The organism is Streptococcus infantis (assembly GCF_047465035.1).
Taxonomy (GTDB): Bacteria; Bacillota; Bacilli; order Lactobacillales; family Streptococcaceae; genus Streptococcus; species Streptococcus infantis_T.
In genome coordinates, this window is the sequence record NZ_JASHAQ010000009.1 from 1 (window position 1) to 57,671 (window position 57,671).

General features: G+C 39.0%; 51 protein-coding genes, 1 tRNA gene and 1 other annotated feature (1 of these 53 running past the window's edge). Of the genes, 7 read left to right on the forward strand and 45 right to left on the reverse strand.

The annotated features are described in order from the left end of the window. The 12 genes from QM406_RS05410 to QM406_RS05465 all read right to left on the reverse strand — a co-directional run. A partial coding sequence (locus QM406_RS05410; protein ID WP_414273646.1) for a Rib/alpha-like domain-containing protein occupies positions 1 to 4,183 on the reverse strand: 4,183 nt, incomplete at its 3' end. A gap of 518 nt (positions 4,184 to 4,701) precedes the next feature. Further along, positions 4,702 to 11,208, reverse strand: coding sequence for a G5 domain-containing protein (locus tag QM406_RS05415; RefSeq protein WP_414273647.1), 6,507 nt, complete (start codon positions 11,206 to 11,208; stop codon positions 4,702 to 4,704). Between the two features lie 466 nt (positions 11,209 to 11,674). Next, on the reverse strand, positions 11,675 to 12,070 hold the full coding sequence (locus QM406_RS05420; RefSeq protein ID WP_414273648.1) for a YtxH domain-containing protein: 396 nt from the start codon (positions 12,068 to 12,070) through the stop codon (positions 11,675 to 11,677). A 15-nt stretch (positions 12,071 to 12,085) separates the two neighbouring features. Beyond that, a complete protein-coding gene (locus QM406_RS05425; RefSeq protein ID WP_153224907.1) occupies positions 12,086 to 12,469 on the reverse strand; it encodes a DUF948 domain-containing protein in 384 nt (127 codons plus the stop codon). Between the two features lies 1 nt (position 12,470). Then, positions 12,471 to 13,259 carry a prolipoprotein diacylglyceryl transferase gene (gene lgt, locus QM406_RS05430; RefSeq protein WP_153224908.1) on the reverse strand — a complete coding sequence of 263 codons (789 nt, stop codon included), beginning with the start codon at positions 13,257 to 13,259 and terminating at the stop codon, positions 12,471 to 12,473. Then, the gene (gene hprK, locus QM406_RS05435; protein WP_194251822.1) at positions 13,252 to 14,187 is read right to left on the reverse strand and encodes an HPr(Ser) kinase/phosphatase; all 936 of its coding nucleotides are present in this window, start codon (positions 14,185 to 14,187) and stop codon (positions 13,252 to 13,254) included. Before hprK ends, lgt begins: the two co-directional genes overlap by 8 nt. Before the next feature lie 129 nt (positions 14,188 to 14,316). Continuing rightward, entirely contained in the window at positions 14,317 to 14,493 is a 177-nt protein-coding gene (rpsU, locus tag QM406_RS05440; protein ID WP_000048054.1) for a 30S ribosomal protein S21, read from the reverse strand. A 129-nt stretch (positions 14,494 to 14,622) separates the two neighbouring features. Beyond that, positions 14,623 to 14,928, reverse strand: coding sequence for a hypothetical protein (locus QM406_RS05445; protein ID WP_414273649.1), 306 nt, complete (start codon positions 14,926 to 14,928; stop codon positions 14,623 to 14,625). A gap of 69 nt (positions 14,929 to 14,997) precedes the next feature. Beyond that, positions 14,998 to 15,705, reverse strand: coding sequence for a glucosamine-6-phosphate deaminase (locus QM406_RS05450; RefSeq protein ID WP_049508421.1), 708 nt, complete (start codon positions 15,703 to 15,705; stop codon positions 14,998 to 15,000). Positions 15,706 to 16,227: 522 nt separating this feature from the next. Beyond that, positions 16,228 to 16,863 carry an SGNH/GDSL hydrolase family protein gene (locus QM406_RS05455; RefSeq protein ID WP_414273650.1) on the reverse strand — a complete coding sequence of 212 codons (636 nt, stop codon included), beginning with the start codon at positions 16,861 to 16,863 and terminating at the stop codon, positions 16,228 to 16,230. Between the two features lies 1 nt (position 16,864). Continuing rightward, positions 16,865 to 17,692, reverse strand: a complete 828-nt coding sequence (locus QM406_RS05460; protein WP_414273651.1) for an HAD family hydrolase — start codon at positions 17,690 to 17,692, stop codon at positions 16,865 to 16,867. Positions 17,693 to 17,713: 21 nt separating this feature from the next. Next, positions 17,714 to 19,033, reverse strand: coding sequence for a CapA family protein (locus QM406_RS05465; protein ID WP_414273652.1), 1,320 nt, complete (start codon positions 19,031 to 19,033; stop codon positions 17,714 to 17,716). A 160-nt stretch (positions 19,034 to 19,193) separates the two neighbouring features. Between QM406_RS05465 and def the strand changes: the two genes are divergently transcribed. Together def and rlmB are read left to right on the forward strand one after the other, a co-directional pair. Then, positions 19,194 to 19,805, forward strand: a complete 612-nt coding sequence (gene def, locus QM406_RS05470; RefSeq protein WP_001272935.1) for a peptide deformylase — start codon at positions 19,194 to 19,196, stop codon at positions 19,803 to 19,805. Positions 19,806 to 19,849: 44 nt separating this feature from the next. Beyond that, the gene (gene rlmB / locus QM406_RS05475; protein ID WP_414273653.1) at positions 19,850 to 20,578 is read left to right on the forward strand and encodes a 23S rRNA (guanosine(2251)-2'-O)-methyltransferase RlmB; all 729 of its coding nucleotides are present in this window, start codon (positions 19,850 to 19,852) and stop codon (positions 20,576 to 20,578) included. Between the two features lie 184 nt (positions 20,579 to 20,762). On the opposite strand, the gene trxB is transcribed toward rlmB, so the two are convergent. The 7 genes from trxB to QM406_RS05510 all read right to left on the reverse strand — a co-directional run bounded on the left by trxB (position 20,763) and on the right by QM406_RS05510 (position 25,118). Next, on the reverse strand, positions 20,763 to 21,674 hold the full coding sequence (trxB, locus tag QM406_RS05480) for a thioredoxin-disulfide reductase (protein WP_414273654.1): 912 nt from the start codon (positions 21,672 to 21,674) through the stop codon (positions 20,763 to 20,765). Positions 21,675 to 21,739: 65 nt separating this feature from the next. Continuing rightward, positions 21,740 to 21,964, reverse strand: coding sequence for a DUF4059 family protein (locus tag QM406_RS05485; protein WP_414273655.1), 225 nt, complete (start codon positions 21,962 to 21,964; stop codon positions 21,740 to 21,742). A gap of 79 nt (positions 21,965 to 22,043) precedes the next feature. Next, the gene (locus QM406_RS05490) at positions 22,044 to 22,787 is read right to left on the reverse strand and encodes an amino acid ABC transporter ATP-binding protein (protein ID WP_311522753.1); all 744 of its coding nucleotides are present in this window, start codon (positions 22,785 to 22,787) and stop codon (positions 22,044 to 22,046) included. Next, entirely contained in the window at positions 22,787 to 23,587 is an 801-nt protein-coding gene (locus QM406_RS05495; protein WP_414273656.1) for an amino acid ABC transporter permease, read from the reverse strand. The genes QM406_RS05490 and QM406_RS05495 overlap by 1 nt, the downstream gene beginning before the upstream one ends. Positions 23,588 to 23,743: 156 nt before the next feature. Next, on the reverse strand, positions 23,744 to 24,100 hold the full coding sequence (locus QM406_RS05500) for a Spx/MgsR family RNA polymerase-binding regulatory protein (protein WP_311522755.1): 357 nt from the start codon (positions 24,098 to 24,100) through the stop codon (positions 23,744 to 23,746). Positions 24,101 to 24,112: 12 nt separating this feature from the next. Further along, positions 24,113 to 24,604: a methylated-DNA--[protein]-cysteine S-methyltransferase gene (locus tag QM406_RS05505; RefSeq protein WP_414273657.1), complete on the reverse strand. Its 492-nt coding sequence runs from the start codon at positions 24,602 to 24,604 to the stop codon at positions 24,113 to 24,115. Positions 24,605 to 24,617: 13 nt separating this feature from the next. Continuing rightward, positions 24,618 to 25,118, reverse strand: a complete 501-nt coding sequence (locus QM406_RS05510; RefSeq protein WP_414273658.1) for an N-acetyltransferase family protein — start codon at positions 25,116 to 25,118, stop codon at positions 24,618 to 24,620. A 134-nt stretch (positions 25,119 to 25,252) separates the two neighbouring features. On the opposite strand from QM406_RS05510, the gene QM406_RS05515 reads away from it, so the two are divergent. Together QM406_RS05515 and trhA are read left to right on the forward strand one after the other, a co-directional pair. Next, positions 25,253 to 25,708, forward strand: a complete 456-nt coding sequence (locus tag QM406_RS05515) for a DUF1836 domain-containing protein (RefSeq protein ID WP_311522758.1) — start codon at positions 25,253 to 25,255, stop codon at positions 25,706 to 25,708. After that, on the forward strand, positions 25,698 to 26,345 hold the full coding sequence (gene trhA, locus QM406_RS05520; RefSeq protein WP_001097751.1) for a PAQR family membrane homeostasis protein TrhA: 648 nt from the start codon (positions 25,698 to 25,700) through the stop codon (positions 26,343 to 26,345). The genes QM406_RS05515 and trhA overlap by 11 nt, the downstream gene beginning before the upstream one ends. Positions 26,346 to 26,374: 29 nt before the next feature. Here trhA and pdxT read toward each other — a convergent pair whose 3' ends face one another. From pdxT to QM406_RS05550, 6 genes are all read right to left on the reverse strand, one after another. Next, a complete protein-coding gene (gene pdxT / locus QM406_RS05525) occupies positions 26,375 to 26,947 on the reverse strand; it encodes a pyridoxal 5'-phosphate synthase glutaminase subunit PdxT (RefSeq protein WP_153224914.1) in 573 nt (190 codons plus the stop codon). Beyond that, entirely contained in the window at positions 26,948 to 27,823 is an 876-nt protein-coding gene (gene pdxS, locus QM406_RS05530; protein WP_006153788.1) for a pyridoxal 5'-phosphate synthase lyase subunit PdxS, read from the reverse strand. A 138-nt stretch (positions 27,824 to 27,961) separates the two neighbouring features. After that, positions 27,962 to 28,594 carry a Pr6Pr family membrane protein gene (locus QM406_RS05535; RefSeq protein WP_414273659.1) on the reverse strand — a complete coding sequence of 211 codons (633 nt, stop codon included), beginning with the start codon at positions 28,592 to 28,594 and terminating at the stop codon, positions 27,962 to 27,964. Between the two features lie 2 nt (positions 28,595 to 28,596). Further along, positions 28,597 to 28,935 carry a zinc ribbon domain-containing protein YjdM gene (locus QM406_RS05540; protein ID WP_311522761.1) on the reverse strand — a complete coding sequence of 113 codons (339 nt, stop codon included), beginning with the start codon at positions 28,933 to 28,935 and terminating at the stop codon, positions 28,597 to 28,599. A 138-nt stretch (positions 28,936 to 29,073) separates the two neighbouring features. Continuing rightward, the gene (gene cmk / locus QM406_RS05545) at positions 29,074 to 29,745 is read right to left on the reverse strand and encodes a (d)CMP kinase (RefSeq protein ID WP_075231790.1); all 672 of its coding nucleotides are present in this window, start codon (positions 29,743 to 29,745) and stop codon (positions 29,074 to 29,076) included. A gap of 8 nt (positions 29,746 to 29,753) precedes the next feature. Next, positions 29,754 to 30,242, reverse strand: a complete 489-nt coding sequence (locus QM406_RS05550) for an SAG1386/EF1546 family surface-associated protein (protein ID WP_075231789.1) — start codon at positions 30,240 to 30,242, stop codon at positions 29,754 to 29,756. Positions 30,243 to 30,287: 45 nt separating this feature from the next. On the opposite strand from QM406_RS05550, the gene QM406_RS05555 reads away from it, so the two are divergent. Next, positions 30,288 to 30,485 carry a ferredoxin gene (locus QM406_RS05555; protein WP_075230460.1) on the forward strand — a complete coding sequence of 66 codons (198 nt, stop codon included), beginning with the start codon at positions 30,288 to 30,290 and terminating at the stop codon, positions 30,483 to 30,485. A gap of 105 nt (positions 30,486 to 30,590) precedes the next feature. Here the strand turns inward: QM406_RS05555 and QM406_RS05560 are convergent, their stop codons facing one another. From QM406_RS05560 to QM406_RS05585, 6 genes are all read right to left on the reverse strand, one after another. Further along, entirely contained in the window at positions 30,591 to 31,538 is a 948-nt protein-coding gene (locus QM406_RS05560; protein ID WP_414273660.1) for a glycosyltransferase family 2 protein, read from the reverse strand. Next, entirely contained in the window at positions 31,522 to 32,541 is a 1,020-nt protein-coding gene (gene galE, locus QM406_RS05565; RefSeq protein WP_153224919.1) for a UDP-glucose 4-epimerase GalE, read from the reverse strand. Before galE ends, QM406_RS05560 begins: the two co-directional genes overlap by 17 nt. Positions 32,542 to 32,644: 103 nt before the next feature. Then, entirely contained in the window at positions 32,645 to 33,742 is a 1,098-nt protein-coding gene (locus QM406_RS05570) for an NAD(P)/FAD-dependent oxidoreductase (protein WP_153224920.1), read from the reverse strand. 16 nt (positions 33,743 to 33,758) lie between these two features. Continuing rightward, on the reverse strand, positions 33,759 to 34,556 hold the full coding sequence (locus QM406_RS05575) for a Nif3-like dinuclear metal center hexameric protein (protein ID WP_371559090.1): 798 nt from the start codon (positions 34,554 to 34,556) through the stop codon (positions 33,759 to 33,761). Further along, positions 34,543 to 35,220: a tRNA (adenine(22)-N(1))-methyltransferase gene (locus QM406_RS05580; RefSeq protein WP_371559091.1), complete on the reverse strand. Its 678-nt coding sequence runs from the start codon at positions 35,218 to 35,220 to the stop codon at positions 34,543 to 34,545. The genes QM406_RS05575 and QM406_RS05580 overlap by 14 nt, the downstream gene beginning before the upstream one ends. A gap of 101 nt (positions 35,221 to 35,321) precedes the next feature. Then, positions 35,322 to 37,658, reverse strand: coding sequence for a cation-translocating P-type ATPase (locus tag QM406_RS05585; RefSeq protein ID WP_371607429.1), 2,337 nt, complete (start codon positions 37,656 to 37,658; stop codon positions 35,322 to 35,324). A gap of 132 nt (positions 37,659 to 37,790) precedes the next feature. On the opposite strand from QM406_RS05585, the gene QM406_RS05590 reads away from it, so the two are divergent. After that, positions 37,791 to 38,540, forward strand: coding sequence for a lysophospholipid acyltransferase family protein (locus tag QM406_RS05590; RefSeq protein ID WP_414273661.1), 750 nt, complete (start codon positions 37,791 to 37,793; stop codon positions 38,538 to 38,540). Positions 38,541 to 38,659: 119 nt separating this feature from the next. Continuing rightward, positions 38,660 to 38,732, forward strand: a tRNA-Thr gene (locus tag QM406_RS05595). Positions 38,733 to 39,239: 507 nt separating this feature from the next. On the opposite strand, the gene pyk is transcribed toward QM406_RS05595, so the two are convergent. The 14 genes from pyk to QM406_RS05665 form a co-directional block, all read right to left on the reverse strand. Continuing rightward, positions 39,240 to 40,745: a pyruvate kinase gene (gene pyk / locus QM406_RS05600; RefSeq protein ID WP_014713116.1), complete on the reverse strand. Its 1,506-nt coding sequence runs from the start codon at positions 40,743 to 40,745 to the stop codon at positions 39,240 to 39,242. A 66-nt stretch (positions 40,746 to 40,811) separates the two neighbouring features. After that, entirely contained in the window at positions 40,812 to 41,819 is a 1,008-nt protein-coding gene (gene pfkA / locus QM406_RS05605) for a 6-phosphofructokinase (RefSeq protein WP_075231570.1), read from the reverse strand. Positions 41,820 to 41,900: 81 nt separating this feature from the next. Beyond that, the gene (locus QM406_RS05610) at positions 41,901 to 45,002 is read right to left on the reverse strand and encodes a DNA polymerase III subunit alpha (protein WP_414273662.1); all 3,102 of its coding nucleotides are present in this window, start codon (positions 45,000 to 45,002) and stop codon (positions 41,901 to 41,903) included. Positions 45,003 to 45,119: 117 nt separating this feature from the next. Continuing rightward, entirely contained in the window at positions 45,120 to 45,830 is a 711-nt protein-coding gene (locus QM406_RS05615; RefSeq protein WP_414273663.1) for a B3/4 domain-containing protein, read from the reverse strand. A 78-nt stretch (positions 45,831 to 45,908) separates the two neighbouring features. Then, positions 45,909 to 46,295, reverse strand: a complete 387-nt coding sequence (locus tag QM406_RS05620) for a VOC family protein (protein ID WP_000157160.1) — start codon at positions 46,293 to 46,295, stop codon at positions 45,909 to 45,911. Positions 46,296 to 46,385: 90 nt separating this feature from the next. Then, on the reverse strand, positions 46,386 to 48,947 hold the full coding sequence (locus QM406_RS05625; protein ID WP_414273664.1) for a molecular chaperone DnaJ: 2,562 nt from the start codon (positions 48,945 to 48,947) through the stop codon (positions 46,386 to 46,388). 12 nt (positions 48,948 to 48,959) lie between these two features. After that, positions 48,960 to 50,624 carry an Hsp70 family protein gene (locus QM406_RS05630; protein WP_414273665.1) on the reverse strand — a complete coding sequence of 555 codons (1,665 nt, stop codon included), beginning with the start codon at positions 50,622 to 50,624 and terminating at the stop codon, positions 48,960 to 48,962. 173 nt (positions 50,625 to 50,797) lie between these two features. Further along, a complete protein-coding gene (gene rplT, locus QM406_RS05635; protein ID WP_000124834.1) occupies positions 50,798 to 51,157 on the reverse strand; it encodes a 50S ribosomal protein L20 in 360 nt (119 codons plus the stop codon). A gap of 50 nt (positions 51,158 to 51,207) precedes the next feature. Further along, positions 51,208 to 51,408, reverse strand: coding sequence for a 50S ribosomal protein L35 (gene rpmI, locus QM406_RS05640; protein ID WP_001125942.1), 201 nt, complete (start codon positions 51,406 to 51,408; stop codon positions 51,208 to 51,210). Between the two features lie 32 nt (positions 51,409 to 51,440). Continuing rightward, positions 51,441 to 51,971 (reverse strand): translation initiation factor IF-3, encoded by a 531-nt coding sequence (gene infC / locus QM406_RS05645; RefSeq protein WP_000848177.1) that lies wholly within the window; start codon positions 51,969 to 51,971, stop codon positions 51,441 to 51,443. Positions 51,972 to 51,986: 15 nt separating this feature from the next. Then, positions 51,987 to 52,117: a sequence feature (ribosomal protein L20 leader region), on the reverse strand. Positions 52,118 to 52,204: 87 nt separating this feature from the next. Beyond that, a complete protein-coding gene (gene pgdA, locus QM406_RS05650) occupies positions 52,205 to 53,596 on the reverse strand; it encodes a peptidoglycan-N-acetylglucosamine deacetylase PgdA (RefSeq protein WP_414273666.1) in 1,392 nt (463 codons plus the stop codon). Between the two features lie 115 nt (positions 53,597 to 53,711). Further along, positions 53,712 to 55,439: a septation ring formation regulator EzrA gene (gene ezrA, locus QM406_RS05655; RefSeq protein WP_414273667.1), complete on the reverse strand. Its 1,728-nt coding sequence runs from the start codon at positions 55,437 to 55,439 to the stop codon at positions 53,712 to 53,714. 81 nt (positions 55,440 to 55,520) lie between these two features. After that, positions 55,521 to 57,467 (reverse strand): DNA topoisomerase (ATP-hydrolyzing) subunit B, encoded by a 1,947-nt coding sequence (gene gyrB / locus QM406_RS05660; RefSeq protein WP_315639361.1) that lies wholly within the window; start codon positions 57,465 to 57,467, stop codon positions 55,521 to 55,523. A gap of 29 nt (positions 57,468 to 57,496) precedes the next feature. Continuing rightward, positions 57,497 to 57,671, reverse strand: partial view of an HAD family hydrolase gene (locus tag QM406_RS05665; RefSeq protein WP_414273668.1) — the end only. It continues 389 nt past the right edge of the window; only the last 175 of its 564 coding nucleotides appear in the window; its start codon lies beyond the right edge, outside the window; it ends in the stop codon at positions 57,497 to 57,499.

Consider the following 57,671-nt stretch of genomic DNA (forward strand, 5'->3'; position numbering starts at 1 on the left):
TTGGCTTACCATCTTTACCTGGGATTTCTACCTTAGTTCCTGGTTTGTATGTTGAGCCATCTGGTTTCTTCGGTGTTACCGTAACGTCACCTGTCTTAGGATCTTGTTCCAACTCTACTGTTGGTGTGTTCTTATCCGCATCTGTACGTGGATCTACTACCTTAACAGTTACTGGAACTTCATCCTTAGAGCCATCTGGGTAAGTGACAACTGCTGTTGTTTTCTTATCGCCTGGTGTTGTAGTGTCTACTGGAGTCTTGTATTCAACTGTAGTTCCTTTTGGAAGATCTCCTACATTACCGATTGATTTCTTAGGATCTGGAGTTTCACCTACATTAACAGTTTGCTCTTGAGGTGTTGGATTGTTCTTCTCTGCATCTGTACGTGGATCTACAACCCTAACAGTTACTGGAACTTCATCTGTTGAGCCATCTGGATAAGTAACTACTACTGTACGTGTGACTTGACCATTGTTAACAGTTGGAGTTTCTCCAGCTTTCCATGCATATGTCGTTGTTGTACCTGGTGTTGTTCCTGTAGCCGGCAAGTCAGACTTGTTGGCAATATAAGTCTCTGGTGATCCCAAATCTGGAACAGTTCCATTTGAAGTCAGATTCACTGTAGGATTTGTAGCTGTTGGTGTATATTTCTCAGCTTGCTTACGGAACTCAATCTGAATATTGGCGTTATTAGCAGTGTTATTGTTTGTGTTGTTATTTGTCAGACCTTCTTGGTCATATCCACTAATATAACGATTCCAGATATTTCGACTAGCTGGAGTATTGATAACCTGATCTTTACCAACATGACCTGAAATATTAACTTTATATGGGTTAGTATCTGTCGCATTGCCAGCTTGACCTAAATTACTTGTCTTATCCGTGAAGTTAATACTTGTACCATTAGCAGGAAGTTCAAGACGACCACCATTTGTAACTTCGAAATTACCTGATGGTGCTACTGCTTGAGCATTGTCGTGAACCTTAATCTTATCCAAGCGACCACTGTTATCAGTTAAGTTCACATCAACGCTAAACTCTTCTTCACGATAAACGATAATCTTATGTGGGTTAGTACTATCAATTTCCGCATTCTTAATAGGAGTTAAGCTAGTAATTGTTGGCGCTACTGTGTCACGAACTGTGAAGGTTACAGGTACTTCATCTGTTGAACCATCTGGATAAGTAACTACCGCTGTACGTGTGACTTGACCATTGTTAACAGTTGGAGTTTCTCCATCTTTCCATGTATAAGTCGTTCTTGCACCTGGCGTTGTACCTTCAGTTGGCAAGTCAGACTTGTTGGCAATATAAGTCTCTGGTGAGTCATAACCACTGATTGTACCATCTGTCGCTACATCGATTTTAGAGCCTGTTACTGCTGTTGGTGTATATTTATCAGCTTGCTTACGGAACTCAATCTGAATATTGGCGTTATTAGCAGTGTTATTGTTTGTGTTGTTATTTGTCAGACCTCCTTGGTCATATCCACTAATATAACGATTCCAGATATTTTTGCTAGCATCAGCTTTGACTTCCTGATTTTTACCAACATGACCTGAAATATTAACTTTATATGGGTTAGTATCTGTCGCATTGCCAGCTTGACCTAAATTACTTGTCTTATCCGTGAAGTTAATACTTGTACCATTAGCAGGAAGTTCAAGACGACCACCATTTGTAACTTCGAAATTACCTGATGGTGCTACTGCTTGAGCATTGTCGTGAACCTTAATCTTATCCAAGCGACCACTGTTATCAGTTAAGTTCACATCAACGCTAAACTCTTCTTCACGATAAACGATAATCTTACGTGGGTTTTTACTATCAATTTCTGCATTACGATTATCAGTTAATTTAGTAATTGTTGGTGCTACCTGGTCAGCTGGTATTATCTTAGCTGGAGTTGTTACATCAGGAACTTCAACAGTTGGTTGACCTGGTTCTGTAATCTTACCTATACCTGGGACATTACCTTCAGGTAAATCACTATTAGGTACTTTACCTTTACCGTCTTTACCGATTGTGACTGGGATTGGCTTGTCACCTTTACCTGGGATTTCTACCTTAGTTTCTGGTGGGTATGTTGAGCCATCTGGTTTCTTCGGTGTTACTGTAACGTCACCTGTCTTAGGATCTTGATTCAACTCTAATGTTGGTGTAATAGATTGTGTAACCTTGACAGTTGATGTAAACTCCGCACTTTGTCCAACGTTATTGACAGACTTGACCTTGACCTTATAGTCGCCAGGATCTGAAGCAACACGACCTGTGATAATAAGCTTGTGCTCATAATCACTCACTTTTTGAACTTCAACTTTTTGATCTTTAAGTTCCAGCTTACTATCCACTAACTTGATAGAATCAGCTGGATTATAACCTAGTTTTGGATCACCAAGTGAAAATCCTGCTAGATTATCTTTAGTTGTAAATTCAAGTCGAATTTCCTTACCTTTTTCGATAGTTTGATCAGCCCCCGTCACCTTAGGAGATGGCAAACCATACCATTGCATATCATTTCGGTGGGTGCTGAACTCATAGGAGCGCATCCCTGCTGCATACATGAGTGGAGTCCCCTCAGCAGCCTTGGTTTTGAAACGAAAGATATAGTTTGATGCACTATCCTTAGTTCTACCACGATAATCAATATCAAAATGATAGACTCTTTGCGTATGCTGGATCAACCAATCCTTCAAATAATCTGATACCAGAACATCCTTCTCCGTTGTCGTACGGGCACCACCTGTACGATTAAAATAGAGTGTATCAGGTTTTGAAATGATTTCTTCAAATGTTTTAATCTCTCCATCAGCACCTTTCCAGAAAGCATCGGTAGTGGCGGCTTTGCCCCAAGCCTGCTCGATAGCTCCACCAGGGGTACCAATGTTAACATCCTTAGACGTAGAGCTAACCTGATCTTTAAAAATGTCGTATAAGTTTCGTGGTAATCTTCCTTGAGTTTCAATACGTCGTTTTCCACCAGAACCACCCCAGTAACTACCAAATGATGCCGAACCGTCGTCTACCAAGGTATGACCAGTTGGAATGGTAAACCAAGCATGGGCATTTTGGTGGTTTTCAGGATTACCTTCAAACTCAATGACCCAATCGTATGTATCTCCGTTTTTAGTGACATCAACCTTAACGACATCCTTGACATCCTTAACTCTTTGATTATCCGCAGTATTTTGGTTACGGTCTCTAAAGAGCATGGTACCAGCTGGATAACCTGAGCCATCTCCTTCCTTTGTGAAGTAGAGCCCAACAGCATTGTCATAGGTTGCCCCCGCATCAGCGCGAAGCGTTGTCCCAACTGGGATAGCTGCGCCATTACGGACGTCATTACGCCCCGAAGTCAAACGATTACGTGCAATCATAACAGAGCTTTCGTTACGTTTGATGACACGATTCATATCCTCAACATCACGAAGGCTAACTTCTACACCACCAAATGCAGACTTGGCTACAGCAACTTGGGCGATAGCTTTTTCCAAGATTTCACGTGTCAAGTCATTCTCAGGTGTTTGGGCGATAGCCTGCTCCAAACGATCAATAGATACTTTGAGACTAGCTTTAGCTTTTTCCAGTTGCTCAACATTGGTATTTTCTGAAGTTTCCTCAGACTTAGCTGAAATTTCTGGAGTTGGCTTCACTACTTCTGGCTTGATTTCCGGAGTTGCTTCCTGTGTACTTTCACCATTTTTATCTTCTTTGCCTTGAGATACTTCCACTGCTCGTAGCTGGTCCAAAACATTGGTCAAGCGAGCTACTAAAGCGTCCACTTCTTCTTGACTCACTTTTGAATCAGCGAGAGTCTGTTCAGCCTTGACAAGTTCTTCCTTGGCACGGACTAAAAGATCTGTATTAGCAGCTTCCTTGACGTGGAGCTGGTCTTTGATCTGTGCCACAAGCTGACTTGCAGTAGCTGTATCCACTTTTACAGAACTAGCAGGCTCTTCCTTATCCTGCGATGCTAGCGGACTAGTATCTTGAGTTAAAGCCTCTACATGAGGTTTGTCGACAGGTGTTACGCTATCCGCACTAACGACACGCGCACCCAAAAACATCAGCGCTGCAACAGCAACTGAAGCCGCACCAAAGCTATACTTACGAATAGAGAAGCGTAAGACTTTTTCCTGTTGTCGACGCTTTACTCTACTTAGTGAATTTGATTTTTTTTCCATCGTTCCTCCTTATATTAAAGACAAAATCAAATTGAGAAGCAATATTCCCTCTGGGGAATAATACAATAAAAATTACTATGATGACCATCTCTTAACACATCATAGCTATTTCAGGCAAATTATACCATTTTAAATTGATTTAAACAAGCATAAAGCCATTCAATCTCTCGAATAAAGCGCAAACATATTCGAATGTCTATAATACATTAATATATATTTTGTTTAAATAAAACAGAAAGATTCTCCTTTCTGATGACATTCTCTATATATCAGATTGGCAAGTGTACTAATCGCTCACCGGTTGAGAACTTTTGGGAACATTTCAAAACTGAGCACTAGGATTAAAGACATACAATATTTTGAGAGGGGCTTGGTACGAATATTGACGCCTACTTTTTTCAAGAATACAAAAACGACCTTGTACTTCTTCAAATGAGTAACAAGGTCGTTTTTTGATCTTTTATTATTTCATCGTTCACTTAACAGTGAGTAGTTCAATCTTTAACGAAATGCTTATTTTAGTCTTCTTTTTTCTTTCCAAACGCAAGTCCGAGACCACTTAGCATACCAAGAAGCCCTAAAGATGCAAGAGTCATACTTGACTCTGTTCCAAGTCTTGGCAATACATTTTGAGAACCATTTGACTTAGATTCCTTATCAATAGTAGCTGTAGTAGATCTGTGATTTGCATTCGGACTAACAGCATCTTGAATTGGAGTAGCTAGTGGATCTGTGGATTGACTAGAATCACCATTAGTATCAGGTGTTACTGGAAGAACTTGAATTGTATTTGAACTTACTTTTCTGAAAATATGTGTGATTATAGGTTCTTTATCATCGACTTCAGTTCTTAAAAATTCATATCTCGGAATTACTCCATGACCAGCTGCTCCTGCATCTCCTGTCTTAACTGATGATTTCAAGACATTCCCATCCTCATCATTCCATCTAACCTCAATCATTAGCTCTGGCAATGCAATTGAACCCGATAATGCATCGTTTTCAAAAGTTGTTACCTTAGGAACTTCCACAGATGATTTACCTGGTTCAGTAATCTTACCTGTACCTGTTTTTTCTACGTTTGGTAGATCACTGTTTGGTACTTTACCTTTACCATCTTCATCGATTGTAACGACGATTGGATTACCATCTTTACCTGAGATTTCTACCTTAGTTCCTGGTGGATATGTTGACCCATCTGGCTTCTTCGGTGTCACTGTAACATCACCTGTCTTAGGATCCTGTTCTAACTCTACTTTTGGTTCTTTCGTTTTCCCATAAGTTCGAACGGTTGTTGGAGTTACCTTACCTGTTTTTGGATCAACTTCATAGGTAGTGATATCAATCACATCACGGCCTTCAGAATCTTTAGATTGTTCAATCTGAGTTTTTGCACCAACTTTAACAATTGTCTTACCTGCTGGGGTGACGACTGGATTGCCAACGTGTTCTGTGATATGACCGTCGTTTGAATCTACATCGTAAGTGGTTGTTGTAACTGTTTTACCTTTAGCTCCTTCAACGCAGTCATCAGGTGTGCCAACTTCTCGTTCACCATCTCTAACATATTCAACTTCTGGTTCAATCGGGTTTTCTACTACTTTGTCCTTCGCTGCGACTTTGACAATTGTTTCTGTTGGATTCACTACTACTGGTTTTCCTACTGTTTCTGTAATAGCACCTGTAGTAGGATCAACACTATATGTTGTTGTGATAGTGATTGAACCTGCTTGGCCTGCTTCTTCCACATTTGGTTGATCTTTTTCGCGCGTATCATCTTTTACATATTTCTTAGGTGATGGGATTTCTGTTTTTTCTACTTTATCCTTCGCTGCGACTTTGACGACTGTATTCGTTGGTTCTTTCGTACGAACTGGTTTACCTTCACTTGCTGTAATCTTTCCAGTATTAGGATCCACAGTGTAAGTGGTTGTGATAGTGTCTTCGCCATCTTCACCTTTAACAGTAGTTGGGGCTGTACCTTTTTCTTTCGTATCATCTTTTTCATAGACAACAGGTGATGGTACTACTCTCTTCTCAACTGTTGGTTCTTTCGTTTTCCCATAAGTTCGAACAGTTGTTGGAGTTACCTTACCTGTTTTTGAATCAACTTCATAGGTAGTGGTATCAATCACATCATGACCTTCAGAATCTTTAGATTGTTCAACCTTAGTTTTAGCTCCTACTTTAACGATTGTCTTACCTGCTGGGGTGACGACGGGGTTACCAATGTGTTCTGTGATATGAGCATCGTTTGAATCTACATCGTAAGTAGTGGTAGTAACTGTTTTACCTTTAGCTCCTTCAACGCGGTCATCAGGTGTGCCAACTTCTCGTTCACCATCTCTAACATACTCAACTTCTGGTTCAATCGGTGTTTCTACTACTTTGTCCTTCGCTGGAACCTTGACAATAATTTCTGTTGGATTCACTACTACTGGTTTTCCTACTGTTTCTGTAATAGCACCTGTAGTAGGATCAACACTATATGTTGTTGTGATAGTGATTGAACCTGCTTGGCCTGCTTCTTCCACATTTGGTTGATCTTTTTCGCGCGTATCATCTTTTACATATTTCTTAGGTGATGGGATTTCTGTTTTTTCTACTTTATCCTTCGCTGCGACTTTGACGACTGTATTCGTTGGTTCTTTCGTACGAACTGGTTTACCTTCACTTGCTGTAATCTTTCCAGTATTAGGATCCACAGTGTAAATGGTTGTGATAGTGTCTTCACCATCTTCACCTTTAACAGTAGTTGGGGCTGTACCTTTTTCTTTCGTATCATCTTTTTCATAGACAACAGGTGATGGTACTACTCTCTTCTCAACTGTTGGTGCTTTCGTTTTCCCATAAGTTCGAACGGTTGTTGGAGTTACCTTACCTGTTTTTGAATCAACTTCATAGGTAGTGGTATCAATCACATCATGACCTTCAGAATCTTTAGATTGTTCAACCTTAGTTTTTGCACCAACTTTAACAATTGTCTTACCTGCTGGGGTGACGACTAGGTTACCAACGTGTTCTGTGATATGACCGTCCTTTGAATCTACATCGTAAGTGGTTGTAGTAACTGTTTTACCTTTAGCTCCTTCAACGCGTTCATTAGGTGTGTCAACTTCTCGTTCACCATCTCTAACATACTCAACTTCTGGTTCAATCGGGGTTTCTACTACTTTGTCCTTGGCTGCGACTTTGACAATTGTTACTGTTGGATTTACTACTACTGGTTCTCCTACTCTTTCTGTAATTGTTCCATCTGATGGATTTACTTCGTAAGTAGTTGTTACTGTGCTTGAACCTGCTTGTCCTGCTTCTTCTACATTGTCTTGGCCTTTATCGCGCGTATCATCTTTTACGTATTTCTTAGGTGATGGGATTTCGGTTGTTTCTACTTTATCCTTCGCTGGAACCTTGACAATAGTTTCTGTTGGATTTACTACTACTGGTTTTCCTACTGTTTCTGTAATAGCACCTGTAGTAGGATCAACACTATATGTTGTTGTGATAGTGCTTGAACCTGCTTGGCCTGCTTCTTCTACATTGTCTTGGCCTTTATCGCGTGTATCATCTTTCACATATTTCTTAGGTGATGGGATTTCGGTTGTTTCTACTTTATCCTTCGCTGCAACTTTAACAATAGTATTAGTTGGTGCTTTCGTACGAACTGGTTGACCTTCATTTGCTGTAATCTTTCCAGTATTAGGATCCACAGTGTAAATGGTTGTGATAGTGTCTTCACCATCTTCACCTTTAACAGTAGTTGGGGCTGTACCTTTTTCTTTCGTATCATCTTTTTCATAGACAACAGGTGATGGTACTACTCTCTTCTCAACCGTTGGTGCTTTCGTTTTCCCATAAGTTCGAACGGTTGTTGGAGTTACCTTACCTGTTTTTGAATCAACTTCATAGGTAGTGGTATCAATCACATCGCGACCTTGGTTATCCTTATTACGTTCAACCTTAGTTTTCGCACCAACTTTAATGACTGTCTTACCTGCTGGGGTGACGACTGGGTTGCCAACGTGTTCTGTGATATGACCATCGTTTGAATCTACATCGTAAGTGGTTGTAGTAACTGTTTTACCTTTAGCTCCTTCAATACGTTCATTAGGTGTGTCAACTTCTCGTTCACCATCTCTAACATATTCAACTTCAGGTTCAATTGGGGTTTCTACTACTTTGTCCTTGGCTGCGACTTTGACAATAGTATTCGTTGGTTCTTTCGTACGAACTGGTTTTCCTTCACTTACTATAATCTTTCCAGTATTAGTGTCCACAGTGTAAGTTGTTGTGATAGTGTCTTCACCACCTTCACCTTTAACAGTAGTTGGGGCTGTGCCTTTTTCTTTCGTACCATCTTTTTCATAAACTACTGGGGATGGTACTACTTTCTTCTCGACTGTTGGTTCTTTCGTTTTCCCATAAGTTCGAACGGTTGTTGGAGTTACCTTACCTGTTTTTGGATCAACTTCATAGGTAGTGGTATCAATCACATCGCGACCTTCAGAATCTTTAGATTGTTCAACCTTAGTTTTCGCACCAACTTTAACGATTGTCTTACCTGCTGGGGTGACGACTGGGGTACCAACGTGTTCTGTGATATGACCGTCCTTTGAATCTACATCATAAGTGGTTGTAACAACTGTTTTACCTTTTTTACCCTCAGTACGCTGAGATGTTGTACCGAAGTCTTTTTCAACATCTTTAACGTATTCTACTTCAGGTTCAATCGGTGTTTCTACTACTTTGTCCTTCGCTCCCACTTTTACAACTCTAGCTATTGGTATAGTTACGACTTCTGGTTTGCCTTTTGATGGAGTTAGGGTTCCATTTACTGGATTTACGCTATATGTTGTGGTGACTTTAGTTTGTCCTGATTTCCCTGAAAATTGAACAGTATCAGTACCTTTTGGACTGTTCTCATCTTTTAAATAAACTGTTTTGGGTTCAACTGAATTATACTCAACTATATCCTTCGCGCCCCCTCTATTGACTACTTCTTCCTTCTCAGTCGAAGTAAGATTGCCAGTTTTTGAGTTTACTGTGTAGTTTGTTGTCTTCTTAACAACGTCGGCTCCTCTTTTAATGTATTCTACTTCATCCTTGGCTGCGACTTTGACAACTGTTTCTATTGCCGGTTGCTTAACTACTGGTTGTCCTACATGTTCAATAAGATCTCCAGTGTTAGGATTTACACTATAAGTTGTTGTTACCGTCTGTTTCCCAGTTTTTCCAGGTACTTCAATATTATCTTGTCCTTTTTCGCGTGTATCATCTTTTACGTATTTCTTAGATGATGGGATTTCTGTTGTTTCTACTTTGTCCTTGGCACCATCTTTCTTGAAGATTTCATCAGTTGTATTCTTAGTAATATTTCCTGTATCAGGATCCTTAATACTAACAGTTGTTGACTTAATGATGTCATTTCCGAGTTTGCTATATACAGTAGTTTCTCCAACTTTTTCTAGAGACTTGGCTGTAGTAATCTTAGGATTTTGAAAACCTATCCCATCTAAGGAAATTCGTTTCCCAGAAATAAACTCTGGTCGTCTATTAATCATATCGGCTTCAAAATAAGAACGGGAACTATGCCCTCCTTTTGTATCCCCAACATTTATAATAACATCACTATCATTGCTGACACCTTTTCTTATCGTCGAATCATTATCAACAATATAATGAGTCAATTTCCCTAACTTAGCTATTTTTTTGCTATCTAAACCTTTCTGCCAAAATTCACGACCAGAAACCAAACTTGTCACAACTTTTGGGGCATTAAATGTTGTTCCTTTTTTTAATACATTATTATAAAAGTTTCTATAAGCCAGCTGTTCTTTAGTAGACATGACTCTGCTGTCAGAATACGCCAACTGATAGGCTTCAACCATTGCCCGTTGTACTAAATATCCTCCCAGAGAATGTCCTGTTAGATAAAGGTTGGTGATACTCTTATCCTTAGCTAATTCACGCATAATTTCTTCTGCTTCTTTAGCTTGTTTAGGGTTACCACCTGTTCCAAGTGTTATATCAGCACCTATGTCTTTAGAATCACTAGTTCCACGAAATGCTAGTACCTGGGCAGTTCCATTTGGTAAATATAAGAAATCGCTCTTAGTCTCAAATAATACAGCATCAAGTCCACTGGATGTATGATAACTTTTCTTTCTTTTCCAATAAGGTCCCAATTCCCTATTCATCATCATATATTCATAGCGTGGTTTACTTTCACCTTTCTTTTTGTATAACTCTGCTTCTGTTAAAGGTGTCTTATGATCCAGTACTCTGTCAATGTACTTATCGTCACGGTAGGACAATTCCATGAACATAATCATATCACGTTCACTTACATTCCATTTTAATTTTTCATCTGACTTTTCGTCACTGTCAATAATACCATCACCATCAGTATCCTCTAGTAGCGGATGACTATTATAACCTACATACTTTTTCCCATTTTTTTCATAAATATAAAGCTCTTCTTTATCCTTCAAGTAATCATCATCTGTATAACCTTCTGGATTTAACTTGGGACCATTAACTAATAAACTATCAAGTTGATCACCTTCTGAACCGATTATTCCTGCTTTGATTTTTTTAGCATCTTCCTCAGTCAATTCATATTTTTTAATCTCAGTAGGATTTGATGCTGCTCTAACCTCTGAAGCACTTGATCTGTCTTCACCAGCCACCAAAGTAGTTGCCGTCGAATTGATAGTTTCCTTACCACCAGAAGTATCTAGAACTGTCTCTTTTGTAGCTACTGTTGAAATCTCTTTAGCATCTATCTCAGAAGAAGCATTGTTTCGATGTTCTGAGATACTTTGAACTTCTTCTTTGATCTCCACAGTCGGCAGTGAATTGTCAATCTCAGAATTAACTTCTATCCCTGATTTATCATTATTTTCCGTAGAAGCCAAAACTCCTTGAGTTGGAGCAAACAAGGCAACCCCTATTAGTACAGATGCCGCTCCAACAGAAAACTTCCGAATCGAAAAACGTTGGCGTTTATTAAAGATATCTTTCATGTTATCCAATCCTTTTAACTATTTTTCATACTTAATATAGAAAACGTTAACATCTTCTGTTAACAAAATCATAATTTTTGTTTCTCCTAAAATTTAGGAAGTTTACTCTACTTTAATACATCACATTTTAAATCCTTTCAATCTTTAAATAACTAGTTGTTGTAATAGCTAAACCCAGTCACCCAGTTCATCAGGCGGGTTATTTAGGTTACGGACAGAACCGCTAATTTTAGACTTCCAAAAAACTCTGTAAAAAAGTACAAGGTTATCTTTTTCTATTTTATCACCTAGGTACATTTCCCCGTCCATATGAAGATCAATAACTTGCTGTTAAAATTTCAGTAAATTAAGAAAGAAATCTAAATATTGCACTTTCTATACTGCCATTATATCACAAAGAGTTCATTAAAAGAAAAAAAATCACCATTCTTGATTTTCTAGAAAACCAAGAAATGGTGATTATATATTAATTTTCTTGAAGCTCGATGACAATTTCTTGACCATTTTCTTTTTCTTCCACAACTATTTTCTCTTCCAGTTGTGATTTAAAATGATTCAAGGTTTCTTTTGAAGCTTCAGTCGCTTGTTGAGCATGATATTTTGCTTTATCAAGAACAGTGTCAAGAGTAATTTCCCCAGATTCAATCTGCTCTTTTGTTTTAAGAACAAATTCTTTGGTTTGTTCTTTGACATCCGTTAATTTTTCACAAACCTGCTCTTTAGCATACTCAGGATCTTCTTTTAGATCTTCTAAAAATTCTTGTGCATGGCTTCTCACTTGCTTACCTTTATCACTTGTTAAAAACAAGGCTGCAGCAACACCTGAAACAGTTCCTAGAAAGATAGATGATAGTTTACCCATTAGCTTACTCCTTTTTTATTTTTTGAAAAATTTACTTGCAACTCGAATAGCTGACAAGCCTGCGCCAGTCTTCAATGTTTTTGAACCAGCAGATGATGCCTTTTTACTCAAAACACGCGCTTGATCATTAAGGTCTGATACAGAAACAGACAAATCAGCCACTGCTGTAAAGAGGGGGTCAATCGTTGCCACTTTAACGTTGATATCATCAACCAGAACATTGACCTTTGTAAGCAATTCATTTGTTTGATGAAGAGTTACATCTACATCTGATGTTAAAGTTTTAACAGTTTTTTCAGTTTCATCAATTACACGACCAACTTTTTGAAGGGTAATAATCAGATAAACTAAAAATACAACCAAGGCAATTGCCACAATAATATAAGCCACTTCTAACATTTTAATTCTCCTTTTTTACATTATAAAATGGTGCTTTTTCCCGATTTTGATAAAAGATGATATAAATACCAAGGCCAATCAATAGGGCAGACAACCACTGGGATACTCGGAGCCCAAAGAACATGAGACTATCCGTACGCATTCCCTCGATAATCATACGTCCAAATCCGTACCAAATTAGATAAAAGGCAGTGATCTGACCACGACGGATATTCTTTAATCGGCGTCTAAAAATGACAATCAAGGCAAAACCGATCAGATTCCAGATAGATTCGTATAAGAAGGTTGGTTGGCGGTATGAGCCATCAATATACATTTGATTCTTAATAAAATCAGGTAAGTAATCAAGATTTTCAACGACTGCTCCATAAGCTTCTTGGTTAAAGAAGTTTCCCCAACGCCCTAAACTCTGAGCAATCATGACGCTCGGAGCTGCAATATCTAAGAAATCCCAAGTATTGATTAATTTGCGATCAGCAAAGATATAGAGAACAATCGCTCCAGTAATTAAACCGCCATAAATCGCAAGACCACCATTCCAAATAGCAAAAATCTCTCCCAGATGTTGGCTATAGTAATCAAATCTAAAAATAACATAGTAGAGTCTAGCACCAATGATGGATAAAGGAAAGGCAATTAAGATAAAGTCCAAAATATCATCAGATAAAATCTTCTTTTTAGGCGCTTCTTTACTGGCAAGGTATACCGCTAAAACAAGACCTGAAACAATGCAGAGTGCATACCATCTAACAGCTAAAGGACCAATTTGAAAAGCGATTGGATCAATCATCTTTCACCTCGTTCTTTGCAATCAGATTTGTCAATCTTTCTTCAAACAATCGAGTAGCATCAAAGCCCATTTCCTTAGCACGATAATTCATCGCTGCTGCTTCGATAACGACAGAAATATTACGTCCTGTTTTTACAGGAATGCGGATACGCGGAATGGCTACTCCAGAAATCTCCAATTCTTCAGCATTATTGCCTAGGCGATCAAAAGTCTTTTGTGTGTCATAATTTTCTAGATAGACAGCCAACTGAACTTGTGAAGAATCCTTAACTGCACTGGCACCATAAAGACTCATCACATCTATAATACCAACACCACGAATCTCAAGTAAATGCTTCAAGATTTCAGCTGGTTCACCCCAGAGAGTCATTTCATCCTTAGCAAAGATATCTACACGGTCATCCGCTACCAAACGGTGTCCTCGTTTCACGAGTTCTAGACCTGTCTCACTCTTACCAATACCACTGTCGCCCTGGATTAACACACCCATACCATAGATGTCCATCAAGACACCATGTACACTTTCACGCTCAGCCAAACGAGAATCTAGGTAACTTGACAATTCCCCAGACAGACGACTTGTTGCTGTACGACTCGTTAAAATAGCGATTTTACATTCTCTAGCAGCCTTTAGCATTTCCTCTGGAACTACTAAACCACGCGCAACAATAACTGCAGGTGTTTCTGGTTGAAACATCTTTTTCAAAACCTGGTAGCGGTTATGAGAAGACATACTAATCAGATAAGACCACTCTTTCATTCCCAAAAGTTGAATCCGCTCTGGAGTATAGTAGTCAAAATACCCCGTCATTTCAAGCCCTGGTCGCGTAATATCCGCAGTATTGATTTTCTTTTCAAGTAATTCAGTCTCACCATAGACAATGTCTAGTCTGAGCTTATCAATCACTTCTTTGACTAAAACCGACATAATTTTCTCCTTCAATCAAGTTCTTCCCTCTATTATATCAAATTGTAGGAGGAAGTTTCAGAATTTTGCAGAATTTATAGGATTTATTTAAAGCAAAAAAGACTAGATTACTCTAGCCTTTCTTATTAATTAGAATTTTTTACGTTTACGAGCTGCTTCTGACTTACGTTTACGTTTTACAGAAGGTTTTTCATAGAATTCACGTTTGCGTGTTTCTTGAAGAGTACCAGCTTTAGTAACTGCACGTTTGAAACGACGAAGTGCATCGTCAAGAGATTCATTCTTACGTACTACTGTTTTAGACATTTTTTTCACTCCCTTCAAGTTCAAGATCTATTCTATTTTACACGGAATAAAGAAAATTGTCAAGAAAAAAATGAAATTCTCCCAAATCATTCAATTTAAAATTTACAAGATTTTACCATTATGTCTAGCCTAGTTCTCCACTTCTAAGGTTTGTTCTAAACAAACACTTAATTTTTTAATTTCTAACCCCATGTGATCTAGGTACTCCCAATAATCTGACGGTAGATCAGAAATGATATACACATCCTGACTCTCAAAATGCCAGACAAGGTGTTTAAGTATCTGCTCTTGAATAAAATGTAAATACTTTAGTTGACCTAAACTGATAGCTTCTATCTTTGCTAAATACTGACAAAAAGCAGAAAGTGATGAACAGTCAAATTTGTCTTCTTCATGTAAAAAATACAAAAAATTTTGATTTTCATCCCTCATCATATTTGAAATATATCCAGACCAAAAAACCACCCAATCCATAGGATCGAATGGTCTTTAATGATAAAAATCTTATTTTTTTAACAAGCTGAGTGCTGCTGCATCTGCGATAATGGTCACATCTGGATGGTTTTGCAGGCTACTTGCAGGTAGACTTTCTGTCACAGGACCTTCAACAGTTCCAGCGATAGCTTCTGCTTTTGATTCCCCATAAGCAAAGAGAAGGATAGATTTAGCATCCAAAATATTTTTAATCCCCATTGAAATAGCTTGAGTTGGAACATCTTCAATCTTCTCAAAGAAGCGCGCGTTAGCTTCGATTGTAGACTGATCTAGCTCTACAAGGTGAGTTTGGCTATCAAATGGTGTGCCTGGTTCATTAAAGCCAATATGACCATTGCGGCCAATTCCTAAGATTTGTAGGTCAACTGGATGGTCAGCAAGAATTTGGTTGTAGCGTTCTACTTCTGCTTCTGCATTATCCTTGACACCACGTGGCAAGAAACTTTCTTTAAATGGCTTCTTGTTGAATAGATTTTCTTGCATAAAGTAACGGTATGATTGAGGATTGTCCCCATCAAGACCTACGTACTCATCCAAGTTCACACTTGTAAGATTTGAAAAATCAAGATCGCTCTCAACGATTCGTTGGTAAAATTCCAGAGGGCTACTTCCTGTTGCAAGTCCCAATGTTTGTGCACCGTTTTCCAATTTTTCTTTTAAGATATCAAAAGCAACTTTTCCACCTTCAATTGGATTTTCCACTTGAATAACTTTCATAATTTTGTCCTCCATATTCTTTATTTTATTATATGGTATAGACCAATTTTTGTCAAGTGAAAACGATTTATTTTTGTTGAAAATATGACAGTAGCCTCAAAACAGCTACTGTCTTGTCTCATTTGATTCTTAAAACCTTGATAGACTTGACAAATAGTAGGAAAGAGCCAAAAAAGCTCGATAATATTTGTAATAGGCAAATTCCTATAGATATTATGGAGCTTTTTATTGTATCGAATTGTCAAATGAAGAGCAGATAGTAGATTGCATACAGAATAGTGCACTGTGACTTCTAAAACATTGCGAGAAATTGATTTGACTTCCTTAATCAATTTATCCAGATTTTATTTCACTTCACTATACTTTCAAGGTCTATTATTTAGTATATCCTCCGACAAGTGAATAGTATCATCAACTAACATGAGATTGCTAGCATTGAAAGAATTTTTTTAATAATATTAGCAACATATTTATTTTACAAAAAATATTAATCATAAAAAATCTTGTTCATCTATACTGAATCTATAAAATATATTTTTTTAAAGTATTTGATAAAGCTTGATAACCAGCGACACTGAGATGAAGACCATCCGTTGTATAGTCTGCCTTGAGTTGCCCCTCTTGATCGAGTAAGTTCTCAAAAACAGGCACAAATTCAACCTGCATATAGGCAGAGGCAAGGTCTTGATAGGCTTGGTTCCAGGCCTTGATTTTCTCATTGGTACGAATATAAACTGTCTGTTTAAAATTCTCCCCCTCATTGACCGGCAAGATTGAAACTAGCTTTATCTGTGACAGTGGATAGTCGCGTGAAATAGTTTGAATCACACTCTCAAGATTGTTTAGCGCTTCATTTATTGGAACATCTTTTCCGATGTCATTTGTCCCAATCAAAAGCACAATTTGATCCACTGCATCGCCATAGAGATGGGCATCAAGATTTTCTTGTAAAAGTCCAGTCTGGTAGCCTCGAATCCCTCGGTTCACAATGGTTTTTGACGTTCCCAATAATTCTTGCAAGGGATAATACTCTATAATGGAATCCCCGATAAAAATGATATCTGGTTCAATTACAGAAATCTGATTGAGTTCACGATACTTGGTTTGGATTTTCTCTTGCTCTTTTAAGAGCCAGTTCTCTAATAGTTGTACTGCCAAGTTATTCTCCTTCTTCTAGCCAGTTTTCTAAAGCTTGGTAAACACCTGCCTGACTGTTGGCTGGCGCCACTTTTGTCGCAACTTTCTTGACAGACTCCTCAGCATTTTCCATGGCGTAAGAAATTCCTGCCAACTCTAACATTTCGATGTCATTTTCACTATCACCAAAGGCCATGATTTGGTCAGGTTTTAAGTTCCAACGTTTGAGCAATTCTTCTAGGCCCCACGCCTTATGAATGCCATCCTGTAAGATATCAATACAGCCATATCCACTAGAAACAGCTCGCACCTGACCATCAAACAAGTCATTGATTTCTTGTAAAACAGAATTTAATCGTTCTTCTCCAACAACCATACTCATCTTGAGGACACCTCCAAAGAGACTTGAGTCAAATTCATCAACAAAGTGCATTCGTTGATAGAATTTCTCTATCATCTCCGGAGTCATAAAATTTTCAAGTTGAGTAAAAACGGTGCCTTCTTTCACAAAACCGCCATTCATAGCAGTTACGACAAACTGATCCTGACACTCTCTGCCTTTAAAATGGCCCAAAGCCTTATCAACCATAGCATCATCCCAAGTCTGAGCTTGAATCAATTGATCATTTTCGAATATACGAGCACCATTAGCAACCACAAGAACTACTCTTTCTGCTAGATGTCCCAGTAATTGTCGCATTCGATGAACTTCATTTCCAGTTGCAATGACAAAACGAACGCCACGTTGATCTAACTGATCTAAAATTTTCTCTAGTCGAGGTAGGTCCAGTTGTCCTTGAGGATCCAACAAAGTACCATCCATATCCGTCGCTATTATCTTAATATCCATCTTGCTCCTCTTTTAATGTCACTACCACTTCAAACCTACATGCTCGTTCATTTCTTTATAGGCTGTATCAATCCGTTCCTTGGTATCTTCATCTAACTGACTACGGTATTTCCCACCCTCTATAAAATCTTCTAAAATGTAGGTCTGGTACAAATAGAGCGGATAGCCTTCTGGAGAATAAGTTCCTTTTGGTGTCCTATTAACCCAGCTGGGATGTGCTTTAGCCGTCTCAATCGTAGTCTTACCTGCTTTTTTCTTAATGGTCACATCCATGAGAACACCACGTTCTGTCCATTTTGCATTTTCCTCATCTTGCATAGTCTCAATTCGCTGATTTGAGATGAAATTCCCCATAGAATAGATAATGAGTTTCTTGTCCCCATCTTTCTCAACCGTTTCAGCAGGCTCAACTACGTGAGGATGACCACCAAAGATAATATCAGCTCCCCAATCAATCATCTTGTGATAGAGAATCTTTTGTTCTTCAGTTGGTTCCAATTGGTACTCAATTCCCATCTGAGGCATGATAATTGTAATATCCGCTTCCCTCTCTGCTCGTTCAATTTCAGCCTTCATCTTGTCTTCATTTAAGTCAGAAAGATGATTATCATAGTCTTCTTTAGAAATGTATTCTTCAATGCCGTTAAATCCATAAGAATAGGCTAAAAGGGCAACTTTAATCCCGTTAACTTCCTTGATGACTATCGGTGCTTTCTCTCGTGGTTCATGAGTATAAACACCAATTGGTGTCATTCCAGCTTTTTCGATAGCATCTGCAGTTGAAAAAACTCCCTCAATCTGAGAATCCAAAATATGATTGTGAGCCAAGTCTAAGACCTGATAACCAGCATCTTTTATAGCGTCCATGACTTCACCAGGTGCATTAAACAAGGGATAACCTGCGAGATAATGGTCTTTATTTACAGTTCCTTCAAAATCACCAAGAACTAAGTCTGCTTGCTTTAGCCAAGGTTTTACATACTCAAAATTTTCATGGAAATCATAAGTCCCATCTTCTTTTAGAGCAGTTCGATAAATCGGAATATGATAGAGGATATCACCATTTGCCATTATACGCGCACTTGTTTCTTGCTCCGTATCTGCATTCTTTTCCTGAGAATTTAACTTTTTCTGCACAGCACTTGGATTACTACTGCTTAAAGAAATTCCTCGGGTTCCTTCCACTAATAAAGTAAAAATCATCGAGACAGCTACCGAAGCTAACAAGACCACAATAAAAGTGCGATTGTTCCACTGCTTATAGTTCCTGAAAAATCGAACAGAATGTCTAATAGCATATAGAACAGGACCTTTTTTTCTTTTTCTACTACGTTGTTCCAAATTTTTTCTCCCTACTTTTTGATGCAAGTCACCTTACCTTATTATACCACAGACAAATTGGTATTTCTTTTTATTATATTATTTTTTAGCAACTTCTGTGACTTTCTTTCTCATCTGTTTTGTGTTATCATGTAATTGTAATAGAAGGAAAGGAAAGAATATGTCTGCTATAGAACGAATTACCAAAGCTGCTCACTTAATCGATATGAAAGATATTATCCGCGAAGGGAACCCTACTCTTCGTGCCGTTGCCGAGGAGGTCTCTTTCCCCTTGAGCGACCAAGATATCATTCTTGGAGAAAAAATGATGCAATTTTTGAAACACTCGCAAGATCCTGTTATGGCTGAAAAATTAGGTCTACGTGGGGGTGTTGGGCTTGCTGCACCACAGCTGGATATCTCAAAACGCATCATCGCCGTACTGGTACCAAATATCACTGAGGAAGGTGAAACTCCTCAAGAAGCCTATGACTTACAAGCTGTAATGTACAATCCTAAAATCGTCTCACATTCAGTCCAAGATGCTGCCCTAGGCGAAGGGGAAGGTTGCTTATCTGTTGACCGTGCTGTTCCAGGTTATGTTATCCGCCACGCTCGAGTAACTGTCGACTATTTTGATAAAGATGGAGAAAAGCACCGCATCAAACTAAAAGGCTATAACTCTATTGTAGTTCAACACGAAATTGACCACTTAAATGGCATTATGTTCTACGATCGTATCAATGAAAAAGACCCATTTGAAGTTAAAGATGGCTTGCTCATTCTTGAATAAAGAAAATCCCGTTGCAAGACGGGATTTTGTGTTATAATGAAGATATGAAAACAAACGATATTGTCTATGGCGTTCATGCCGTCACAGAAGCTCTTTTAGCAAATACTGGAAACAAACTCTACCTTCAGGAAGATTTACGAGGAAAGAACGTGGAAAAAGTTAAGGAATTGGCTACTGAAAAGAAAGTATCCATTTCTTGGACTTCCAAAAAATCACTTTCTGAGATGACTGAAGGAGCTGTTCACCAAGGTTTTGTCTTACGCGTTTCTGAATTTGCCTACACTGAACTTGAGCAAATTATTGCTAAAACACGCCAGGAAGAAAACCCACTACTACTAATCCTTGATGGTTTAACGGACCCACATAATCTCGGTTCTATCTTAAGAACAGCGGATGCAACCAATGTTTCAGGTGTCATCATTCCCAAACATCGAGCTGTCGGTGTTACTCCTGTCGTAGCAAAAACAGCAACAGGTGCGATTGAACACGTTCCTATCGCTCGCGTGACCAATCTCAGCCAAACCTTGGACAAACTCAAAGACGAAGGATTCTGGACTTTTGGAACTGATATGAATGGAACTCCTTGCCACAAATGGAATACCAAAGGAAAGATTGCTCTCATCATCGGAAATGAAGGCAAAGGTATCTCAAGCAACATCAAGAAACAAGTAGACGAGATGATCACCATTCCTATGAATGGTCACGTACAGAGCCTCAATGCCAGTGTTGCTGCTGCCATTCTCATGTACGAAATCTTTAGAAATCGACTCTAATAAAAAGGTGAGGTTGGGACAAAAAGATCCCGACCTCACCTTTTTATTAGCAATCAAACTTTGACGCGGTGGCTGATTGAACTTTTTGTTCGTCTTTTGGACTCCAAAAAGCTCCTAATCATCCTCGCGGGGCTGGGACTACGAAATCGAGACTTTGTCTATCGATTTCTGTCCCACCGCCTTTTTAACTATGTTCAGTAATATATTTATAGGCCTCTTGACCTGCAATAGCACCATCTCCAACTGCAGTTGTAACTTGACGAAGGTCTTTCTGACGAACATCCCCAACTGCAAAGACCCCTGCAACACTTGTCTTCATGTGGTCATCTGTCACAATCCAACCTGCCTGGTCTCGAATCTGCAATTCTTGAACGAAATCACTAACAGGATCTAATCCAACATAGATGAAGACACCACCAAAGGCTTGTTCTGTCACTTGTCCTGTTTTAACATTTTCAATGACAACTGACTCTACACGGTTCTCACCCTTGATTTCTTTGATAACCGAATCCCAAATGAAGTTGATTTTTTCATTGGCAAAAGCACGATCTTGCAAGACCTTTTGGGCACGTAGTTCATCTCGACGGTGAATGATGGTTACAGACTTAGCAAATCGTGTTAAGAAGATAGCCTCTTCAACCGCGGAGTCACCTCCACCTACGACCAACAAATCTTGGCCACGGAAAAAGGCTCCATCACAAACCGCACAGTAAGAAACACCACGGCTATTGAGTTCTTCTTCACCTGGAACTCCCAATAGACGGTGCTTGGAACCAGTCGCTACGATAACTGTCCGAGTTTCATAAACTTGGTCGTCTGTTACGACTTTTTTGAATTCGCCATGATCCTCAATATTTTCAACGAAGCCATATAGATGCTCAACACCCAGATTTTCCAGAGGTTCAAACATCTTTTCAGCCAATTCTGGGCCACTGATATTGGCATAACCTGGATAGTTTTCAATGTCAGAAGTATTATTCATCTGACCTCCTGGAAGGCCTCCTTCAATCAAAGCCACTTTCAGATTACTGCGTGCTGCATACAAGGCTGCAGTCATCCCAGCAGGGCCTGCACCGATAATAATCGTATCGTACATTCTCTTTCCTTCTTTCTTGTTGTAACCATTTTTATTCTAACGGATTAAATCCTATTTTACAACTATTAAGCCTTGATAACCAACAAGATGCTCATGGTTGCAAAAGACAATACTGGAATTGTTAAAACTCCAATCATAATCATATCGTAGAGATGGGCTTGACGTGCTTTAGCAGTTTTGTCAACCCCCGACAGAGCTCTAAGTCCAATCCAGAGTCCCAAAATAATCAAGACCAGTAGAATTGTCAACACTAAACTCTCTAAATACAAAGCAAATAGCTGAACTAGCATGCTCTCTCTCATTTCTATTAATTTTAAAGAGCAAACCCAGTTGGCCTAGCCAACTGAGTCTTTCTTGTCTTCTATTATATCAAATATAGGTCCGTTTGTAACTAGCAAAGAATTCTTTTGTTCGTTCTTCTTTAGGATGATTGATAATCTCATCTGGTGTTCCAGACTCAATAATCTTTCCTTTATCCAAGAACAAAACCTTATCAGCTACCTGAGAAACAAAGGACATATCGTGACTAACCAAAATCATGGTTTGACCTGATTTAGCTGCATTAGCAATAGATCTTTCTACCTCACCAACCAATTCTGGGTCAAGGGCTGAAGTAGGTTCATCCAAGAGCAAGATAGCTGGCTTCATGGCCAAAGCACGCGCCAAAGCCACCCGTTGTTTTTGTCCACCTGATAAGTGGCGAGGATAATGCTGTTGACGATCTGAAAGACCAACCTTAGCCAACTCTTCTTTGGCAATCTTAGTTGCTTCTTCGTCGGAAAGTTTTTTAACAACTACCAAACCTTCCTTGACATTGTCTAGGGCTGTTCTACGTTCAAATAAGTTGAACTGTTGGAATACCATAGACAACTTGCGACGAAGAGTTAGGATTTCTTCTTGAGTGATTTGAGAAAAGTCGACTTTAAAGTCATCAATCTGAATGCTTCCACTATCAGGTGTTTCCAGATAATTTAGGCTACGAAGAAAGGTAGATTTACCCGCTCCTGATGAACCAATCAAAGCCACTACTTCCCCTTTTTGAATATCTAAATTCAGATGATCCAAGACGGTTTGACCTGAAAAGGATTTGCTTAAATTTGAAATCTTAATCATTAGCGAAGGTCTCCTTTCACATCTGTTTTTACATTATCTGGTGCTTCGATGGCCATTTTTCTCTCAATAAAGCGACCAAGATTTTCAATAGCGATATTTACCACCCAGTATACAAGAGCAACTGAGATGAAACGTTCGAAGTAACGGTAGTCGGCACCACCCAAAATCTGAGCTTGGGCAAAGACTTCTACAACACCCGCACTAAAGGCTAGGGAAGTACCCTTAGTCAAACCGATTAGGGAGTTAATCAAGGTTGGAGTTGCTACTACCGCTGCATTTGGAATAATCACACGACGGTAAACTTGTGCACGTGTCATTCCAAGACTACGAGCGGCTTCAATCTCTCCAGGATTGACAGAAAGAATAGCGGCACGGATAGTTTCACTAGCGTAAGCTGCTTCGTTAAAAGCAAAGGCTACAATGGCAAAAGCTGCAGCCGGAATCGCATTGATATTAAAAGCAGTCCCCCATTGTTGATTCAACGCTTTTAATGCTAGAGGAATTCCATAGTAAGTCAACATCAGCTGCACTAGGATTGGTGTCCCTTTTAAGAAACTAACAAAGAATGCTTGTAATGGATAAAGAATTCTAACGCGATTAATTTTTACAATAGCAAAAACCAAGGCCAAGATGATACCAAAAAAAGCACCAAATACTGTCAACATCAATGTTATTGGCAATTGTTGTACAATTCTTGGAATCCCATCAAAGACAGAACGAAAACTAAACAGTTTACCGTCTGGAATATACTGCATCAAGTTTTGGTACCAATCTGATGCTAAAATTGTTGTAACATTCATAGAAACATCCTCTCCTGATAATGAATCATTCTATCATACTTCTGCCTAGATTTAAAATATTTGCTACGAGCAGAAGAGACTTTGTCTACCTACTAGTTTATCATACTTTAAAAGCGTGAGGTTATATATTTTACCTATCAAGGAGATAGAAAAAAACTATTTCAAGTCTAAGTTGTCGTAGGTTTTACGATAACCAATCTGCTTGACAGCACCATTCTCCACTAATATTGGACGTTTTAATAACATACCATCACTGGCCAAGAGTTTGGCTGCTTCTTTATTTGATAAAGTTCCAACCTTATCTTTTAAACCCAGTTCACGGTATTTAATACCACTAGTATTGAAAAATTGCTTCAACTCAAATTCTGAAGTTTCAAGCCAATTTAAAATGACTTCTTCACTCGGAGTTTCTTCTACGATATGAACATCCCTATATTCTAGTCCGAGTTGATCTAATTCTTTCTTAGCTTTTTTACAGGTTGTACATTTTGGGTATTCGATAAATTCTAACATTTTCTTTTCTTTCTATTCCTTATTCTCTTGAAATACTGCACCTTCATGCTTTAAGAGCCAAGCCTTCTTGTCAATTCCTGAAGCATAGCCCGTCAGCCGATTGCCAGCTCCTAGTACACGGTGACAAGGTACGAGGATAGACCAAGGATTTCGGCCTACAGCTCCTCCGATAGCCTGAGCCGAAGCTATCTGCAAATCCTTAGCTATTTGTCCATAAGTAACTGTCTGACCAAAAGGAATTCCACGCAAGTAGTTCCAGACTCTTTTTTCAAAGTCACTACCAACAGGAGCCAAAGGTAACTGAGACAAATCTTGATTTTGTCCTTTAAAATAAGCATCTAAATAGCTAGCAATCTGATTTAAGATGGGATGACTTTTCACCTCAACTAGATTACCTAGCGACAAGCCTCGCTCAAAATGGCTCTGTGCTTCAACCCATATCCCAAACAGATAGTGATCATCTGCTACCAAAGATAAGATTCCAATCGGAGACTTGTACAGCATCTTTGCATACTTCTTAGACATTTGATTTTAATTTTTGATAGGCCAAACGTTCCCCATCTACTGGAACTTTACCGACCTGTTTAAAACCAAGCTTTTCAAAGATATGTTGCATGGCTTTGTTTTTAGCGTGCGTATCTGAACGAAAATCTAGGTAATCAAAGCCTTCAATCAAGCCTTCCAAGAAGGTCTGGGCAACACCTTGTCCTTGCACATCACTAGCGACAGCAATACGGTGAAAAACTAGATACTCTGACTCTCTTCCTTCCCAGCTTCCATCATAAATGGCTTCATAGGCTTTTTCTGGACTCTTGGTTACTGCTGCATAAGCTAAGAGCTCTCCTTCTTCCAGGGCTACATAAGCCTGACCTGAGATAATATCTTCAATAATCGTATCAGTATTTGGATAACCATTTTGCCACTGAGTGCTACCAGCTTCCGCCAAGCATTTTTTAGCTTCCTCAATCACTTGCATAATTGCATCTACTTCGTTTGGAAAGGCTAAACGAATTTCCATCTTATCTCCTCTTTTCTGACTAGTTTCTCTCATCATAGCATAATTTAAGGCTTTCTACAAGCAGTTAAAACTTGACTTTTTATTTCTATTATTTTATAATCTAGTTATTAAAACTAGATAAACAGGAGTTGGAAATGAAATCTACTTTTTCCTACCCAGAATGGGACGAAATTCCAAACATTGATCTCTATTTGGACCAGGTCCTACTTTATGTGAATAAAGTTTGTTCCCCTATTTCTCTTGCTAAAGAGAAAGGTTTAACTGCATCAATGGTGAACAACTATGTCAAACACGGATATATCACCAAACCTGAAAAGAAAAAATACCAACGCAAACAAATCGCCCGATTGATTGCTATCACAACGCTCAAGTCTGTTTTTTCAATCCAGGAAATTGCTCAAACCCTGAATAGCCTACACACAGAGGCTAACTCAGAAGAACTTTACAATGCTTTTGTAGACTATATGAATGAAGACCTAGACCCAGCCAATCCTATTATCCGAACAAGCTGCCAAACGGTCAAGCTCTATCATCAAACACTTGCACTGGTCTATAAAGAAACCGAAGAGGAGGAAACAAATGAATACTAGTTTCAAACTTAGCAAGCGCCTTAGTTTTGGAGAAGAAATAGCAAACAGTGTCACCCATGCTGTAGGGGCACTTATCATGCTGATTTTGCTCCCTATCTCATCGACATATAGTTATGAAGCTCATGGATTTTTATCATCGATTGGGGTGTCGATTTTCGTTATTAGCCTCTTTCTAATGTTCCTTTCATCGACCATTTATCATTCTATGGCTTATGGTTCCACTCATAAGTATGTCTTGCGCATTATCGACCATTCCATGATTTATGTTGCGATTGCTGGCTCTTATACTCCTGTCGTTTTGACCTTGATGAATAACTGGTTTGGTTATCTGATTATCGCCATTCAGTGGGGAACAACTATTTTTGGTATTCTTTATAAAATCTTTGCCAAAAAAGTCAATGAAAAATTTAGTCTAATTCTCTACTTAATCATGGGTTGGTTAGTTGTGGCTATCCTACCAGCAATCATCAGTCAAACAAATCCAATCTTTTGGACTCTTATGGTATCAGGTGGTCTTTGCTATACAGTTGGTGCTGGATTTTACGCTAAGAAGAAACCATACTTCCACATGATCTGGCATCTCTTCATCCTAGCAGCTTCTGCTCTCCAATACATTGCCATTGTTTATTACATGTAAAAATAGGCCGGGAAAATCCCGACCTATTTTTATTTGCACATATTGATAAAGTATTGATGCAAGCGAAGATCATTTGTCAATTCCGGATGAAAGGAGGTCACTAGCATATTCTTTTCTTGAGCGGCAACGATTTGATTGTTCACTACTGACAGAACATCGACACCCTTACCAACTTCACTAATAATAGGTCCACGGATAAAGGTCATGGGAATCTTGCCAACACCCTTGCAGTCTGCTTCTGTATAAAAGCTTCCTAGCTGACGTCCATAGGCATTACGCTCCACTACTATGTCCATAGTCGCTAGATGGCTTTCCTCTTGAGAAGTGATTTGTCTCGCTAGCAAAATCAAGCCTGCACAAGTTCCAAAGACTGGTAAACCATTGAGAATAGCCTCTCTTATAGGAATCAACATTTGCTGATCTCGCAATAGTTTTCCCATAGTTGTAGACTCACCTCCTGGCAAAATCAAACCTGATAGCTCACTTCGATGTTGCTGAAAGTCTTCTAGATTTCGCAGTTCAACACTTTCAACTCCTAGTTTTGCAAGGACTTTCTCATGCTCTACAAAGGCGCCTTGCAAGGCCGATATTCCAATTTTCATCTATTTTCCTCGCTCCGCCATGAGAATTTGGATTTCATTCTCATTGATACCAACCATAGCTTCTCCCAAGTCTTCAGAGATTTGAGCTAAAATTTGAGGATTCTGATAATTGGTAACAGCCTTGACAATTGCTGCCGCACGTTTAACAGGATCACCTGACTTGAAAATTCCTGAGCCAACAAAGACACCTTCTGCACCTAGCTGCATCATAAGAGCAGCATCTGCAGGTGTTGCAACCCCTCCAGCCGCAAAGTTAACAACTGGTAGTTTTCCATGTTCGTGAACGTATTGAACTAATTCTACAGGTACTTGGAGTTCTTTTGCAGCAACATATAACTCGTCCTCACGGAGGTTTTGAATGCGGCGGATTTCTTGATTCATCATACGCATATGACGAACTGCCTGAACGATGTCTCCTGTTCCAGGTTCCCCTTTTGTACGAATCATAGAAGCTCCTTCAGCGATACGACGTAAGGCTTCACCTAAGTCTTTAGCACCACAGACAAAAGGAACTTGAAATTCTTTCTTGTCCACATGGAAACGATCGTCAGCTGGAGATAGAACTTCGCTCTCATCGATATAGTCAATCTCGATAGCTTCTAAAATCTGAGCTTCAACAAAATGCCCAATTCGAACCTTAGCCATAACTGGAATGCTGACTGCTTCTTGGATTTCCTTAATCATCTTTGGATCACTCATGCGAGAGACACCACCCGCTGCACGAATATCAGCTGGGATTCGTTCTAAAGCCATAACTGCTGCCGCACCTGCAGCCTCAGCAATTCTTGCTTGTTCAGGGTTTTGGACATCCATGATGACACCACCTTTAAGCATCTGTGCTAAATTCTTATTTAATTCATAACGATTTTCAGTCATTTTTTTCATCCTCAATAGTTGTATTGGTAGCTACAGTTTTATTGTAAGGTATAAAAGACTGCATAACAAGATAAAATAAATCGATTTGTCCGGGTACAATTATCTCTATCACAAAAAAAGCACCCACATTGGGTACTTTTATTTCTTAGATTTTTTAATACTTTTCACAAGATAAAAGAGATATCCTGAAACCATGTAGGCAACAAAGATAGTTGCCGCCCATTTAAAGACAAAGCCCCAACCATGTTTGGTAGCATTCAAAAAGAAATAAGGGAAGGGACTATCCTTAGCATTAGGGACATCCATCTTTAGAACAAAACCGTTTAAGAGGGCAAAAATCATATAAAGCAAAGGAAGGCTAGTCCAAAGCATGGGATCAACTAACTTATATTGACGACTCTTATCAAAAATAATTGTATCTGCTAAAAACCAGAGAGGGACAATATAATGGCAAAGGAAATTTTCCAAACGGTAAAAATCTGTCGTCAAAGGAGCTAGCATGAAATGATAGATGACACAAGTAATCATAATACTCATAGTGACACCACCTTTGAGACGTAGAATCCCAGCACTCTGCCAACTATCACCGCCACTACGCATCTTTAACAAAAGATAAGCTGTAAAGATGACAACCAAAAGATTGGAAAGGACTGTATAGTAAAGCAACATCCCTAAACCACCACGTTTGGTAATTTCCAGATAAACCCCTGTAAATGCTGCGAAAAACAAGAAAGTCCGACTGAAAAAAATAAATTTATTCCAAGCAGTCATGATTAGATCTTTTTAACAAATTCTGATTTTAATTTCATAGCACCAAAACCATCAATCTTACAATCGATGTTGTGGTCACCCTCAACAATACGGATATTTTTAACACGTGTCCCTTGCTTAAGGTCTTTTGGAGCACCTTTTACCTTAAGGTCTTTGATCAAGGTTACTGTATCACCGTCAGCCAATTTATTTCCATTAGCGTCGATAGCAACAAGGCCTTCTTCAACCTCTGTTTGCTCAGCAGGATTCCATTCATAAGCACACTCTGGACAGACTAGCAAGGCTCCGTCTTCATAGACATATTCTGAATTACATTTTGGGCAATTTGGTAGATTGTTCATCTTATCTCCTTCTATTTTTATGATGGTTTGAATGTCAAATTTTCGTTAACAAAGACTATTATACCTTAAAATTAAAAATTTGACAAATTGCTAAAAAACCGACTCACCACTATCGTGGTCAATCGGTTAAAATTTCAATTAAAAATGTTTGACTGCTTCTGATTTAATTTTTTCGACAACTTCTAAAATACTTAGCCCTGTTGTGTCCAAATAGATTGCATCATCAGCCTGTTTAAGAGGAGAAGTTTCACGATGACTATCCTTATAATCACGCGCAGCAATCTCTTCTTTCAAAGTTTCCAAATCTGTTTCGATCCCTTTTGAAAGATTTTCCTTATAACGTCTTTCCGCACGTTCATCCACTGAAGCAACAAGAAAAATCTTCAATTCAGCTTGAGGTAATACAACTGTACCAATATCTCGACCATCCATGACGATTCCGCCTTGTTGGGCAATTTCTTGTTGAAGGGCTACCAATTTTTCACGAATAGCTGGAATGGCTGCAAAAGCAGATACAGCATTGGTTACTTCATTTTCACGGATTGGATTGGTAACATCAACGTCTCCAACGAAAACAAGCTGTTCTCCTGTTTCAGCACGACCAAAGCTAATCGGATATTGTTCCAATAATTCAAGAAGTCGAGAAGACTCTTCTGGACTTACTTGGTTGTTCAAAGCGATGTAAGTCGTAGCACGATACATGGCACCTGTATCTAAGTAGGTATATCCAAAGTCCTTAGCAATAATCTTGGCTACTGTACTTTTACCACTGGATGCTGGTCCATCAATAGCGATCTGAATTGTTTTCATCGTCACTCCTATCTTGTCTTAAGGACATCACCAGGATTTGCAAACCAAGTTCCTGAAGACATATGACCAGGGTTCAAGGCTTCAAGCTGAGCAATAGAAATGCCTGCTCTAGCTGCAATAGCTGCTTCACCTTCACCTGCAAGGACAGTAATGGTTCCCTCAGCATTTGTATGTTCCTCTGAACTACTTGAAGAAGTTGATCCTGCTTCAGAACTTGATGCTTCAACTGAACTACTTGATGACGTTGAAGAAACTTCCTCTACCTTAGGCGCAGAAGAATCATGAAAATCTTTCAAGGCTGCTGTACGATCACTTCCACCAGATGACAGGTAGATTAAAACAGCAATCATACCGACAACGATAACAAAGAAAATACAAGCCAAAATGGTTAGAATACGGTTGGCTACCACTCCTGTTCCCTTATTTCCTCTGCTTCTGCGTTCCGAACGACTTTCCTCGATGTCGTAAATATCTTCTTGCCATGGTTCCTTTTCCATACCTTACTCCTTGTTTTTTTTCTAATTTCTTATTACAATATAAATATGAAAATCACACTTATACCTGAACGATGCATTGCCTGTGGGCTATGCCAAACCTATTCTGATTTATTTGATTACCATGATAATGGTATTGTGCGTTTCTATGATGATCCGAATCTACTAGAGAGAGACATCCCAGCTAGTGAAGAGCTGCTAGAGGCTGTGAAACAGTGTCCCACTCGCGCGCTCATCAAAGATTAATTTGTCATCAGTGGTGTTTTGATGTTCAAATCCCACTTTCTCTAGTTTAGCATATTTTTCCAGAAAATTATAGTCTTTTGAAGGACTTATTTTTAGCAAATCTTATCATGACTCACTCTGTTCTTTTATCAGATAGAGGGGTCTTTTTTTCGTTTCCATATAAATTTTACTGATATATTTTCCAAGAATCCCAATCGTCAATAATTGGACACCACCAAGAAATAGAATGACAGCCATCAGAGAGGTCCAACCAGAAGTTGGATTGCCCAGTACGAGAGTACGGACAACTACAAACAATGTCATCACCAAAGCCAGAAAACACGACGAAAGACCAGCAACAAAGGCTAATATCAAAGGAAAATCTGAAAAATTCACAATCCCTTCAATAGAGTAGAAAAAGAGTTGTCTAAAACTCCAACTTGTCTTACCTGCCTGCCTTTCAACATTAGGGTATTCTAGATAGTGAGTATGGAAACCAACCCAAGCAAAGAGTCCTTTGGAAAAGCGATTGTATTCTGTCAATTCTAACACTGCATCCACAACTGATCTTCTCATCATCCTAAAATCACGAACCCCTAGGGGAAGAGCTACTGGGCTAATTTTTTGCATAAAACGATAAAAAAGATCGGCGCAGAAACTACGTAAAAAGGGCTCACCCTCTCGACTGGTTCTGCGTGTTCCAACGCAGTCCAAGTCTGGATTCTGATCTAGTAGTTCCTTCATCTCAAGCAAGAAGCTTGGGGGATCCTGAAGGTCTGCATCCATAACTACCACCAAATCTCCTCTAGCTTGTTGTAAACCTGCATATAAGGCTGCTTCCTTCCCAAAATTTCGCGAGAAAGAGATATAATGTACTGCAGAATTTTTCTCTCGATAAACCTTTAAAAGGTCCAAAGTCTTATCAGTCGAACCATCATCTACAAAAATGTATTCGATTTCTGTTCCCAAATCTGGAATCAGTACTTCAAGAGTTTGATAAAAAAGAGGAAGTACTTCCTCTTCGTTTAAACATGGGACTATGATTGAAATCATCATTTTAGTCTTCAAATCCATTTGGATGCTTACTTTGCCAACGCCATGCATCTTCACACATTTCTGTAATACCAAGTCCCGCTTCCCATCCAAGTTCTTCCTTAGCTTTGGCTGGGTCTGAGTAACATTCTGCAATATCACCAGGACGGCGCTCCACAATACGATAAGGAATCGGGCGTCCGACTGCTTTTTCCATATTTTGGATAATTTCAAGGACAGAATAGCCTTTCCCTGTACCAAGGTTGTAAATGTTTAGTCCTGAACCTTTTTGAAGCTTCTTAAGGGCCGCAACGTGCCCTTTTGCTAAGTCAACGACGTGGATATAGTCACGAACACCTGTTCCATCTTCTGTATCGTAGTCATCTCCAAAGACCTGAACTTGTTCCAACTTACCAACTGCGACTTGTGTAACATATGGAAGAAGGTTATTTGGAATACCGTTTGGATTTTCACCCAAATCACCGCTCTTATGCGCTCCGATTGGGTTGAAGTAGCGAAGTAAAACAACGTTCCATTCTGAATCGGCTTTATAGATATCCGTCAAGATTTCTTCAAGCATCAACTTAGTACGACCATAAGGGTTAGTAGCAGAAAGAGGGAAATCTTCGAGGATTGGAACAGTATGCGGATCTCCATAAACTGTTGCTGAAGAGCTGAAGATGATATTCTTACAGTTTGTCTCTTCCATAACTTTCAAGAGACTGACAGTTCCAGCAATATTGTTATCATAGTAGGCAAGTGGGATACGTGTAGATTCCCCTACAGCTTTCAAACCAGCAAAATGAATCACACCTGTTGGTTCTTCATGTTTGAAAATATCACGAAGTGTATCTGTGTCACGAATATCTGCTTCGTAGAAAGGAATTTCTACCCCAGTGATTCTTTCGACTACTTCAAGACTTTTACGACTACTGTTTACCAAATTATCGACAACAACAACTTGGTGTCCTGCTTGGACCAGTTCGATGACGGTGTGAGTTCCGATAAAACCAGCTCCACCCGTTACCAGAATTTTTTCTTGCATTTTATTTCCTCAATTCTTGGATTATTTTTTTCATTTTACCATTTTTGATAGGGAAAGTCATTTACTTTCCTAACACTATCGTAAAATCTAAGTAAAAGATTTACTATTGTTTCTTTTTAATGTATCTTTCAGTTGGATAATCTGCTGGATCCAATACTCCACTTCTTCCTTGAAGCATTTGAGCTAGGTGATAACCGATAATAGGACCAGTCGTTAACCCTGAAGATCCTAGACCACTTGCTGTATAGACTCCTGATAAGTTTGGAACCTGTCCGAAAAATGGAGAGAAATCACTTGTATAAGCACGAATCCCCACACGTTCACCAGATGAAATTGCCTCAGCCAGGGCTGGATAAAATGGACTCGCCGCCACAACCATTTGATCGAGCAAGGTTTCATCCACTGTCAAGTCAAATCCCATGTCATTCTCATGGGTAGCTCCTAGAGATAACTTACCTCCAGGAAATGGTATCAAATCCCACTCACCTTCCGGCATGACAACAGAATAGCTTGCCATGTCTAAATCAACCTGATAATCTCTAAGTTGACCTTTTTGAGGACGAACATCCACCTCATAGCCTAAAGGCTCCAAAATGTGTCCAAGCCAAGCTCCCGTAGATAAAATTACTTGATCAAACATTTGATTGTCTATCTGATAGCCTGATAATAAAGGAGTTAGACTAACCTCTTTCTTTACGACCTTAACCTGACTGGCCTCCAGTAAACGACCCACTAGGAGTTGCCCATCTACTCGAGCTCCTCCAGAAGCATAGAGCAATCTCTCAAATCCCTTTAGACCAGGGAATAGGCTGCTTGCAGCAGCTTGGTCCAAAATGGCTAATTCGCCAATTAAGGGAGATTCATCTCTACGTTGCAAGGCTAAATCATAAAGTTCCTCGAGCTTGGAATCATCTTTTTTGAGAAGGAAGACTCCTGAGCGCTGGTAGAAATCAACCTTTTGACCAGTTTTTTCTAAATCAGCTAATAAATCTACATAAAAGTCTGCTCCTAGGCGAGCCATCTTGTACCAAGCTTTGTTACGTCGTTTAGAGAACCAAGGACTGATGATTCCTGCAGCTGCCTTGGTCGCTTGTCCGTATCCATGATCAAAGACAGTTACTTCGATATCTGCTTCTTTAGAGAGATAGTAGGCAGCTGTTGCCCCTACAATTCCTGCTCCTACAATGGCAACTTTTTTCATTGTCTTTACCTTCTAACTAGATATGATGGAATGGATTGGTAGAAGCCTGACTTGCGACAACTTCTAGCGACCAAGCATTCTCTTCCTTCCATTCATTCAGAAACGTTGCAATTCTTTCAACAAAGAGAACCTCAATATAGTGGCCTGGGTCCAGAGCCAACAAGCCGTCTGACAACATATCTTGGGCAGTGTGGTAATAGATGTCACCAGTAATGTAAAGATCTGCTCCTTTTGCTAAAGCATCAGAGTAGAAAGACTGCCCACTGCCGCCACAAATGGCCACTCTTGAAATGGTCTTTTGCAAATCACTCTCATGATAATACACCATACGAAGGCTATCTAGATCAAAGACTTCCTTAACATGATTTGCAAATTCCTTAAATGTTTGAGGTCTAATCGTTCCAATACGGCCAATTCCACGTTCAGAACCTGTTTCTTGCAGATAAGTTGTATCCTCAATACCCAATAGTTGGCAGAACCAATCATTGAGACCATTTTCAACAATATCAATATTAGTATGACTGACATAGACTGCGATATCATGCTTGATGAGATTGATATAAATTTGATTTTGAGGACGACTAGCTACCAAGTCCTTAATCGGACGAAAGATAGGTGCGTGCTTAACGATAATCAGATCAACACCCTTGTCAATAGCTTCAGCGACTGTCTCTTCACGAATATCAAGGGCAACCATGACTTTTTTAATTTCCTTGTCTAGGGTGCCAATTTGCAAACCACGACTATCACCTTCCATAGAAAATTCTTGTGGGCAATAGGCTTCATAACGCTTAATCACTTCACTTGCTTTCATGGAGCACCTCCTTGATGGCTTGAATTTTATCTGCTAGAACCTGACGTTCTTCTTGATTTTTTTCTGGAATTTGACTAAGGGCAAACTCAAGCTTAGCAGCTTCTTTTTGCCATTTTTGGATGAAGACTGGACTGACTTCTTTGGACAAAAAAGGACCAAAGCGGACATCGCTCGCTGATAACTTCATTTGTCCAGCTTCCACCACCAAAATCTCGTAAAATTTCCCAGCTTCTTCTAGGATACTTTCTGACATAATTTGAAAACCGTGCTCTTGTAACCAAGAGCGCAACTCATCTTCACGATTATTGGGTTGAAGAATCAAACACTCAACATTGGCTAGTTTGTCCAAACCATCTTCTAATATCGTAGCAATCAAACGACCACCCATTCCAGCAATAGTGATGACAGAGACTTGGTCAGCCTCTTCAAAAGCTGCCAGGCCATTGGCTAAACGAACCTGAATTTTCTCAGTCAAACCATGACTCTCAACATTTTTGACTGCAGATTGATAGGGACCTACCACTACCTCTCCTGCAATGGCACGCTCAATGTGACCTTTTTCAACTAGTTCAATCGGTAAATAAGCATGGTCGCTTCCGACGTCCAGTAAAACAGCTCCTTGGGGAACAAAAGAAGCTACCGTTTCTAATCTCTTCGAAATCATTTTCTCTCACTTTCCAAAAGTCTATTTCCCTTTATTATACCATATTTTGTCTAGCAATTCTGTACCTAAAAAAGACCGCAATCAAGGATTGCAGCCTTTCTTTATTTTTTTGCTTGATAACGACTTGTCAGGATGAAAATGACAGCAAATATGACCATCATAATGCCATAGACAGGTAATGTTTGTCCTGTAAGTGTTGAAATTTCAAGCAATTTTTGAATTCTTGGAAATAGAGCTGTTCCAAGGAAGCCACCAACTGACCAAATAATCAAGAGAACACGCCACAGACTAAATGGCAAACAAGCTCTAACTACAGACATGAAACCAATCGATGCCAATAGATAATACAAAAGTGTCGAAATTTCAATTGCCGACCAACCTTGACTGGTTCCAAAAATTTTAATAAATAGAACGCTAAAGACTACCATCAAGGCACTTGGTAGTGCACGGAGCATGGATTTTCTGAGGAAGTTTTGTTCTACTGGTTTAATATTTCGCTCAAAGGTCAATACGAACGGTGGGAAGCCTTCCACGAACTGGTCAATCATGGTAATCTGAATCGGAATGAATGGGAAAATTAAAATCCATTCAGTACGTCCCAACAAAGCACTCGCAATACAGATGACTGCAAGCAGGAAGGAATAGATTGTCTTAATCAAGAAAATTGGAGCAATGTGGGCAATGTTATTGACCACACGACGACCTTCAAAGAGAATCTCAGGAACATCATTAAAGTCTGAGTTCAAGAGGACCAGATTTGCAATCTGACGAGTCGCTGGATCTCCTTCAGCCATCACGATGGAACAATCTGCCTCACGGAGGGCAAGGATATCATTGACACCATCTCCTGTCATTGCAGTCGTATGACCTGCTTTTTTCAACGTTTGGATGATCAGTTTCTTTTGATGAGGAGAGACACGTCCGAAAATCGCTGTCTCCTCAGCCATGGCAACCAACTCTTCATCAGTAATTTTCGAGCAATCTACGTAGCTGTGGTAATCTGCAAAACCAGCTTTTTGAGCAATACTTGAAACCGTAACTGGATTATCACCAGAGATAATTTTCAGCCCCACTTCCTGAGAACGAAGATAGTCTAGAGTTTCAGCTGCCCCTTCTCGGATTGGATCTAGAATTTCAAGCAAAGCTAAGGCTTGAATATCAGATGGCTTTTGTGGCTTGTGGTGATCAAGTTTTTCTTGACTGAGGGCCAGAACTAAGACACGAGATCCTCGTTCAAGAGCTTCTCTAGCCTCATGAACTTCAGCATCCAACAACATCTCCGGTGCACCTAGGAAAACAGTTCCGAGACCTTCCAACTCCATTGCTCCCCATTTACGATCGCTAGAAAATGGAAGACTAGAAATCATCGGATAAGCTACTTGACCTTGAAAACGTTGACGGATAGCTTGAGCTGTAGGATTTTTATCCTCACTGTTTGCCATATAGCTGGTTAGTATGTCGGCAATAGCATCCTTGTCATAAGTCTGGGTCAGAGGAAGGACAGTCTCAACCTGCATCTTCCCTTGGGTGATGGTACCTGTCTTATCCAAGCAGAGCATATCCACGCGCGCTAGGGTTTCAACAGAGTACATCTCCTGCACCAAGACCTTTTTCAACCCAAGCTTGATAACAGCAGTTAAGAGAGAGGTAATGGTTAAGAGGGCAATCCCCTTAGGCAACATTCCCAAAAGAGCCGTAGATGAATTCACTACAGAAGACTTCAGTGGTAAACCTTTTAAGACCAAAGCTTCAAGCAAAAGAGCAATTCCAAATGGAATGATGATTTTACCCGTAAAACCTGCTAGCTGGTCTAGCGATTTCATGATACGTGAGTTGATGGGTTTAACTGTCTTAGCTTCAAGCATGAGTTTGGCTGCATAGTTATCTGCTCCTACATGATGAACTTGAGCAAAGACAGAACCACTGGCAAGAAAACTACCTGACAACATTAAGTCTTCTACTTCTTTTTGCACCAAGTCGCTCTCGCCCGTTAACATGGCTTCATTGACTTCTGCAAAACCTTCTAATACAATCGCATCACTTGGAATTTGATCCCCTGCAGACAAGCGAATCACATCATCCAAAACAAGCTCTTCAGGGTCTAAAGCAATTTCTTGTCCATCACGGATAGTGGTAATCTTTTCTTTATTCAGGAGATTGAGTTTATCAACCATATGCTTGGCACGTAGCTCGGTTACAATTCCTGAAAAAGCATTAAAACAGATAACCGCAAAGAAAACCAGGTTGCTCCAGGCTTGAACAAAAGCGAGCGCTAATGCAATAGCAAAGTTTAAAGCATTGAAGAGAGTAAAGACATTTCGTTTTACAATCTGCCAAGTACTGGTACTAGCTGATGCTTTGAAATCATTGACCTGTCCCTGTTTCTGACGTTCTTTAACTTCTGATTGGCTTAAGCCTATAATTTTATTTTTATCCATAAGTTCTATCATATCATTTTTTTAAAAATAATTCTAATTTCATATGAAGAGCAATTCCGCCTAAACAAAAAAACATTTGCTTGTCCTAGTATGATAAGGTATAATAAAAGAAAGAAAATTGAAGGAGATACCATGTTTTATACTTATCTTCGTGGGCTGGTTATGTTGATTCTTTGGTCTATCAACGGTAATGCTCATTATCATAATACGGATAAAATTCCGAGTCAAGATGAAAACTATATTCTAGTTGCGCCCCATCGTACCTGGTGGGATCCAGTTTATATGGCCTTTGCGACCAAACCGAAGCAATTTGTATTTATGGCTAAAAAGGAACTCTTTACCAACCGTATCTTTGGCTGGTGGATTCGCATGTGCGGTGCCTTTCCAATCGATCGTGAAAATCCTAGCGCTTCGGCTATCAAATACCCTATCAATGTTCTTAAAAAGAGCGACCGCTCTCTCATCATGTTCCCAAGTGGCAGTCGTCATTCCAACGATGTTAAAGGTGGTGTTGCTCTGATTGCTAAAATGGCCAAGGTTCGCATCATGCCAGTTACTTACACTGGTCCAATGACCTTAAAAGGACTCATCAGTTGTGAACGTGTCGATATGAACTTCGGAAATCCTATCGATATCTCGGACATTAAGAAGATGAATGATGAAGGAATTGAGATGGTTGCTGAACGTATCCAATCTGAATTCCAACGTTTAGATGAGGAAACGAAACAATGGCACAATGATAAGAAACCAAATCCACTTTGGTGGTTTATCCGTATCCCTGCCCTTATTCTAGCTATTATCGTAGCTGTTATCACCATCATTTTTAGCTTTATCGCAAGCTTTATCTGGAATCCAGACAAAATAAAAGAAAAATTAGGCTAAAGGAAACAGTGGCTTAGGAGCTATCTCCTTAAGCCTTTTTTTGAGCGGAAATCCGATTATTTTTTAAAGAAAATAACGTATTGACAAAGATTTGAAACTATAGTATACTTTTTAAGTAAGCTGATTTAGCTCAGTAGGCAGAGCGCATCCATGGTAAGGATGAGGTCGCCGGTTCGATCCCGGCAATTAGCATTGTTGATCAGTTCCTTAATAGGGAGCTGATTTTTTCTTGACATTTTATGGACCTTATAGTAGAATAGACAATGCGATGAGTCGATATGTAGCGAGAGCTACTATTGAGCATAGGAGGTCATAACGCAGGAGCGGACCTTGAGAAATTGTGTGAACCGATTTCTCACATGGAGATGCCTCTCAGGCTTTCTGGTTTTTCCAGAGAGCTTTTTTATTTTCCTAAACACTACTAAACCCTATCTTTTAGCAATCCTTTCTGCACAAACAGTAATAAGCTCAAGCCTCAATCATACATTTATAGACTTATTATCCAAAAAATCCTAGCTAGGTTTAGTCATAAATATAGAAAAATGACCATTGCAATCTATAATTACAGCAAAAGTTACAGGGTAAGCTGTATTATATACCTTAGCATTGAAAGGAAAATGATATTTTTGCCCCTCGCCACAAAAAAAGACCTATCACACAAGCTAGAAAGCTTGATATGATAGGCTTTTTAATGTTAGATTAACGTACAGTGCGGATACGCATTGTGTTAGTACGAACTGCTTCACCAAGTGGCACACCTGCAACGATAACGATATCGTCACCAGATTGTACAAGACCTGCTTCAACTGCTTTACGTTCAGCAATTTCGAACATGTCATCAGTTGATGATGGAGCTTCTGTCAACATTGGGATAACACCCCAGTTCAACATCAATCCACGTTCTGTCAATTCGTCGAATGTCAATGCCAAGATATCAGCATTTGGACGGTATTTAGAGATCAAACGTGCTGTGTGACCAGTCTTAGTAAGAGTTACAACCAATTTAATGTCCATTGAATTTGTAGCATCTTTAACTGCTGAAGCCATAACTTCTGTCTTAGAGTTACGTTCAAATGAATCTGAGTTCAAACGTCCGTATTCGTTAAGAAGAGTTTGAGCATTCTTATCGATAGTTGCCATTGTACGAACAGACTCAAGTGGGTATTTACCATTCGCTGACTCACCTGAAAGCATTGTTGCGTCAGTTCCGTCGATAACAGCGTTAAATACGTCTGATACTTCTGAACGAGTTGCACGTGGTTTTTCAGTCATTGTTTCAAGCATGTTTGTTGCAGTGATAACAACTTTACCAGCAGCATTCACTTTAGTAATGATCATTTTTTGGTAAACTGGAACCATTTCAAATGGTACTTCGATACCCATGTCACCACGAGCGATCATGATACCGTCAGCAGCTTCAATGATTTCATCCAAGTTATCGATACCTTGTTGGTTTTCGATTTTAGCGAACAATTGAACGTGACCGTTACCAGTTTCTTCACAGATTGCACGAACTTCGTTCACGTCTTTTGCAGTACGTACGAATGAGATCGCGATAAAGTTGATACCTTGTTCAAGACCGAAGCGGATATCAGCGTTATCACGTTCAGCAAGAGCTGGGAAAGGAATTTTAGTGTTAGGGATGTTTACACCTTTTTGTTTAGCGATAACACCGTCGTTTTCAACTTCAACGACAAATTCACGAGTTGCATCGTCTTTTTCTACAACACGAAGACCAAGTTTACCATCGTCAACCAATACTTGGCGACCAACTTCAACGTCATCATAGATGTCAAGAGCTCCAGCAACGTTCAAAGCAATCACTTCACGAGTTGATTTGATACCTTGTTTAGTTGCAACACGGATTTTTTCACCAGTTTTGTATGAGTACTCTTTAGCTTCACCTTCGAACAATTCAGTACGGATTTCTGGTCCTTTAGTATCAAGAAGGAAACCAACTTTTTTACCTGCAAGTTTTTCTGCAAGTTTAACAGTTGCCATACGGTCACCTTGTTCTTGGTGGTCACCATGTGAGAAGTTGAAACGGAAAGTGTTAGCTCCTGCTTCAATCAATTGAGCAATGTTTTTAGCTGAAGCTTCAACGTCAAGTTTTTCACCCCAGTATCCGTCATCACCAAATTTTTTACCACCGCGGATTTCTACCGCAGGACCCAAAGTTGCAACGATTTTTACACGTTTGTTCATGATTTTTGTGACTCCTTTATATAATTCGACCTTTTTTGGTCATTTTACCAGTTTAGTTAAAGTTGATTAAGACAAGCTCTTGTTTAAAGCAGAAAGTTCAATATCAGCTTTGTGAGGGTTGTTAACAACGATCTTACCATCAGCTGTTAGGCTAAATAAAGCTCCTTCTTCTGCAGTTCCAAGAATTGGATTTTCAACCATTTTCTCATTGCGAATACCAACAGCGACACCACCGATTCCTTGTTTAAGGAGTTTAACAGCATGTGCACCCATGCGTGACGCCAATACACGGTCACGAGCAGTTGGTGATCCACCACGTTGGATGTGACCAAGTTCAGTTACACGAAGATCGCTTGTATCTCCAGCTTCTTTTAGTTTTTGACCAAATTCTGCCGCTGACATAACACCTTCTGCCAAAACGATAATGTTGTGCTTCTTACCATGTTCATATCCAGCCTTGATACTTGCTACGATGTCTTCCATCTTGAAGCCTTCTTCAGGGATAATAATTTCATCAGCACCAGTAGCGATACCTGCCCAAAGAGCGATATCTCCGGCATTACGTCCCATTACTTCAACTACGAAAGTACGACGGTGACTTGATGATGTATCACGAATCTTATCAATGGCATCCATTGCAGTCGTAACTGCAGTATCAAATCCGATTGTGAAATCAGTACCTACGATATCGTTATCGATTGTTCCTGGAAGTCCAATAGCAGGGAATCCATGCTCAGTCAAGCGCATAGCTCCGTGATAAGAACCGTCACCACCGATAACCACGACACCTTCGATACCGTGTTTTTTCAACTGCTCAATCCCTTTAAGTTGACCTTCGAGTTTTGCAAACTCAGGGTAACGAGCAGAGTGAAGGAAAGTACCACCACGTGAAATGATGTCTCCTACTGAAGCAGCATCAAGTGGATAAATTTCACCGGCAACCATACCAGCGTATCCATCATAGATACCAAAAACTTCCATTCCTTCTGAGATTGCTTGACGAACAACTGCACGAATGGCAGCATTCATACCAGGGGCGTCTCCACCACTAGTCAAAACAGCAATACGTTTCATTTGGTTTTGCTCCTTTTTCTTTTAACATTCTAACTGATTATACCATAATTAAAGTTAAAATTCTTTTATTTTCATTGATTTTTAACGATAAATCGTTTTCATAGTTATTTGACTCAAAGATTCCTGCAAACTAACATCTTTTGCAACAAAATAGCCCGGCAAAAGAACATTTTTTTGTTCATTTTCGTAGCGTATAATGACTGGAATTTGTCCCTTGTATTGTTCTAAAATATGATAAATTTCAGAATCATGTTCATGATCAGCAGCCTGAATCCAAAATCGTTCACTCACTGCTTCTTTTAGATTATTTAACACTAACTGAAGGCGACCGTCTCTTGCCTGCACTTTTCCATTTAGGTAGTAAAATCTTCCTTCATGTAGGAGATTTTTAAATTGGCGATACTGATCAGAAAAAACAGTAACTTCCAAATTTGATTTGCTATCACTAACTTTCAAAAAGGCCATATTTTCACCTTTTTTAGTTCTGATTACTCGGATAGACTGTAGCTCAACGAGTACTGTAGCTGTCTGTCCTTCAGATAGTTCAGACAAACTCACAATTGGATAGAGGGAATTCTTTGCTAAAATCAGTAAGGGATGCGGACTGATACCGACTCCAAGCCACTCCTGTTCCTTACGAAACTTCTCGACTTGCGTAAAATCCTCACTCTCAAGCCAATTGTAGCTATTATCTGCAAACAAACTACCCAATTCTTCCACAAAAATAAACAAAGTAGGTAAATTAGATAAGATTTTTTGGCGATTTTTTTCAAAACTATCGAATAAACCAATCTCGACTAGGGGAGTTAAGAGACTCAACTTCTGATAATTTTTAGGCAAGCGAGTGACAAAATCTTCGACACTACTAAAAGGACGATTCTCTAAAATCCAATAGGCAAAATCTCGAGGCATCCCCTTGATACTCTTAAGTCCCAAATAAATAGTCTTCTCTGTTAATTTATCCTGATATGGGATTGTATTGATAGAGAGTGGTGTCAGTTCAAAGCCCATTTCAAGCGCATCGAGAATATAAGCTCCACTGGCATAGTTGAGCATGACTTGATAAAAGATTTCTGGGTAATGTGTCTTAAAGTAAGCAAGTTGAAAGGCTAAAGCCGCATAAGCATAAGCGTGCGATCGGTTGAAACCATAACCAGCAAATTTTTCCATGACAGCAAAAACCTGCTGAGCCTGTTCTTTTCCATGACCTTTTTCGAGTGCTCCTTGGATGAAACTTTCCTCCATTCGGTGCATCTCAGCTGCGTTCTTTTTCCCCATGGCACGACGTAAAATGTCGGCCTTCCCAAGGCTAAAACCAGCATATCGCTGAGCTACTTGCATCACCTGTTCTTGGTAAAGCATAATGCCATAAGTTGGAGCTAAAATATCTTCCAAAACTGGGTCCAGAACCGTTACCTTTTCTTTACCATGTTTTCGAGCCACAAAGTTATCGATATAGTCACTCGCCCCGGGTCTGTTGAGGGAAGTCGTTGCCACTACTTCTTCAAAGCTTTCTGGTTTCACGCGCTTTAATAGGCGAATAGCTCCAGGTTGTTCAAACTGAAAAATCCCCTTGGTCTTCCCAGCTGCAAAGAGGGCTAAAGTTTCCCTATCCTCAAGGTCAATATTCTCAATCCTTAGCTGAATTCCTTGAGTTTCAAATAAGAGCTCCTGCATTTTTTGAGCGAAAGTTAGGTTTCTTAAGCCCAAGAAATCCATCTTGAGCAAGCCATTTCCCTCGACTCCATGAGCATCATACTGGGTAATGAGCATATCCTCACCATACTTAAGAGGAATATAGTCCGTTAGATTTTTATCACTAATCACGGCACCAGCAGCGTGGATAGATGTCTGTCGAGGATATCCTTCTATCTTTTTGGCAATTTCAAAAGCCTTTTGGTACTCAATCTTACTTTGAATCAGTTGTCTAAATCCTAGATTGCCTTCATAGGCGCTTGTCAAGGTATCTTTGAAACCAATTTTCTTGGTTATGGATGTCAACTCGTACTCGGGAACACCATACCGTTTAAAAACATCTCGGATAGCCTGTTTGGCACCAAAAGTCGAGTAGGTGACTATCTGAGCAGCGTGAATACTACCATAACGGTCACGAACATAGCGGATAAATTCAGGACGATAGATATCAGGAATATCAATATCGATATCAGGCATGGTATAGCGTTCACGATTTAAAAAGCGCTCAAAGATGAGATTCTTAGACACAGGATCAATTCCTGTAATATCTAGAGCGTAGGCTACTAAACTTCCAACTGCAGAACCACGTCCCATTCCCATGTAATACCCTTGAGAACGACCGAAACGTAAGAGATCCCAAACAACCAAGAAATAGTCATCGAATCCCATGTCATGAATCACAGATAGTTCTTCTTCCAAACGAGCCTGATAAACTGAATCGAGTAAGCCTTTCTGTTCCAAGCCCTTAATAGCTCTTTCGCGCAACTCTTCAACAGCAGGACGCTCTGGATTGAAACGTGGAAGCTTGAGACTACTATCAATCTCATAAGTAGTTGCTCCAATCAGTTCAGAAAGATTTTCTAAGGCTTGCGGAAATTTTTCTTGAAATACTTGCTCTAAGCGATCAGCAGGTAAAAACAAGCCTTGTTGCGATTGAACATCTACCTCTCGCAAGGTCACATTTTCCTTAATCGCCTTGAGCATTTGAAGCGTTTCTAAATCCTCAGATTCGAAGGAATTAACACGATAAAGTGGGAGAATGGAGTGAGAAAAATTCGACTGAGGTGTATCTGGATATACTCCGATATAATAGTCATGCCCTAAGTCCAAGGAATCAATTGCAGAATAATAGGGAACAATAACACAAACATCTTCAAGGTAAGGAGAAAAATCGGTCCAATCCTTTTTACCTGTCATTTTTAGAGTCGAAAGCTTCATGAGATTTCGATAACCACGATTTGACAAGGCTAAAAATCGGAGATTGACGAGTTCCTCCTTATGATGAACGGTCATCTCAAGACCTAATAAGGGCTGAATCCCCTGTTTTTGACACTCTTTGATAAAATAATAAGCTCCATAGAGATTGTCAACATCCATGATTCCAAGTGCTGAGTAGCCGTAGGCTTTCCCTTGGTCAACATACTTCTGAATGGAAATCATACTCTCCATGAAACTATAAACCGTTTTAGTATCAAGTTGTGCAATCACTCGCTATCACCTCCCTTTTTCTTCTTATATTATACCATTTTAGAAAATAGAAAAACAATTTCTTTCTTCCCTTGTAGAAAAAAGAACCACAGCTGAATTAACTGTGATTCTCACTTATCATTCTATTTCCAAGATAGGATTTGTAGCTGTCAAGTGACTGATCTTGCCATTAACACCGAAATATTCCTCAATTTTAGTATGTAATTCTAGCATTGCTTCCCGAGCTCTTGATGCCTGTTCTTCATTGATAGCTTCAATGACTAAAACAGCATCTTTGGTTTCTTCTGTTAACATGGTTCTTTGGGCTTCGCGCCAGTTTAAACACCGACAAACCGCACCTTGTTCATCAAAATAAATCATTTCATCAGCTAAGGCAGGAGCATCACTTTCAGCCCCTAGTGGAAAGAAGGATTCATTCCCTTGAGCTCTCCCAAGACATAAGTCACCAACAATCTTAGCTAAATCCTCTCCCCCACAAGGAACTGCGTAAGAAAGTGAGACGCTATTATAGATATCTACCAAAGGATTTATTGGATTAAATTCTCTTCCTTGACTCACACGCTTTAATAAAGCTTCGATAGAAGAACGAGCACTTTTTTTAGTTTTGAATTTAGTGAATGCCTGACGCCATTCTTGAATCACCTCATTCTGAGTGAAATTTTCATCTGCTATAAAAGTCTGAGCTTTTTTTGTTCCTTCTTCTAATAAAGCTTTAAAATATGGATCGTCACTCTCATCAATAGTATTGTTGAGACCTTTTGCCACCAATACAGAGATTTGGGCATCTGGAAATAGTTGCCAAAAATCATCTTTTACATAAACTTTCATGAGCATGTCTCCAGTCTTTTTCTTTCATTCTACCACAAATTCTAAAAAACGAGTAGCATACAAGCTACTCGATATGAACTATAATGAATTCTCACGAATTACTTCTACCTTGTATCCATCTGGATCTTTGATAAAGTAATAGTTTGGTTGAGTCCCTGGAAGTCCATTAGGCGCCGTTACTTCGTAGCCTTTGTCGCTATGTTCTTTATGAAGAGCCTCAAGGTCAGGTGTACTTAGGGCGATGTGAGCAAAACCGTCACCCACAACATAAGGTCCGTGATCATAGTTGTAAGTCAACTCCAACTCATAATCATCACCTTCAAGTCCAAGATAAACAATAGTAAAAGCATAGTCTGGAAAGTCTCTACGACGTAATTCCTTAAAACCAAAAGCATCCTGATAAAAAGCAATTGATTTTTCAAGATTTTCTACTCGCAAGCAAGTATGTAGCATTTTAGAAGCCATTTCATTACCTCTTTCATTTTAATAGTTCTATTATACTCTTATTTAGGAAAATTTACTAGGAAATTGAACTATAGATCTTTACTCGATGTTTCAGTTCCAGTCAGTACCCTCACCATTTTCCTTACTAATACTTCTTACAAGCAGTATCAACAAGAGGATAAAGACTACTTCTAGAAAGAAGAAGGCAAACTCACTGTTCTGTAAAAGAATATCTGGTTCAATCTGTTTGCTAAGTAAGTCTAACACAGGCCCAAAGAAAATTCTATAAAAACGTCTTATGAAAATGAAGAGTTGTAAGCTATAAATCATAAAGATTTTTTTAACAGCTAAAGTCGAGCGCCTCTCTTTTGTAAAGTAAGACAAGGCAATTGCATTTATAAATAGTAATAAGCTTAAGGAAAATGTTTCTTTACTCATTATAATTGGACTAAACAAGTTCACTCGATTTTCAAAATATGGTACTAAACGAAACAATTGCAAACTCAAAAAACAAGGGATCCCAACTTCCTTAAAACCGACTTCCTTCGCAGAAGCAGGCACACTGAAATCTATGAATTTATATAAGAAGAGGAAAAAAACAATCATAAATAGAAAGAAATACAGGAACAGCACAGCAAGAACGAATTCGTTATGCAATATTAAGTTGATTATGAACCCAGTAGTCAGCAAAAAACCAACAGAATGGATTTTATCGACAGGATAATCCCAAATAATTTTACTATCCACTTTTAGATCACCAATGAAAGTAAAAAGAGTAATGAAAGATAGAGCAGAGATTAATCCAAGAGGTAATGAAGGGAGGAAAAAGATAAGGGACAAAATTCCTAGAACCCACAAAGTTAAGTTGTAGTACAATTTTGGTTTTATCCATCTTGCAATCAACCCTGCTTCGATAATTCTTTGTTGCCTTTTCAATAAAAAGAAGTAAAAAAGTGATAGCATACCCATATAGACCCAGGTATTAGAACCAGCTTTTTCATTAAAACTTTGTATCAGACTAAAAATAGTCAAAAGCCCAAAGATAGCCAAAAGGTGCTTGTTTATTGTAGAAATTCCCTTTTTCCAAATCTTAAAAGGCACTATTGACTTGGGATAACAAAGTTCGTAGGCATAAGCAGTCATCTCTTCTAGTTTTTGATCGGTTTCCTCTGTCATGATCTGAGGGGATATTTTTGACGTAGGAAATACTCCAAGAATATACCTCAAGAGTTGTCCATCTTTGAATCGATGATACTCCCTATATAACTGTTCTAAAAAGACGGTTATTATTCGAGGTTTAGCTTTAAGATATTCCTTCCACTTATCCCAGTCATTGATGAGATCATCACTACTCGTTATCCTTTCTACAAGTAGATAGCCCTCATGATACCAGTATTCAAAATTATCTTTTTTATTTAGTTCAAATTCCTCTACTAGAGAAGGATAAGATTGAACAATTTTCCAGAATTGAAGTTTCTTTAAATAGGAACTATCTTTTTCAGTACTGTAGTTCTCTACAAATGGAAGAATCAGAGACAAAACTTTAATATTTGTTAGAGGATAGACATCAATCTTTTCTAATAAAGCAAGCAATATTGATTTGTCCTCTACCTGCTCAAATAGAGATTGCCAATCTCGTAAAAGGCTATATTCATCAGAATAGCAAGCATAGAGGAGATGATAAAAGGCTAGCTCAACCTCTTCAGAATCATCGAGAGAGAATTGTTGTAAATCAACCTTTTCATTCGATTCCTCTTTTAATACCTCAATGTAAGCTACTAATTGTTCGTAGGAATCTTCATCCACTTCATCTAAATTTTGCTTGATCTTCTCAAGAATGTAGCCTAAAACTGGAATACTCTCGATTATTTGGCATTTTCGATTCACTTGAAAGAGGACCATGCCAGAAACATAAGGGTGTTTAAAGTAATCTATCCAAGTTCTGATTTGATTTGCTTTTTGATAATCATTCAAAATATCTTGACACCAAAGATAAGAATCGTAAAATTGCTCAGTTTCCTTTTTTGCAGTTTCCATAGGACTGCCATTTTCTTTGGCAATAGCCCTTCGATTTTGCCAATACTTGAGCTTATAATAGTAGCCCCAGTCTCGATAATCGATCATATATTCTTCTAGGAGAGGAAGTAAGATAGCAAAATGTTCATATCGATTGAAAATATAGACATCCATTTCTTCGAGGACCGCTTTTACAATATTCATGCTATAGCGGTAATGGTAAAAGAACTGCTGCCACAGATCTTCTTGTTCTTCAAAGCTATAGTCAGCATTCCCTAATATACTGTCAATAGATGTTCGAATTAAATAGGCAGTATCTCTATAGTCGCTAAAATCAAGCGAGTTTAATTCTTCTTGCTCCTGCTTTGATCCATTTTCATATTCAAAAGTATCAAAGTTGGGTGAATTCACTCTTGTTTCATTTGACTTCTCTTGTCTCTGCCATTGATGCTGTTGGAAACCAGTTCTTGTATCAGATTCTTGGCTAATTTTACTAGATCGTGCATAAGCTAAAGCTTCTTGGTAAGCTTGAACAATTTCTTGATAAAGTTCCGGTTGGTCTTCTGGATGGTATAATCGAACCAGTTCAGCATAGCGTTTTCTGATAACCTTGACATCTTGAGTTGGCTCTATCCCTAAAATTTTCCAAATATTCATACCAGTGCCTTCCTATAATCCTCTCTCTAGAAGTTCCAAGTAACTAGAGAAGGCTTGATAGATTTTAGGAAGATGGTGAATAGAGGAATGTTTAACTTCTTCCTCAAATTGCCTTGTAGCTATCATCAGTTCTTCCCTTTTTACTCCTAAAATCATGCTGTAGAGACGGTTGGCTTTCTCAATCAAGAAGCGATAGACCTCTGTTTCCTGAGCATTAATCTTATAACGAGCCAAGGCGTCTTGTTTTTTCTTAATTTCTTGATCCGTCAAAGTAATACTCTCTTGCAAGATGACATGATTGAAAACTTCCTGTGTTGTATCTATCTTCACTTCAACATCTAAAATACCATTCAGATCATAGGTGAAACGAACAGTGAGCCCTTCATGTTCCTTATGATTGATAGGAACTGGAACATCAAGTTCTCCCAGGAACAAGTTTTGAGATGCCTTCATCATCTCTCCTTGATAGACCTGTACTTTCACATGACTTTGTCCCAGTTCTGATGTGTAATATTGTTCAACACGTGAAGTAGGTAAAGTAGAATTACGCTCTATAATCGGTGAAAAATGACCACCAACAATCTCAATGCCAAGTGTAAATGGGCAGATATCAGACAGTAACAAGTCACGTATTTCTCCCTGACGCTCCTTGATTCCTGCAAGAAGGGTACATCCTCGTGCAATCATTTTATCAGGGTCCCCTGATACTTCAACCCCTTGATTGATACAGAATGATAGGAAATCTTGCACCAATCTTAATTTTGAAGTACCTCCAACGAAAACAAAATTATCAGATGAAACCTGACTATTGCGAGCATCCATCAAGGCTCGATCCAAAACAGCCTTAATGCGCACTAGTAGGGGGTGACAAAGTTCGTAAAAACGTTGATAGCTTAAGTCCAGCTGATATTCTTTATTATGGTCAAAGACGGACATCCGTACTTCTTCTTTTTCATTTAAGTCTAATTTTGTTTTCTCAGCTTGTAGTAGGATTTTACTATAGAACTCTCTCGAAATAGACTCCTTTTTTAATTGATTAACATGCATGAATTCCTCAGCAATTGCGACAGTAAAGTCCTCTCCGCCCAAGCGATTGTCACCTGCAATTGACACAATCTCAACAACGTTGTCAAACAACTCAACTACTGAGATATCCAGCGTTCCACCGCCAAAATCGACCACGATAAAAGAGTCATCATCAATCTCACTCTCTAATTTCTTAGCAAGAGCAGCTGCAGAAGGTTCGTTGATGATGCGCTCTATTTTAACTCCTGCAAATTTTCCTGCTAGTTTTGTCGCATAACGTTGAGCATCGTTAAAATAAGCTGGCACACTAACAATAACTTCATCAACTTTTTCACCAAGAAAAGTCTCTGCATCATCTACCAACTTACGAATAATAAAGGAGCTTAATTCTTCAGCCGTGTAAGTGCTATTCCCCAATAAGATTTTATGGCTGGTTCCCATAAAACGTTTAAATTGAGAAACTGTTTTGTCTGGATGAGTAACCAAACGTTCCTTTGCTACCTTTCCAACTATCACTTCATTATTATCATCTAAGGCAACAACAGATGGCGTTAAAAAATCACCAAAAGCATTTGGTATCAGCTTAACCTGACCATCTTGATAGACTCCAACTAAAGAATTGGTTGTCCCTAAATCAATCCCTACTATCATCTTATCTAAACTCCATCTTTAACTAGTTATTTCTATTATACAGGAATACTCCTACTTTTGAATAGTAAACATTGCCCCCTATATTCAAATCCAATGTATAACCTTAAAAGAAAAAGTTTCATTCCAACTCAAATGGTTAAAAACCAAAAGAGCCAGAATGAAACTTTTAAACATTATTTACCAAGTTTTGCTTTTGCTGCATCTGCAAGAGCTGTGAAAGCTGCTGCATCGTTAACAGCCAAGTCAGCAAGCATTTTACGGTTAACTTCGATCTCAGCCAATTTCAAACCATGCATCAATTGTGAGTATGAAAGTCCGTTCATACGAGCTGCCGCATTGATACGTGTGATCCACAATTTGCGGAAGTCACGTTTCTTTTGACGACGGTCACGGTATGCATAGTAGTAAGAGTTCATTACTTGTTCTTTTGCAGTACGGAACAAGATGTGTTTAGCTCCATAGTAACCTTTAGCTAATTTAAGAATACGTTTACGACGTTTGCGTGATACAACGCCACCTTTAACACGTGCCATTTATATTTCCTCCAAATATTTCCTAGAATTCTTTACTTACAAATACGCGATTATTTCAAGCGAGTAAGCATTGCTTTGATACGTTTGAAATCTCCTGAATGCACCATAGATGCTTTACGAAGATGACGACGTTGTTTTTTAGTTTTTCCGTGGAAACGGTGAGAAGTGTAAGCACGGAAACGTTTAAGTCCACCAGAACCTGTACGTTTGAAACGTTTAGCTGATGCGCGGTGTGTTTTTTGTTTTGGCATGATTTTTTCTCCTTTATTTGACTTTCCGACAATTATTTTTTGTCAGTTGCTGGTGCCAACTGCATGAACATTTGGCGACCATCCATTTTAGCACGTTGTTCGATGATTGCAATATCTTGAGTTGCTTCAGCGAACTCGGCTAAAACTTTTGCACCAATCTCTTTATGGGTGATCATACGCCCCTTAAAGCGAATGGATACCTTCACTTTGTTTCCTTTTTCAAGGAACTTGCGAGCATTGCGAAGTTTAGTTTCGAAGTCACCCTTGTCGATAACTGGGCTCAAACGAACTTCTTTCACGGTCACAACGCTTTGTTTCTTGCGTTGCTCTTTTTGTTTCTTCTGGTACTCAAATTTGAACTTGCCGTAGTCCATAATTTTTGCAACAGGAGGTTTAGCTTGAGGTTGAATGAGAACCAAGTCCACATTAGCTTCGTCCGCAAGTGCTTGCGCTTCGCTTAGTGGTTTGATACCCAATTGCTCACCTTCAAGACCGATTAAGCGAACTTCGCGTACACGAATTTCATCATTGATGAATAAGTCTTGCTTTGCTATGGTTTTCACCTCTTTTTTTAATTTAGAGAAAAACAAGAGCGGACTTGCTAACGCAAACCCGCACTACATGATTGTATTTCATTACTGAAACTTGATCCGTAGGGGCCAGACAACGTTAGTCGCAAGGCGAGAAGTTCTCACTTCTGCTTTTCTCAACTTTTATATGATATCAAGTTTTCCCTTACTTGTCAAGATTAAAACTATCTTTTTTTAATTTTTTTCTACTTTTGCCGACTTACAATCTATTGATTACGAGAATAATAAATCTCATGTGGCTTCAAACGAGTATTCAGTAGCTCTGATACAGTCACGAAACTATAGCCTTGTTCCTGTAAATACTCAATTACTTTTGGAAGCGAATTTACTGACGGCTGATGGATATCGTGCATTAAAATGATAGATCCATTGCTTGCCTGGCGCTGAATTTCTGTCAAAATTGCTGCTTCATTTTTACTCTTCCAATCCAAACTATCCACATCCCACATGATAAAGCTTAAATCAAGACTATTGCGAATATCATCTGAGATTGCACCGTATGGTGGTCGCATCAATTTAGAGCTTTTCCCAAGTACTTTTGTAATAGCATCTTCTGTATCCGTAATTTGTTTCTTAGCATCTTCCAATGACAGTTTTGTTAAAACCGGGTGATTCCAACTATGGTTTCCAACTTCATGACCTTCAGACTGCATACGTTTAAGGATTGACTCATTGCCTGCAATATTCTTTCCTTGAACAAAGAAGGTTGCTTTGATTTTATACTTGGCTAAAATATCTAAAGCTTGTGGAGTTGTCTTTCCATCTGGTCCATCATCAAAGGTAAGAGCTACTACTTTTTTATTTTTCTCAGCCTGAGCCTTCTTATAAAGTTCTGCATCCTTTTCAGTTAGATAGGACGATTGGATAACATCAAAGAAGTCTGAAATAGGCAAAGCTATTTCTTCTACATTATTGGTTGCTTTGATTGGATAAAGAACCAATTGACTATCTTTGTAAGCAAACTTCCAAGATGATAAATCGGTAGCTGAAAAATCGGCTATCACTTGATCTACAAGTGTTTGTTCAAGCTTTTTATCTTGAAGCGTTGACTTGATAATCTCAAGAAATGTTTCTTTGGCTTTGCTAGCATCTGTAAATAGCTGATCAAGAGTGAAAGGACTACCATCTTCTTTAAGGTAAAGCTGTTCCAATGAAGTGTTTTCCAATTCAACAACATTAGAATTACTTACGTCATAGGCCTGTTTTTTTATAAGGTGACTCTCAATACCTTTGATAGAGGATGAATCTTTTTCAGAATAGTAAAAAATCAAATGTTCTTTATCTTCTACCTTATCCGTGATATCTTTTACTATGATCTCCTGAACAGAGGTAATGACCTTGTCCCCCGTCATAGGATAGTAGGTGATGATTTCTGCCTGCCCTTTACGAAAATGATCTTTCTGACTGCCTTGTGAATAGGAATCATCTTTTTCTTTCTTCAGTGCTTCAATTTTTTGCTCAAAAGCTTGCTTGGTAAGAACTTGATAAGTGATGGTTCCACCTAATGCCAAGATTGTGAAAAATAGAAGCCCCACAATAATCCATAAATTTCTCTTCTTCTTGTCGTTTACTTTACGGCTTGTTCTTTTTTTTGTCATAGTCTTATCATATCAAATCAAAACTATAATTTCAATGAAAAATAGGAAAATGTCCATTTTTTAGGAAAAGAAAGGTAAAAGAAAAATCCTAGATCTCCCTAGGACTTTCTTTTGTTTAGAAACGAATAGTTTCTCTTGTTTTTTCATAAGAAGAAACGAAGCGGTTTGTTACACCTGGCTCAGCAACTTCCAAAGCTTGGGAAATCTTTTCGAAAGATGCTTGATAATCAAAGGCATTTTCAAAGATTTCTAAAGATTCGTGGAAGGCTTGTTGAATCCCTTCATCAAATGATCTGTAGCGGTTAGAGTATTGAAGTAATTGTTCAGTCAAGGTAGCATGTTGTACGATGCTGTATGTTTCTGTTTCCAGAATTTCCATATCGTGAGTTGCAATTTCTAAAATACGGTTGACAGACTCAATGTTGACTTGCGACTGTTCTAACTCTGCCATCAAGTCTTCGGTACTGTGGCTAGCTGCAAAGAACAATTTCAAGAAGCTCTGTGGGATTCCTGGAAGATTTCTCTTTTCCATGTAGCGCTTGATCGTGTGGAGGCGATTGACGTAAACATTTGCCTTTTGACGAGCATTAACATCATCTTTTTCAATTTGCACCAGACGTTCGCTCACTGAAACTTGATCATCTTCAATTTCTTTTAATGTAGCTTGAACATTTTCTAAACGTTCTTCCAATACAGAGTAAGCTTCTGAATATTCCTCTTGTTCTGAAGTCAAATCACTAACTGTAACTTCTAGGGAATCCAAATCCACTTGAAGACGACGGACGTGATTGACATCACTCTCAGACATCAAGTAAGTTTTGCTCAAGCGTTCAATATCTTTCACTAAGACTTGATTATTGTCTTTTAAGTGGTCAAGATAGGTTGGAAGTGTTGACAACAAGTTTTCAACAACCTTTTGAGAAGCAATCTCTCGTGTGAAAATACTATAGAGAGCATTGATTTCTTCTTGAATCTGATTATTTTCATATTCAGCATTGTCCAATTCCAATTTTTTAATATTTTCTTGGTTATTTTTCAAAGCTTCATACAATAACTGTAAACGTGATTCAATGTCAGTTTCTACAAAGTGATAGTTGGCATCAAGCAACTTACGATAGCCAGCCTCTAGATCTTCAAGTTGATCAGGGAGTTCTGTCGTTAGTTTAGTAACAATTGCTGGAATTCTCTCTACGATATGCGTCAAAGCGAGGATATGATTTTCAGCATTATCCAGAATTCCTGCTGCTTCAACTGGATCTCCTGAAGAGTTTAGCGTCACAAATTGAGAAAATTCTGATTGGATGTTCTCCAATTGTTTTTCAATTTCAGGAAGTGCTTGACCATATTTCTCAGAGTCTTCTGCGACTGTTTTCTGCAGGCTTTCAAATAAATCTAAAGCATGCAAGACACGACCACTATTTTTTGATTCTTGTTTTTCTAGATCTGCCAAAGCATTTCGAATGGAAGCAATATCTTCTTCGATAAGGGTAATCTGGCTTTCAATTTGATCAATTTTGTGTTGAGCTTTCAAGAAGCGAAATGAATTATTGTACCCTTCTGCTTCAAACAGATTATTCTCAATATCCGCAAATGAGTTGAGGGATAGGTCTACCCATTTTTGATTCCACTCTCTAAATGCAATCTGACTTTGACCAATCAGATGCATATTCTTAACAGCTTCTACTTCATCGTTAACTGGAAGGTTATACAACTCTTCCTTTCTTCCTTCTAGTACTGCGAGCCTCTTTTCATTTCGTTTGCGTAACAAAATCGCTACAACATAAGCAATGATCAGAAGAGTCGCGATTACAATCATAATAATAATCAACAGATTATCAGACATATCAAACTCCTTTTTATACTTGAAACAATTGTAATGATTATATCATATTTTTCAAACCATGGGAACTATTTCCAAATTTTTTTAAACGTCAAGCGTACTGTAAACAGCATTTTCTTCAATAAATTCTCGACGTGGTTCTACGCGGTCGCCCATGAGCATATCAAAGATTTTATCTGCTTCTGCAGCATCATCAACTGATACACGCGCCATGAGACGATGTTCTGGGTTCATAGTTGTTTCCCAAAGTTGATGGTCATCCATTTCTCCAAGACCTTTATAACGCTGAATAGTTGGTTTTGAACGTCCTTCACTATAGCGAGCTAAGGCTTCCTGTAGACGGATTTCTTGATCTGCTCCAGGTTGGATGTATTCTTTAATTTCACTGCCGACCTTAACACCGTAAATTGGTGGTTGAGCGATATAAACATAACCTGCTTCTAAAACGGGTTTCATATAACGATAAATCAAGGTTAACAAGAGGGTACGGATGTGAGCTCCATCGACATCGGCATCCGTCATGATAACGAGTTTTTGGTAACGGGCCTTGCTAACATCAAATTCAGCACCAAAGCCTGTTCCCATAGCTGTGAAAAGGCTACGGATTTCTTCATTGGCAAGGATTTTATCCATGCTGGCCTTTTCAACGTTGAGGATTTTACCGCGAATCGGTAAAATCGCTTGGAATTCACGGTCACGACCAGACTTTGCAGAACCTCCCGCTGAATCTCCTTCGACGATAAAAAGTTCAGTTTCAGCTGGATTATTTGAAGAACAGTCTGCTAATTTCCCTGGAAGGTTTGAAATCTCTAAACCAGATTTCTTACGAGTAACCTCACGCGCACGCTTGGCTGCTACACGCGCCTTAGCTGCCAAAATCCCTTTTTCAACAATCCGCTTAGCAATCTGTGGATTTTCCATTAGGAAGTCTGAAAATGCTTCACTAAATAGGCGGTTAGTAATCTTGACAACTTCACTATTTCCAAGTTTAGTTTTCGTTTGTCCTTCAAACTGAGGATTTGGATGTTTCACAGAGATAACGGCAGTCAATCCTTCACGGACATCCTCACCTGTCAGATTATCTTCGTTATCTTTCAGCAATTTGTTTTTACGAGCGTAGTCATTGATGACACGAGTTAGGGCTGTACGGAAACCTTGTTCATGTGTTCCACCTTCATGGGTATGAATGTTATTGGCGAAACTCATGACATTTTCATGGTAGCCAGTTGTGTACTGCATGGCTACTTCAACTGTGATGTCATCCATTTCTCCATCAGTGTAGATTGGCGTATCAAAGATGACATCTTTGTTTTCATTGATATACTCAACGTAACTCGCAATCCCACCTTCGTAGTGGTAGTGTTTTGTTTGTTCAAGCCCCTCACGCTTGTCAGTAATAGAGATTTGAAGACCACGGTTCAAAAAGGCTAACTCCTGAATCCGCTTGTTTAATTTATCAAAATCAAAAGTTGTTGTTTCTGTAAAAATCTCTGGATCTGGCGTGAAGTGTACTGTTGTACCTGTTTTATCTGTATCTCCAATCACCTCAAGGTCAGCAACAACATGTCCACGACGGTATTCTTGGTAATGGATTTTTCCATTTTTGTGAACACGAACATCCAACTGAGTTGAGAGGGCATTTACAACCGATGAACCTACACCGTGGAGTCCACCTGAAACCTTGTAACCGCCACCGCCAAATTTACCTCCAGCGTGAAGAACGGTAAAGACAGTTTCAACGGCAGGACGGCCTGTCTTTTCTTGAATATCAACAGGGATACCACGTCCATCATCAACAACCGTGATAGAGTCATCTGGCTCAATAAAGACCTGAATATGACTAGCAAATCCCGCCAAGGCCTCATCGATAGAGTTATCAACGATTTCCCAGACTAGGTGGTGAAGACCTTCTTTTGAAGTCGATCCGATATACATTCCAGGACGCATACGAACGGCTTCCAGACCTTCCAAAACTTGAATCTGACTGGCATCATAATCCTGTGCCTGTTGGTTTTTGATTTCTTCTGTCATTTTTTCCCTTTTTCTTTTTTTCCTTTTTCTTACATGTCTAATACTTGTCTCAATGTCACGATATTTTTAAAGAGATGCGTCGCTAAGCCTGCTGCCTGTCCAGCTTCAATGTCTATAGGTCGATCACCAATAACGATACCAGAACTAATCTTATACTTATCTCGCAAATAGATCATAGACTCTGGATTTGGTTTTCTCTTGAAA

What these genes read in the sequence shown, in the direction of transcription:
- QM406_RS05415 (WP_414273647.1), bottom strand. Translation starts at nt 11,208, where the DNA reads ATGAAAGATATCTTTAATAAACGCCAACGTTTTTCGATTCGGAAGTTT.
- QM406_RS05420 (WP_414273648.1), bottom strand. Translation starts at nt 12,070, where the DNA reads ATGGGTAAACTATCATCTATCTTTCTAGGAACTGTTTCAGGTGTTGCT.
- QM406_RS05425 (WP_153224907.1), bottom strand. Translation starts at nt 12,469, where the DNA reads ATGTTAGAAGTGGCTTATATTATTGTGGCAATTGCCTTGGTTGTATTT.
- lgt (WP_153224908.1), bottom strand. Translation starts at nt 13,259, where the DNA reads ATGATTGATCCAATCGCTTTTCAAATTGGTCCTTTAGCTGTTAGATGG.
- hprK (WP_194251822.1), bottom strand. Translation starts at nt 14,187, where the DNA reads ATGTCGGTTTTAGTCAAAGAAGTGATTGATAAGCTCAGACTAGACATT.
- rpsU (WP_000048054.1), bottom strand. Translation starts at nt 14,493, where the DNA reads ATGTCTAAAACAGTAGTACGTAAGAATGAATCTCTTGACGATGCACTT.
- QM406_RS05445 (WP_414273649.1), bottom strand. Translation starts at nt 14,928, where the DNA reads ATGATGAGGGATGAAAATCAAAATTTTTTGTATTTTTTACATGAAGAA.
- QM406_RS05450 (WP_049508421.1), bottom strand. Translation starts at nt 15,705, where the DNA reads ATGAAAGTTATTCAAGTGGAAAATCCAATTGAAGGTGGAAAAGTTGCT.
- QM406_RS05460 (WP_414273651.1), bottom strand. Translation starts at nt 17,692, where the DNA reads ATGGATATTAAGATAATAGCGACGGATATGGATGGTACTTTGTTGGAT.
- def (WP_001272935.1), top strand. Translation starts at nt 19,194, where the DNA reads ATGTCTGCTATAGAACGAATTACCAAAGCTGCTCACTTAATCGATATG.
- rlmB (WP_414273653.1), top strand. Translation starts at nt 19,850, where the DNA reads ATGAAAACAAACGATATTGTCTATGGCGTTCATGCCGTCACAGAAGCT.
- trxB (WP_414273654.1), bottom strand. Translation starts at nt 21,674, where the DNA reads ATGTACGATACGATTATTATCGGTGCAGGCCCTGCTGGGATGACTGCA.
- QM406_RS05485 (WP_414273655.1), bottom strand. Translation starts at nt 21,964, where the DNA reads ATGCTAGTTCAGCTATTTGCTTTGTATTTAGAGAGTTTAGTGTTGACA.
- QM406_RS05490 (WP_311522753.1), bottom strand. Translation starts at nt 22,787, where the DNA reads ATGATTAAGATTTCAAATTTAAGCAAATCCTTTTCAGGTCAAACCGTC.
- QM406_RS05495 (WP_414273656.1), bottom strand. Translation starts at nt 23,587, where the DNA reads ATGAATGTTACAACAATTTTAGCATCAGATTGGTACCAAAACTTGATG.
- QM406_RS05500 (WP_311522755.1), bottom strand. Translation starts at nt 24,100, where the DNA reads ATGTTAGAATTTATCGAATACCCAAAATGTACAACCTGTAAAAAAGCT.
- QM406_RS05505 (WP_414273657.1), bottom strand. Translation starts at nt 24,604, where the DNA reads ATGCTGTACAAGTCTCCGATTGGAATCTTATCTTTGGTAGCAGATGAT.
- QM406_RS05510 (WP_414273658.1), bottom strand. Translation starts at nt 25,118, where the DNA reads ATGGAAATTCGTTTAGCCTTTCCAAACGAAGTAGATGCAATTATGCAA.
- QM406_RS05515 (WP_311522758.1), top strand. Translation starts at nt 25,253, where the DNA reads ATGAAATCTACTTTTTCCTACCCAGAATGGGACGAAATTCCAAACATT.
- trhA (WP_001097751.1), top strand. Translation starts at nt 25,698, where the DNA reads ATGAATACTAGTTTCAAACTTAGCAAGCGCCTTAGTTTTGGAGAAGAA.
- pdxT (WP_153224914.1), bottom strand. Translation starts at nt 26,947, where the DNA reads ATGAAAATTGGAATATCGGCCTTGCAAGGCGCCTTTGTAGAGCATGAG.
- pdxS (WP_006153788.1), bottom strand. Translation starts at nt 27,823, where the DNA reads ATGACTGAAAATCGTTATGAATTAAATAAGAATTTAGCACAGATGCTT.
- QM406_RS05535 (WP_414273659.1), bottom strand. Translation starts at nt 28,594, where the DNA reads ATGACTGCTTGGAATAAATTTATTTTTTTCAGTCGGACTTTCTTGTTT.
- QM406_RS05540 (WP_311522761.1), bottom strand. Translation starts at nt 28,935, where the DNA reads ATGAACAATCTACCAAATTGCCCAAAATGTAATTCAGAATATGTCTAT.
- cmk (WP_075231790.1), bottom strand. Translation starts at nt 29,745, where the DNA reads ATGAAAACAATTCAGATCGCTATTGATGGACCAGCATCCAGTGGTAAA.
- QM406_RS05550 (WP_075231789.1), bottom strand. Translation starts at nt 30,242, where the DNA reads ATGGAAAAGGAACCATGGCAAGAAGATATTTACGACATCGAGGAAAGT.
- QM406_RS05555 (WP_075230460.1), top strand. Translation starts at nt 30,288, where the DNA reads ATGAAAATCACACTTATACCTGAACGATGCATTGCCTGTGGGCTATGC.
- QM406_RS05560 (WP_414273660.1), bottom strand. Translation starts at nt 31,538, where the DNA reads ATGGATTTGAAGACTAAAATGATGATTTCAATCATAGTCCCATGTTTA.
- galE (WP_153224919.1), bottom strand. Translation starts at nt 32,541, where the DNA reads ATGCAAGAAAAAATTCTGGTAACGGGTGGAGCTGGTTTTATCGGAACT.
- QM406_RS05570 (WP_153224920.1), bottom strand. Translation starts at nt 33,742, where the DNA reads ATGAAAAAAGTTGCCATTGTAGGAGCAGGAATTGTAGGGGCAACAGCT.
- QM406_RS05575 (WP_371559090.1), bottom strand. Translation starts at nt 34,556, where the DNA reads ATGAAAGCAAGTGAAGTGATTAAGCGTTATGAAGCCTATTGCCCACAA.
- QM406_RS05580 (WP_371559091.1), bottom strand. Translation starts at nt 35,220, where the DNA reads ATGATTTCGAAGAGATTAGAAACGGTAGCTTCTTTTGTTCCCCAAGGA.
- QM406_RS05585 (WP_371607429.1), bottom strand. Translation starts at nt 37,658, where the DNA reads ATGGATAAAAATAAAATTATAGGCTTAAGCCAATCAGAAGTTAAAGAA.
- QM406_RS05590 (WP_414273661.1), top strand. Translation starts at nt 37,791, where the DNA reads ATGTTTTATACTTATCTTCGTGGGCTGGTTATGTTGATTCTTTGGTCT.
- pyk (WP_014713116.1), bottom strand. Translation starts at nt 40,745, where the DNA reads ATGAACAAACGTGTAAAAATCGTTGCAACTTTGGGTCCTGCGGTAGAA.
- pfkA (WP_075231570.1), bottom strand. Translation starts at nt 41,819, where the DNA reads ATGAAACGTATTGCTGTTTTGACTAGTGGTGGAGACGCCCCTGGTATG.
- QM406_RS05615 (WP_414273663.1), bottom strand. Translation starts at nt 45,830, where the DNA reads ATGAAAGTTTATGTAAAAGATGATTTTTGGCAACTATTTCCAGATGCC.
- QM406_RS05620 (WP_000157160.1), bottom strand. Translation starts at nt 46,295, where the DNA reads ATGGCTTCTAAAATGCTACATACTTGCTTGCGAGTAGAAAATCTTGAA.
- QM406_RS05625 (WP_414273664.1), bottom strand. Translation starts at nt 48,947, where the DNA reads ATGAATATTTGGAAAATTTTAGGGATAGAGCCAACTCAAGATGTCAAG.
- QM406_RS05630 (WP_414273665.1), bottom strand. Translation starts at nt 50,624, where the DNA reads ATGATAGTAGGGATTGATTTAGGGACAACCAATTCTTTAGTTGGAGTC.
- rplT (WP_000124834.1), bottom strand. Translation starts at nt 51,157, where the DNA reads ATGGCACGTGTTAAAGGTGGCGTTGTATCACGCAAACGTCGTAAACGT.
- rpmI (WP_001125942.1), bottom strand. Translation starts at nt 51,408, where the DNA reads ATGCCAAAACAAAAAACACACCGCGCATCAGCTAAACGTTTCAAACGT.
- pgdA (WP_414273666.1), bottom strand. Translation starts at nt 53,596, where the DNA reads ATGACAAAAAAAAGAACAAGCCGTAAAGTAAACGACAAGAAGAAGAGA.
- ezrA (WP_414273667.1), bottom strand. Translation starts at nt 55,439, where the DNA reads ATGTCTGATAATCTGTTGATTATTATTATGATTGTAATCGCGACTCTT.
- gyrB (WP_315639361.1), bottom strand. Translation starts at nt 57,467, where the DNA reads ATGACAGAAGAAATCAAAAACCAACAGGCACAGGATTATGATGCCAGT.